General features: G+C 37.9%; 51 protein-coding genes (1 of these 51 running past the window's edge). 48 read left to right on the top strand and 3 right to left on the bottom strand.

Going from position 1 to position 57,671, the window contains the following annotated elements; translation table 11 throughout:
• The 24 genes from ACTNA4_RS06040 to ACTNA4_RS05925 all read left to right on the top strand — a co-directional run.
• A protein-coding gene (locus ACTNA4_RS06040; RefSeq protein WP_441029123.1) for a SpaA isopeptide-forming pilin-related protein crosses the window boundary here: on the top strand, positions 1-3,719 show its 3' portion. Its footprint begins 532 nt before the window's first position; the window shows 3,719 of its 4,251 coding nt (coding positions 533-4,251); its start codon lies beyond the left edge, outside the window; the stop codon is at positions 3,717-3,719.
• A 145-nt stretch (positions 3,720-3,864) separates the two neighbouring features.
• Positions 3,865-4,176 carry a hypothetical protein gene (locus ACTNA4_RS06035; RefSeq protein WP_278998284.1) on the top strand — a complete coding sequence of 104 codons (312 nt, stop codon included), beginning with the start codon at positions 3,865-3,867 and terminating at the stop codon, positions 4,174-4,176.
• A 15-nt stretch (positions 4,177-4,191) separates the two neighbouring features.
• The gene (locus ACTNA4_RS06030; RefSeq protein WP_288773997.1) at positions 4,192-4,425 is read left to right on the top strand and encodes a hypothetical protein; all 234 of its coding nucleotides are present in this window, start codon (positions 4,192-4,194) and stop codon (positions 4,423-4,425) included.
• 848 nt (positions 4,426-5,273) lie between these two features.
• Complete coding sequence (locus tag ACTNA4_RS06025; RefSeq protein ID WP_368191525.1) at positions 5,274-5,657, top strand: TnpV protein; 384 nt, start codon at positions 5,274-5,276, stop codon at positions 5,655-5,657.
• 329 nt (positions 5,658-5,986) lie between these two features.
• Entirely contained in the window at positions 5,987-12,220 is a 6,234-nt protein-coding gene (locus ACTNA4_RS06020) for a DEAD/DEAH box helicase family protein (protein ID WP_441029202.1), read from the top strand.
• Between the two features lie 62 nt (positions 12,221-12,282).
• A complete protein-coding gene (locus ACTNA4_RS06015; RefSeq protein WP_441029120.1) occupies positions 12,283-13,275 on the top strand; it encodes a DUF5688 family protein in 993 nt (330 codons plus the stop codon).
• A 16-nt stretch (positions 13,276-13,291) separates the two neighbouring features.
• Positions 13,292-14,248: a DUF3991 domain-containing protein gene (locus ACTNA4_RS06010; RefSeq protein WP_441029118.1), complete on the top strand. Its 957-nt coding sequence runs from the start codon at positions 13,292-13,294 to the stop codon at positions 14,246-14,248.
• Positions 14,245-14,649, top strand: coding sequence for a DUF3846 domain-containing protein (locus ACTNA4_RS06005; RefSeq protein WP_441029116.1), 405 nt, complete (start codon positions 14,245-14,247; stop codon positions 14,647-14,649). Before ACTNA4_RS06010 ends, ACTNA4_RS06005 begins: the two co-directional genes overlap by 4 nt.
• Positions 14,650-14,786: 137 nt before the next feature.
• On the top strand, positions 14,787-14,921 hold the full coding sequence (locus ACTNA4_RS06000; protein ID WP_441029114.1) for a DUF3789 domain-containing protein: 135 nt from the start codon (positions 14,787-14,789) through the stop codon (positions 14,919-14,921).
• A complete protein-coding gene (locus ACTNA4_RS05995) occupies positions 14,914-15,255 on the top strand; it encodes a plasmid mobilization protein (protein ID WP_195548653.1) in 342 nt (113 codons plus the stop codon). The genes ACTNA4_RS06000 and ACTNA4_RS05995 overlap by 8 nt, the downstream gene beginning before the upstream one ends.
• Positions 15,246-16,616, top strand: coding sequence for a relaxase/mobilization nuclease domain-containing protein (locus tag ACTNA4_RS05990; protein WP_441029112.1), 1,371 nt, complete (start codon positions 15,246-15,248; stop codon positions 16,614-16,616). Before ACTNA4_RS05995 ends, ACTNA4_RS05990 begins: the two co-directional genes overlap by 10 nt.
• Complete coding sequence (locus tag ACTNA4_RS05985) at positions 16,600-17,394, top strand: PcfB family protein (protein WP_441029110.1); 795 nt, start codon at positions 16,600-16,602, stop codon at positions 17,392-17,394. The genes ACTNA4_RS05990 and ACTNA4_RS05985 overlap by 17 nt, the downstream gene beginning before the upstream one ends.
• A 5-nt stretch (positions 17,395-17,399) precedes the next feature.
• Positions 17,400-18,284, top strand: a complete 885-nt coding sequence (locus ACTNA4_RS05980) for an LtrC-like protein (protein ID WP_441029108.1) — start codon at positions 17,400-17,402, stop codon at positions 18,282-18,284.
• A gap of 12 nt (positions 18,285-18,296) precedes the next feature.
• Positions 18,297-18,500 carry a hypothetical protein gene (locus ACTNA4_RS05975; protein WP_195548649.1) on the top strand — a complete coding sequence of 68 codons (204 nt, stop codon included), beginning with the start codon at positions 18,297-18,299 and terminating at the stop codon, positions 18,498-18,500.
• Positions 18,487-20,280 (top strand): VirD4-like conjugal transfer protein, CD1115 family, encoded by a 1,794-nt coding sequence (locus tag ACTNA4_RS05970; RefSeq protein ID WP_441029106.1) that lies wholly within the window; start codon positions 18,487-18,489, stop codon positions 20,278-20,280. Before ACTNA4_RS05975 ends, ACTNA4_RS05970 begins: the two co-directional genes overlap by 14 nt.
• Positions 20,281-20,299: 19 nt before the next feature.
• Positions 20,300-20,665 (top strand): glutamyl-tRNA amidotransferase, encoded by a 366-nt coding sequence (locus ACTNA4_RS05965; RefSeq protein WP_441029104.1) that lies wholly within the window; start codon positions 20,300-20,302, stop codon positions 20,663-20,665.
• A 67-nt stretch (positions 20,666-20,732) separates the two neighbouring features.
• Positions 20,733-21,569, top strand: a complete 837-nt coding sequence (locus tag ACTNA4_RS05960; RefSeq protein WP_441029102.1) for a hypothetical protein — start codon at positions 20,733-20,735, stop codon at positions 21,567-21,569.
• A 178-nt stretch (positions 21,570-21,747) separates the two neighbouring features.
• Positions 21,748-22,035 carry a hypothetical protein gene (locus ACTNA4_RS05955; protein WP_441029100.1) on the top strand — a complete coding sequence of 96 codons (288 nt, stop codon included), beginning with the start codon at positions 21,748-21,750 and terminating at the stop codon, positions 22,033-22,035.
• The gene (locus tag ACTNA4_RS05950) at positions 22,019-22,384 is read left to right on the top strand and encodes a PrgI family protein (protein WP_441029098.1); all 366 of its coding nucleotides are present in this window, start codon (positions 22,019-22,021) and stop codon (positions 22,382-22,384) included. Before ACTNA4_RS05955 ends, ACTNA4_RS05950 begins: the two co-directional genes overlap by 17 nt.
• Complete coding sequence (locus tag ACTNA4_RS05945) at positions 22,377-24,707, top strand: VirB4-like conjugal transfer ATPase, CD1110 family (RefSeq protein WP_441029096.1); 2,331 nt, start codon at positions 22,377-22,379, stop codon at positions 24,705-24,707. The genes ACTNA4_RS05950 and ACTNA4_RS05945 overlap by 8 nt, the downstream gene beginning before the upstream one ends.
• 13 nt (positions 24,708-24,720) lie before the next feature.
• On the top strand, positions 24,721-25,122 hold the full coding sequence (locus tag ACTNA4_RS05940; protein ID WP_195548644.1) for a DUF6075 family protein: 402 nt from the start codon (positions 24,721-24,723) through the stop codon (positions 25,120-25,122).
• Between the two features lie 2 nt (positions 25,123-25,124).
• Positions 25,125-25,892: a class B sortase gene (srtB, locus tag ACTNA4_RS05935; RefSeq protein WP_441029200.1), complete on the top strand. Its 768-nt coding sequence runs from the start codon at positions 25,125-25,127 to the stop codon at positions 25,890-25,892.
• A 17-nt stretch (positions 25,893-25,909) separates the two neighbouring features.
• On the top strand, positions 25,910-26,404 hold the full coding sequence (locus ACTNA4_RS05930) for a hypothetical protein (protein WP_173692773.1): 495 nt from the start codon (positions 25,910-25,912) through the stop codon (positions 26,402-26,404).
• 14 nt (positions 26,405-26,418) lie between these two features.
• Entirely contained in the window at positions 26,419-28,173 is a 1,755-nt protein-coding gene (locus tag ACTNA4_RS05925) for a lysozyme family protein (RefSeq protein ID WP_441029093.1), read from the top strand.
• 65 nt (positions 28,174-28,238) lie between these two features.
• On the opposite strand, the gene ACTNA4_RS05920 is transcribed toward ACTNA4_RS05925, so the two are convergent.
• Positions 28,239-28,670, bottom strand: a complete 432-nt coding sequence (locus tag ACTNA4_RS05920) for a hypothetical protein (RefSeq protein ID WP_441029091.1) — start codon at positions 28,668-28,670, stop codon at positions 28,239-28,241.
• A 211-nt stretch (positions 28,671-28,881) separates the two neighbouring features.
• Between ACTNA4_RS05920 and ACTNA4_RS05915 the strand changes: the two genes are divergently transcribed.
• Positions 28,882-29,217, top strand: coding sequence for a helix-turn-helix domain-containing protein (locus ACTNA4_RS05915; protein WP_441029089.1), 336 nt, complete (start codon positions 28,882-28,884; stop codon positions 29,215-29,217).
• Positions 29,218-29,396: 179 nt separating this feature from the next.
• On the opposite strand, the gene ACTNA4_RS05910 is transcribed toward ACTNA4_RS05915, so the two are convergent.
• Positions 29,397-29,600 carry a helix-turn-helix domain-containing protein gene (locus ACTNA4_RS05910; RefSeq protein WP_441029087.1) on the bottom strand — a complete coding sequence of 68 codons (204 nt, stop codon included), beginning with the start codon at positions 29,598-29,600 and terminating at the stop codon, positions 29,397-29,399.
• 196 nt (positions 29,601-29,796) lie between these two features.
• Positions 29,797-30,924, bottom strand: a complete 1,128-nt coding sequence (locus tag ACTNA4_RS05905; protein WP_441029085.1) for a tyrosine-type recombinase/integrase — start codon at positions 30,922-30,924, stop codon at positions 29,797-29,799.
• 276 nt (positions 30,925-31,200) lie between these two features.
• Here ACTNA4_RS05905 and ACTNA4_RS05900 point away from each other — a divergent pair, with 276 nt between their 5' ends.
• The 23 genes from ACTNA4_RS05900 to ACTNA4_RS05790 form a co-directional block, all read left to right on the top strand.
• Positions 31,201-32,271 carry an FHA domain-containing protein gene (locus tag ACTNA4_RS05900; RefSeq protein WP_441029083.1) on the top strand — a complete coding sequence of 357 codons (1,071 nt, stop codon included), beginning with the start codon at positions 31,201-31,203 and terminating at the stop codon, positions 32,269-32,271.
• Between the two features lie 23 nt (positions 32,272-32,294).
• Positions 32,295-33,056: a PP2C family protein-serine/threonine phosphatase gene (locus tag ACTNA4_RS05895; protein ID WP_441029081.1), complete on the top strand. Its 762-nt coding sequence runs from the start codon at positions 32,295-32,297 to the stop codon at positions 33,054-33,056.
• A gap of 13 nt (positions 33,057-33,069) precedes the next feature.
• Positions 33,070-34,785, top strand: a complete 1,716-nt coding sequence (locus tag ACTNA4_RS05890; RefSeq protein WP_441029079.1) for a serine/threonine protein kinase — start codon at positions 33,070-33,072, stop codon at positions 34,783-34,785.
• A complete protein-coding gene (locus tag ACTNA4_RS05885; protein ID WP_441029077.1) occupies positions 34,785-35,291 on the top strand; it encodes a hypothetical protein in 507 nt (168 codons plus the stop codon). The genes ACTNA4_RS05890 and ACTNA4_RS05885 overlap by 1 nt, the downstream gene beginning before the upstream one ends.
• Entirely contained in the window at positions 35,288-35,794 is a 507-nt protein-coding gene (locus tag ACTNA4_RS05880) for a hypothetical protein (RefSeq protein WP_441029075.1), read from the top strand. Before ACTNA4_RS05885 ends, ACTNA4_RS05880 begins: the two co-directional genes overlap by 4 nt.
• Complete coding sequence (locus tag ACTNA4_RS05875) at positions 35,767-41,826, top strand: hypothetical protein (protein ID WP_441029073.1); 6,060 nt, start codon at positions 35,767-35,769, stop codon at positions 41,824-41,826. The genes ACTNA4_RS05880 and ACTNA4_RS05875 overlap by 28 nt, the downstream gene beginning before the upstream one ends.
• Before the next feature lie 145 nt (positions 41,827-41,971).
• A complete protein-coding gene (locus ACTNA4_RS05870) occupies positions 41,972-42,898 on the top strand; it encodes an FHA domain-containing protein (protein ID WP_441029071.1) in 927 nt (308 codons plus the stop codon).
• Positions 42,899-42,912: 14 nt separating this feature from the next.
• Positions 42,913-43,971: an AAA family ATPase gene (locus tag ACTNA4_RS05865; protein ID WP_441029069.1), complete on the top strand. Its 1,059-nt coding sequence runs from the start codon at positions 42,913-42,915 to the stop codon at positions 43,969-43,971.
• 7 nt (positions 43,972-43,978) lie between these two features.
• Positions 43,979-44,227 carry an EsaB/YukD family protein gene (locus tag ACTNA4_RS05860; protein ID WP_441029067.1) on the top strand — a complete coding sequence of 83 codons (249 nt, stop codon included), beginning with the start codon at positions 43,979-43,981 and terminating at the stop codon, positions 44,225-44,227.
• A gap of 12 nt (positions 44,228-44,239) precedes the next feature.
• On the top strand, positions 44,240-48,787 hold the full coding sequence (gene essC, locus ACTNA4_RS05855) for a type VII secretion protein EssC (RefSeq protein WP_441029065.1): 4,548 nt from the start codon (positions 44,240-44,242) through the stop codon (positions 48,785-48,787).
• Positions 48,788-48,791: 4 nt separating this feature from the next.
• The gene (locus ACTNA4_RS05850; protein WP_441029063.1) at positions 48,792-49,097 is read left to right on the top strand and encodes a WXG100 family type VII secretion target; all 306 of its coding nucleotides are present in this window, start codon (positions 48,792-48,794) and stop codon (positions 49,095-49,097) included.
• Positions 49,098-49,111: 14 nt separating this feature from the next.
• On the top strand, positions 49,112-49,627 hold the full coding sequence (locus tag ACTNA4_RS05845; protein ID WP_441029061.1) for a hypothetical protein: 516 nt from the start codon (positions 49,112-49,114) through the stop codon (positions 49,625-49,627).
• A gap of 22 nt (positions 49,628-49,649) precedes the next feature.
• The gene (locus tag ACTNA4_RS05840; protein ID WP_441029059.1) at positions 49,650-51,221 is read left to right on the top strand and encodes a hypothetical protein; all 1,572 of its coding nucleotides are present in this window, start codon (positions 49,650-49,652) and stop codon (positions 51,219-51,221) included.
• A gap of 14 nt (positions 51,222-51,235) precedes the next feature.
• Complete coding sequence (locus tag ACTNA4_RS05835; RefSeq protein WP_441029057.1) at positions 51,236-51,847, top strand: hypothetical protein; 612 nt, start codon at positions 51,236-51,238, stop codon at positions 51,845-51,847.
• Positions 51,848-51,878: 31 nt separating this feature from the next.
• Positions 51,879-53,177: a tetratricopeptide repeat protein gene (locus tag ACTNA4_RS05830; protein WP_441029055.1), complete on the top strand. Its 1,299-nt coding sequence runs from the start codon at positions 51,879-51,881 to the stop codon at positions 53,175-53,177.
• Between the two features lie 11 nt (positions 53,178-53,188).
• Positions 53,189-53,488, top strand: a complete 300-nt coding sequence (locus ACTNA4_RS05825; protein ID WP_441029053.1) for a WXG100 family type VII secretion target — start codon at positions 53,189-53,191, stop codon at positions 53,486-53,488.
• A 16-nt stretch (positions 53,489-53,504) separates the two neighbouring features.
• Positions 53,505-53,801, top strand: a complete 297-nt coding sequence (locus tag ACTNA4_RS05820) for a WXG100 family type VII secretion target (protein ID WP_441029051.1) — start codon at positions 53,505-53,507, stop codon at positions 53,799-53,801.
• Between the two features lie 18 nt (positions 53,802-53,819).
• Positions 53,820-54,116 carry a WXG100 family type VII secretion target gene (locus ACTNA4_RS05815; protein WP_441029049.1) on the top strand — a complete coding sequence of 99 codons (297 nt, stop codon included), beginning with the start codon at positions 53,820-53,822 and terminating at the stop codon, positions 54,114-54,116.
• 17 nt (positions 54,117-54,133) lie between these two features.
• On the top strand, positions 54,134-54,430 hold the full coding sequence (locus tag ACTNA4_RS05810) for a WXG100 family type VII secretion target (RefSeq protein ID WP_441029049.1): 297 nt from the start codon (positions 54,134-54,136) through the stop codon (positions 54,428-54,430).
• An 86-nt stretch (positions 54,431-54,516) separates the two neighbouring features.
• Positions 54,517-55,050 carry a hypothetical protein gene (locus tag ACTNA4_RS05805; RefSeq protein ID WP_441029047.1) on the top strand — a complete coding sequence of 178 codons (534 nt, stop codon included), beginning with the start codon at positions 54,517-54,519 and terminating at the stop codon, positions 55,048-55,050.
• Positions 55,051-55,129: 79 nt separating this feature from the next.
• Positions 55,130-56,101, top strand: coding sequence for a helix-turn-helix transcriptional regulator (locus tag ACTNA4_RS05800; protein ID WP_441029045.1), 972 nt, complete (start codon positions 55,130-55,132; stop codon positions 56,099-56,101).
• A gap of 21 nt (positions 56,102-56,122) precedes the next feature.
• Positions 56,123-56,890 (top strand): hypothetical protein, encoded by a 768-nt coding sequence (locus ACTNA4_RS05795; RefSeq protein WP_441029043.1) that lies wholly within the window; start codon positions 56,123-56,125, stop codon positions 56,888-56,890.
• A 264-nt stretch (positions 56,891-57,154) separates the two neighbouring features.
• A partial coding sequence (locus ACTNA4_RS05790; protein ID WP_441029041.1) for a DUF1016 N-terminal domain-containing protein occupies positions 57,155-57,671 on the top strand: 517 nt, incomplete at its 3' end.

Here is a 57,671-nt window from a genome sequence, read left to right as displayed (position 1 = left end):
CAAACTTTAATCACAAAGCAGCGAGTGGTTGCAGCAATGTCAAAGATGTGGTCAATGCCGCACACCCACTTCGCAGTAAGATTTTCAGCTACTATGACTCAATGGTAGCGAGCATTCAGAAACATACGGTTGTGCCGAGTTTTTGTAACCGTTCCGTCGGTTCAGCAAAAACACTGGAACTGGAGTGGGATGGAAGCAAATATACAACAACACTGACAGATGCGAACAACGTACTCTCTAATTACAGCTTCAGTGCAAGTATCAGTGGGGTATCCTTTTCCACAAATGGGAATAAGCTGACGGTATCTATGGAGAAAGCACCAAGCGATGCCTTTACGATCACTGCCAGCAAGAAAAACTCTGTCCGCAGAGGTGTGGTTGTGTGGTCCGAGGGTAAACATGGCACAGGCTCCAGTGTGCAGGACGTTGTTTCCTATGCACAGGAAGTTGGCGATCCGGTCAGTGGCTATGTGAAGATGAAAGTCAGCTATGGTTCCTGCCAGATTGTCAAGACCAGTGAGGACGGAAAGGTGGACGGTATCAACTTCACGATTTCTGGTAATGGTATCAATCAGACAGTAACAACAGCGAATGGCGGTAAGTTCCAACTTGATAATCTGATGCCGGGTGTCTATACCGTAACAGAGCAGTCCATCGACAAATATGTGCCGCAGGAAACACACAGAGTTACCGTCGTTGCAGGACAGGTAGCAACTGTAAACTTTAACAACGTTCTGAAAAGGGGCGACCTTCAGGTGATCAAATCCTCAGAAGATAACCTTGTTGAGGGTGTGAAATTCCATCTTTATGGTACTTCTCTTGCAGACATTGCAGTTGATCAGTATGCAGTGACAGACGCAAACGGAGTAGCAACTTTCAAAGATGTGCTGATCAGCGGAAGTGAACCGTATACCGTAGAAGAAGTAGATACAGAGGTACGCTATGTTGTACCGGAGAATCAGACAGCAGCTATTCAGTGGAAGTCTGTGACAAAGCGTGATTTCAGTAACATTTTGAAGAAATTTACAGTCACTGTTACCAAGAGCGACAAGGAAGAAGGCACAGCACAGGGAGATGCTACACTTGCAGGTGCGGTTTATGGTATCTACAAAGGCGAAACACTGGTAGATAAATATGTGACAGATGCTAACGGGCAGTTTACAACAAAAGAATATATCTGCGATACCGATTGGACAGTCAGAGAGATCACACCGTCTGAAGGATATTTGCTCGATAAGACGATTCACAAAGTTGGAGCGGACCCGAAACTCTATGAAGTGGAACACAATCTGACTGCCAATGATGTAACTGAACAGGTCATGAAAGGAAATATCGCTATCATCAAGCATACTGATGGTGGAGAAACCAAGATTGAAACACCGGAACAAGGTGCGGAGTTTGAAGTTTATCTGAAATCTTCCGGAAGTTACGACGCAGCCGAAGAAGATGAGAGAGATACGATTGTATGCGATGAGAATGGATTTGCTCAGTCAAAAGATATGCCATATGGAGTTTATACCGTTCATCAGACAAAAGGATGGGAAGGCAGAGAGTTGATGAGTGATTTTGATGTGTTCATTTCTAAAGATGGACAGACATATCGTTACCTTATCAACAATGCAAATTTTGAAAGCTTTATTAAAGTAGTCAAAAAGGATGCTGAAACAGGTAAAACCATTCCGTATGCAGGTGCAGGATTTCAGATTTACAATCCATCAGGAAATAAGGTAACTATGACATTTACTTATCCGACACCGACAACCATCGACACTTTCTATACAGATGCAGATGGTCAGCTTGTAACACCGGAGAAACTGGAGTATGGCAAGGGATATTCGCTTGTTGAGGTTCAGGCTCCTTATGGTTATGTGCTTGACAGTACACCGGTATCATTTGATGTGACAGAAGAAAATGCAACACAGGAGGGCACGATTAAATTGGTTAAGGTTGAGAAGCCAAACATGGCTCAGAAGGGTACGATTTCTGTGGAAAAAACAGGAGAGGTATTCTTTGGTGTGAACGTATCCGGAGAGGAAGGCAAAGATGTGATCTATCAGCCGGTATACAAAGTGAAAGGTCTTACAGGGGCAACTTATGAAATCACAGCAGACGAAGATGTGGTAACGCCGGATGGAACACTCCGATACCAAAAAGGAGATGTTGTTGATACGATCACAACAGACGAAGAAGGTACTGCAAAGAGCAAGGAGCTTTATCTGGGTAAATATACCGTAACAGAGACAAAAGCACCGGAAGGCATGGTCATCAATAAAGATGGACATCAGGTAGAACTCACTTATGCCGGACAGGAGGTTGCAGTAACAGAAACTGCCACAAGCTTCTATAACGAAAGACAGAAAGTGAAGATTTCCCTTGAAAAAGTGCTTGAACAGGATGAAACATTTGGAATCGGCAAGAATGATGAACTGAAAAATATCAGCTTCGGACTTTATGCGAAAGAGGACATTGTATCAGAAAGCGGTACAGTTATCCCGGCAGACGGACTGATCGAAATCATCGGACTTGCGGAGGATGGTACTGCGACAGTAGCGACAGACCTTCCGTTTGGCAGCTACTATATCAAAGAGATGGCAACGGATGAACATTATATCCTGAATGATGAGCAGTATGCATTCACATTTGATTATGCCGGACAGGATACTGAAACAGTTGAAATCAAAGTCAATGACGGGAAACCGATTGAAAACAAACTGATCTATGGTTCTGTATCAGGTAAGAAAGTGGATGAAAACGGAGAAGCACTTGCAGGTGCAGTAATCGGAATCTTTAAAGCTGATGAAACAGAATTTACAGCAGAACATGCTTTTATGACTGTGAAATCCGGAGAAGATGGCAGCTTTGCATTTAAGAAAGTGCCATATGGTAACTGGATTGTCAAAGAAATCGAAGCACCGGAAGGATTTGTCCTTGATGGAACAGCTCATGCAGTCACTATTGATCGGAATGAGCAGGTCATTGAAGCGGAAATCACAAATGAATATATCCATGGCAATATCCGACTCACAAAGGTGGATGCAGATTATCCGGATAATAAGCTGACAGGAGCCACTTTTGAAGTCTACAAAGATATCAATGGCGACGGAAAACTGGACGACAAAGATGAGCTTGTTGGAAATCTGGAAGAAACTTCTGTCGGCATTTATGAAATCCAGGAGCTGCTTTACGGAAAATATCTTGTAAAAGAGACAAAAGCCCCAGAAGGATTTGTTCTTGATGAGGGTGTTTATTCCGTATCCATTACTGAGGATGAAAAGACTTATGACGTGGAAAATAAAGCAGGTGTTGGCTTTATCAATCAGGCGATGAAAGGTAATCTGAAAATCAAAAAGACATCTTCTGACGGTAAAGTAGAAGGTTTCACATTCCGTATCACAGGTGTTAATGGTTATGACAGCACATTTACTACTGACAAGAACGGAGAAATCTTTGTGGACGGACTTCGTATCGGAGAATACACCGTTTCTGAGGTCAGTGACAATGTATCTGCCGGATATATCTTACCAGCCGATAAGAAGATTACTGTGCAGGAAGACTCAACAGTAGAGATTGAAATGCACAATGAACTTCGTGATACACCAAAAACAGGCGATGACAGCAGAACCGGTCTTTGGATGGTTCTTGCAGGTCTTTCCGCAGCGGGAATTGCGGCAACAGTCATTGCTTCCAAGAGAAAGAAGAAAAAGGAGGACAATGAATAATGGACGCAAAGACAATCGTAGCAGTCGTATTGGTCGCCTTTATCATCGGCGGCTTTCTTTTCTTACAGAAGAAAAACAGAAAAAATAAATAACTTGAAGCGGGGGCGGAGCAATCCGCCCTTTGCTTTTGAGCAAGGAGGTCAAAATGAACCAGTTAGAGAAGATTGAGGACAGAGTTCTCTCTGTGCTTGAGTCAAATACACAGTCCCGTAGTGACGACATGGTGCTTTATCTTCTTGTCTGCAACAGTTATTCCAATAATGAAAATCCAATAGGAAAGATGCCTTTTGAAGTGGTCATGAAACATTACAGAGAGTTGAAATTGCCACATTTTGAAAGCGTCAGAAGAACAAGACAGAAGATACAGGCAACGCATCCAGAGTTAGGGTGTCTGCCTGAATATCGGAGAAACAGGAAGAAAATGCAGAAGTTATATACCGATTACGCAAGAAAGTAGCGAGGAGGATGGACCATGAAAGATAAATCAGCATTTCAGCAGAAGATCAAACTTCTGACCAAACTTTTCGATTTCGGCTGTAATACGGAAAAGAAGTTACAACAGCTCGACATGGAAAGCATTTTGAAAATCCCAGGGATTACGATACCGGATATGGCATTGATCCTAGAATTTCAGAAAGAAACCAAAGCTAATAAGCTGTTTTCTTATTTGGGAGGTGGTGCTGATGAACAGCAGACTTCGCAGTAACGATACCAGCCGATCAGAAGATACAGAAACGACAGGAGGTGCAAGGTAAGTGGCAAGAAAATACAATCTGATCTCGGAACTCTATGACCGGACTTGCAAAACAGTAGTTGCGAATCCACAGAACTGGCAGAACTTTTTGCAGTCTGCCTGCCGGAATTATAAGCTGCGATATGATGAGCAGTTGCTGATCTATGCACAGCGTCCTGACGCTACTGCGGTACTTGAGATCGAGCATTGGAACAGAAAGTTTGGTCGATGGGTAAATCGTGGAGCTAGAGGTATTGCAGTCTTTGCTGATGAGGACCGAAAGACACAGAGATTATCCCATTATTTTGATATTTCCGACACCCATGAGGGAAGATATTCCCGTCCGGTTCCACTTTGGGATATGCAGGAGGAATATACGGAAGCAGTCATCGAAACACTGGAAAATACGTTCGGACAACTGACTTACAAAAGTGTTCTTTCGGACGCAGTAATGAGTGCCGCACAGAATGCAGCAGAAGATAATCTCCCGGATTATTTGCAGGACTTACTGTATGTTGCAGATAATAGTTTCCTTGCAGGACTGGACGAAGGGATGATTACTACCATCTATAAAAAACTTGTGACAAACAGCGTGGCATATATGATGATGGCACGACTGGGAATCAATGTGGGCGAATATTTTGAAGCGGAAGATTTCAGAGATGTCACAAACTTTAATACGCAGGAAACGTTAAACGCTCTCGGTTTTGCCACAAGTGATATTGCAGAGATGGGACTTTCGGAAATATCAAAAACCATTCGGGCACTTAGCCGGAACAATCGCATCATTGAAGCGGACAGACAATCTGGATACAATAGGGATGAAAATACAACCGAAAGGAGCGGTAAGAATGAACGAGATCACATACACGATGGTCGGGGATTACAACCTTCCGGATCTGATCTTGCCAGAACAGCCGGAGCCGGTGGTGGGCAAATGGTCACAGATGAGGAGAACATTTCTCAAGGAACAGCACAGAGTCCAGTATTACAATCTCCTGACGAAAGGAATCCTGACAAAGCATTTGTCGGAAGTACAGCAGAGGGCGAGCGAACTGGAGGAAACTCTGGTGCGGGAGATGGCAGCCAGGGAGGGACTGACCGAACAGATGAAAGCAGACGACATGATGAACTGGGTTCGGCTGATGAACAACATCAGGAACTCGGCTCAGGAGATCGTGAAAGCGCAGGTTATTTACGTTTAGAGTATTATGACCGAAGCCATGAAGATAAGAGCCTTCCTTTCTTTGGCAGTGATAAGGATATCAACGAGATACTCCGGACAACACCACATTTGTCGGCATCTCTTGAAGAAATCAAAGATTTTTATGAGAGGACACAGGATAATGTAGAACAGACGGAGTTTATCAAGAGTATTTTTAATCATGACTATACGGAGCTGACTTTAGAAGATGGAAGGACTGTTGGATACAAGACATTTCAGAATGTATTGCATCTTTGGGAAGGTCATTATGAGAGCAGAACGAAGCAGAGTTATTATGACTGGGGTGTGATTGCAAGGCACTTTGAAGCAATGCGACTGCTCGGAGAATTAAATGATAGAATGAAACCGTTACCGTCAATGGACGGGCAGCTAAGTTTTATTTTAGACGGACAGGCAGGGGCAGACAAAACCTCTGCCTTTTCTTTTTCTCAGGAGATGATTGATGCAGTTCTTACTCGTGGTAGTGGTATCTCTAATGGAAAAATGCGGATTTATGAGCAGTTTGAAAAGAGCTTATCCGTAAAAGAAAATGTAGATTTTCTGAAAAATGAATATGGTTGGGGTGGTTCTGCACCAGTCATTATTGGTACTGGTATTAACGAACAGCATGATGGAAAAGGGATTAGCCTTGCGAGAGGATTTGGAAATGATGCTCCGAAGCTTACCTTAAAGTGGACACAGGTAGAAAAACGTATTGGGGAACTGATACGGATGGACAGATACTTAAATCCAAAGGAAAAAGAGTATTATCCTAAGTGGCTGGAAGAACAGGAAGCCAGACGGGCGGAATTGGAGGAGAAAAGAAAGAATCGTCAAATCCTTTCGACTGCCCCAAAGGAAACACCAGAACAGGTAGCAGAGGAGGTTTCATCAGAACATTATGAGTATCATTTGGGAGATACTGTATATATTGGAGCTTCCGAATATGAAATCTTATCTTTTGATGATGAGAGAGTCATGCTGTATGATATGGAAATGCCATTGTTTAATAAGGAATTTAACCGTACAGAATTTGATGAGAAAGTGCGGGAAAATCCGATGAATGACCATCTGAAAGTGCCAGATCAGAATGCGGTGCCATTAGAAATGTTGGCACAGGCAAAGAAAATCATCAATGAATTTTGTCAGAATGAATATGGATCGAATGCAGATTTTAGCAACCTGCAGGAAGTCGGTGTTGCGTTTACGACAATCACAGATGATGAGATACCGATACAGGTAAATGCCAATCTTGTAGATTTCAGTATAGACCAATATCTTGATGGAAAGTTGATTGAAAGCACAAAATATAGCTCGATGGAGGAGATGATTGAGTCTGCACTTGTGTATCTGGACTTTGATGATCTGATTTCCATTACGGATGAACAACTTGAGCGTGTGTTGGAATCTAAAACACAGAGGGAAGCAGCACAGGTTGATGATTTACCAGACTTAGCGACAAGACTTACGTTGTTTATGAAAGACTATGATTATTTTGGATATCAGGATAACGTAGAAGTCAATGAGACGGATGAGGAAGTCATCGAAAATACAAGAGATTTACTTCAAAGTCTGGATGAAGTAAGTAATATTCTTGATTACTTAAAGGAAATAGACAGAGAAGAAGTTACAGCCGAGCAGGGAAAAGAATTAGAGAGACTGATTAGTGAACTCAGTGCCATGACGGTTGAACCGGAACCAATCAAACCACAGTGGGAGAAAAAAAGGAGCAAAGTCAGAAGTTTTGACCTGCACCCGGATATTCCGCTTGCAGAGAGAAATACGTTTGACCTTAGAAATCATCCGGTCGAACCAGCCGGAAAAAAGGAACGCTTTCACAGAAATATGGAAGCTATCAGGGTGCTAAAAGAGTGTGAAGCTGAGAACCGCTTTGCTACACCTGCCGAACAGATTATTTTGTCAAAATATGTTGGTTGGGGTGGTTTGTCCGAAGCATTTGATGAGCGTAATTCAGCGTGGGCAGATGAGTTTTTAGAACTTCGCATGGCACTTTCGTCAGAAGAATATGCCGCAGCAAGGGAAAGCACACTGACAGCTTTTTATACACCACCCGAAGTGACAACTGCCATCTATAAGGCAATGGAGCAGATGGGATTTAAGGAAGGAAATCTGTTGGAACCGTCCTGCGGTATTGGTAACTTTATTGGTATGTTGCCTGAGTCAATGGCAAACACAAAGATTTATGGTGTTGAGTTAGATACGATTTCGGCAGGAATAGCACAGCAGTTATATCAGAAATCTTCCATCGCAGCACAAGGATTTGAGGAAGTCAATGTACCGGACAGCTTCTTTGATGGTGTTGTCGGAAATGTACCTTTTGGAGATTTTAAGGTGCTTGATAAGCGATATGATAAATATAACTTCCTGATCCACGATTATTTCTTCGCCAAATCTTTGGATAAATTACGTCCAGGTGGTGTGATGGCTCTTGTGACTAGCAAGGGTACAATGGATAAAACAAACTCATCGGTCAGAAAATATATTGCACAGAGAGCGGACCTTTTGGGAGCAATCAGGCTTCCCAATAATACGTTTAAAGATAATGCCGGAACAGAAGTTGTATCGGATATATTGTTCCTGCAAAAGCGGGACAGGCTCATTGATATTGAGCCAGATTGGGTGCAGCTTCGTACAAATGATGACGGTTTTACGATGAACGCATACTTTGTGCAGCACCCCGAAATGATACTCGGAGAGATGAAAATGGTCAGTGGTCGCTTCGGAGAAGAAGCAACCTGCTTACCATTTGAAAATGCTGACCTGTCAGAGCTTTTATCTGAAGCAGTGGCAAATATCCATGGAGAGGTCAGAGATTATGAAGTTGAGGACGAACTGGAGGAAGAAGATAGATCTATTCCTGCCAACCCAGAGGTAAGGAACTTTTCTTATACGGTGGTGGAAGATAATATTTATTTTCGGGAAAATTCACGCATGAATCCAGTGGAAGTATCAGCAACCGCAGAGAGTCGTATCAAAGGACTGATCGCAGTTCGTGATTGTGTCCGTAACCTGATCGAGTTACAGACGGAAGGGTATCCGGATGAAGATATTCGTGCAGAACAGGTCAGACTTAATACGCTTTATGATAATTACACGAAGAAATATGGACTGATCAACAGCAGGGCAAATATCTCTGCTTTTAGTGATGATAGTTCCTTTGCATTGTTGTCTGCGTTGGAAGTTCTCAATGAAAATGGAGAGTTGGAACGTAAGGCAGATATGTTCTTTAAGCGGACCATCCAGCCACACAAACCAGTGACGAAGGTGGACACTGCCAGTGAAGCACTTGCTGTTTCGATGGGAGAGAAAGCCGGAATCGACATGGAATATATGCAGGAACTCTCAGGAAAATCAGAAGAAACGCTGTGTCAGGATTTGAAAGGTGTTATCTTTTTGAATCCGCTTTATGGCTATGGAAATGTTACAGAGCCGAAGTATTTAATGGCGGACGAATATCTTTCCGGCAATGTCAGGAAAAAACTGGCATTAGCAAAGAGAACCGCCATGCTTTATCCGGAAGATTATAAAATCAATGTGGAAGCATTGGAAAAGGTACAGCCGAAAGACTTAACTGCCAGTGAAATATCTGTAAGACTCGGAGCAACATGGGTACCACCTGAAATCTATCAGCAGTTCATGTTTGAGTTTTTAAATACGCCGAATTATGCTCAGTGGAGGATTAAAGTTCACTACTCCCCTTACACCGGAGGTTGGAATATCGAGGAGAAATCTTATGACCGGGGCAATGTAAAAGCAAACAGTACCTATGGTACAGGACGTATCAATGCATATAAGATTATCGAGGAAACATTGAACCTGAAAGATGTCCGTATCTTTGATTATATTGAAGATGATGAGGGCAAAAGAAAAGCGGTGCTAAATAAAAAAGAGACAGCCATCGCACAGGCAAAGCAGGAATTGATCAAGCAGGGATTTCAGGATTGGGTATGGGCAGACCCCGAACGAAGGGAGAAACTCACGAGACTGTATAACGAAAAGTTTAATAGTGTTCGACCGAGAGAATATGATGGAAGCCATATCATTTTCAGTGGTATGAATCCGGAAATTACACTCAGGGAGCATCAGAGAAATGCAGTTGCGCACATTTTATACGGAGGGAATACGCTGCTTGCACACGCAGTTGGGGCGGGAAAAACCTTTGAAATGGTGGCTGCTTCACAGGAGCTGAAAAGACTCGGACTTTGTAATAAGTCTTTGTTTGTGGTACCCAACCATCTGACGGAACAGTGGGCGGCAGAGTATTTGCAGCTTTATCCGTCAGCCAATATCCTTGTAGCAACCAAGAAAGATTTTGAAACCAAGAACCGTAAAAGGTTCTGCGGTCGTATCGCAACAGGCGACTATGATGCGGTTATTATCGGTCATAGCCAGTTCGAGAAGATACCGATGTCGATTGAGCGACAGAGGGCGATACTGGAACAGCAGATTGAGGAACTGACGAATGGTATTGCTGAATTAAAAGAAAACAGAGGAGAAAGGTTCTCCATTAAACAGCTTGAAAGGTCAAAAAAATCAGTCACACAGAAACTCGCAAAACTGAATGACCAGAGCAGAAAGGATGATGTTGTTACTTTTGAAGAACTAGGTGTAGACAGACTGTTTATTGATGAAAGTCATTATTATAAGAACCTTTTTCTTTATACAAAAATGAGAAATGTGGGTGGCATTGCTCAGACAGAAGCACAGAAATCTTCTGATCTGTTTATGAAATGCCGTTATCTGGATGAGATTACCGGAGGAAGGGGAACAGTGTTTGCAACAGGTACACCTATCTCAAATAGTATGGTGGAGCTTTATACGATACAGCGATATTTGCAGTATAACACCCTTGTGAAAAACAACTTGCAACACTTTGACGCATGGGCTTCTACCTTTGGAGAAACGGTCACAGCGATTGAACTGACACCTGAAGGTTCCGGGTACCGGGCAAAGACACGATTTGCAAAGTTTTATAACCTGCCGGAATTGATGTCAATGTTTAAGGAAGTGGCAGACATTAAAACAGCAGATATGCTAAAGCTTCCAGTGCCGGAAGCAGAGTATCACAATGTATCGGTGGAACCTTCAGAAATGCAGAAAGATATGGTCGCTTCGCTTGCGGAACGTGCAGAGAAAGTCAGAGGTGGAGGAGTGGATGCAAGTGTGGATAACATGCTGAAAATTACGAATGATGGTCGAAAACTTGCTTTAGATCAGCGAATGTTAAATGAGATGCTGCCGGATTTTGATGGCAGTAAAATCAATGCCTGTGTGGAGAATGTTTTCCGTATTTGGGAAGAAACCAAAGATAAGAAGTCCGCACAACTTGTGTTTTGCGATCTTTCCACACCAAAGAATGACGGAACTTTTTCTGTCTATAACGACATCCGAAAAAAGCTGATCGAGCGAGGTGTCCCGGAGAGTGAGGTCCGATTTATCCATGAAGCAGATACGGATATGAAGAAGAAAGAACTCTTTCAGAAAGTCCGAAAAGGAGAAGTCAGAGTGCTGATGGGGTCCACACAAAAGATGGGAGCCGGTACGAATGTGCAGGACAGACTTATCGCACTTCACGATGTGGATTGCCCATGGCGACCGTCAGATTTAGAGCAGCGTTCCGGTCGAATTATCCGTCAGGGGAACTCTAACCGAAAGGTAGAAATCTACCGCTATGTAACAAAGCAGACCTTTGACGCCTACCTCTATCAGCTTGTAGAGGGCAAACAGAAATTCGCAAGTCAGATCATGACGAGCAAATCTCCGGTCCGATCAGCAGAGGATATAGACGAAACCGCACTGTCTTATGCTGAGATTAAAATGCTTGCAACAGGAAATCCTTATATCAAGGAAAAGATGGATCTGGACATTCAGGTACAGAAATTAAAGCTTCTAAAATCCAATTTCTTATCTGAAAAATACAGTCTTGAGTACAAGATAATTAAATACTATCCGCAGCGTATCACATCATTGGAAAACCGTATTGCCGGTCTGGAAAAAGATGTGGAAACTGCAAAACAGCACCCGAAACCTATGGATGACCGCTTTGTCGGTATGGAGGTTCAGGGTGCTTTTTATTCGGAAAAAGCAGATGCAGGAAAGGCAATCATTGACGCCTGCAAGCAGATGACCAGTCCGGAAGCAATCCCTCTCGGCAAGTATCGTGGATTTGATTTGGAACTTTACTTTGACTCAGGTAAACGTACTTATTGCGTGACGGTTAAAGGAGAAAACAGTAGGAGTGTTGATCTGGGAGATGATGTTCATGGCAACATTACTCGTATTGACAATGGTGTGGAGCGATTTGTTGAAAGTTTGGAAACAGCTAAAAGCAGCCTTGAAGATACGAAGAATCAATTTGAAACCGCACAGAAAGAAGTGGCAAAGCCATTTGTGCAGGAAGAAGAATTGAAGCTAAAACTGGCTCGGTTGGATGAGTTAAATATTCTGCTCAACATGGATAAAAAAGAAAATGAAATTGTCGGCAGCGAGCCTGATGAGGGCGAAATATCAGAAAAACAAAAGGAGAAAACATATGAAAGATAAGAAAAAAGCCATCCCTATTTATGATGTGTGCTTTAGGGAAGATAACAAAACGGAGAAACGATATGAAAGATATTTTAAACTATTCAATAGAAGAAGGTGCAATAATGGATTTTAAAACATTTTGTGATGATTTAGAAAAAAATATTTTAGAGTATTTGCCAGAGCAGTATCAGAAAGCAGAGGTCATGATTAAGCCTGTTTTGAAAAATAATTCATTAGTACTTCATGGACTGACAATACGAAATCCGGACGAAAAAATCGTGCCAACTATGTATATGGAACACTATTATGAAAAATATCAAGCAGGTCAGGAAATAGAAAATCTGATGGAAAACATAGCTGTAGATTATTTGGAACATTGTAACCCACAGATTGATTATCAAGTGGAACATATTATGGAACTTGATAATGTTAAAGACAAAATTATGCCAATTATTCTGAATGCAAAACATAACAAAGATATGGCAAAGATACGTCCATCAACAAGAATAGATGATTTGGCAGTATTCTATCAGATTGTTTTGGAGAGATCTGAATATAGTACAGCAAGTGTAGCGGTTTCAAACGATATGATGGAAAAATGGGGAATTTCAACTGAAGAACTCCACCATATATCAATTGAAAACAATGAAAAATATGATTCTGTACTGCTTACGGACATAGAATCAGTGCTTTTCGGAACACCGGAGAATTATTTGGAAATAGAAGGTAAAACACCAAAAAGTCCGCTTCTTGTGTTGTCTAATCAGACGAAATCTTATGGAGCGTCCGTTATTGCAAATCCGGCAGTACTTGAAAAAGTTGCAGATGCAGTTGGAGGAGATTATTATGTATTGCCATCATCTGTGCATGAGGTGCTGATCTGTCCGAAAGAAATTGTAAAAGAAATGGGAATGACACCGAAAGAACTCGGCAAAATGGTCAGGGAAGTAAATCAGCAGGAAGTTAGCAGAGATGAGGTGCTTTCTGACCATGTTTATTCCTATGATAGAGAAAACAAAGTGTTGGAAACTGTGAAAGAATCCAAGCAACGAAATATGGATATGGAACGTTAGGAAGCAGGTGATCGCAGTGACATATATTGCACCGGAAGTCGTAACTGAAGCGAAACGGATGGACTTGCTGACGTATCTTCGCACCTATGAACCGGGGCAGCTTGTCAGAGTCAGTGGCAACACTTACTGTACAAGAGAACATGACAGCCTGAAGATTTCCAACGGGAAATGGATGTGGTGGTCCAGAGGTATCGGGGGCAGAACTGCCCTTGATTATCTCATAAAGGTTAAGGAGCTGAGCTTTATTGAAGCGGTGGAAACCATTATGGGAAATTGTGCTGTAACTGCTCTGGTGTATGAAACGGAGAGCCGAAGTTATGAAGAACAGCCGCTTCTTCTGCCGCAGAAAAGTCCAACCAGCGATGTCGTTACACAGTATCTTTTTGAGCGTGGCATTGATTATGAAATCATCAATGAATGTCTGGATAAAGAGCTGATCATTGAATCGCTGCCCTATCACAATGTTGTATTTATCGGCTATGACGATAAGAAAGAAGCGAAGTATGCAGCATATCGTGCGACCAATAAAAGCAGGATTATGGGCGACTGCACAGGAAGTAAAAAGCAATATTCCTTCCGACTGACAAATGAAAACAGTACAGAAGTGCATTTGTTTGAATGTGCCATTGACCTGTTATCTTTTGCAACTTTAGCAAAGATAGAGGGAGAGGACTGGCGAAAACTGAACCTTGTTTCCTTGTCAGGTGTGTATTCGCCAAAGCAGGAAATGGAAAAATCAAAAGTGCCGGTTACACTTCAAAAACTGCTTGAGAAGAATCAGCAGATCAGCCGGATTGTGCTTCACTTAGATAATGATATTGCAGGAAGAAAGGCAGCAAAAACATTAGAAATTTTATTGAAAGACAGATATGAAGTCGTTGATGAACCACCCCAAAGAGGTAAGGATTTCAACGACTTCCTTTGTATCCAGTTAGGAATTTTAAAGCAGAATGAAAGGAGTTTTGAGCGATGAATGAAAAAATAACAGTGCTTCTGGTAGAACCGGGCAAGTATCCAAAGCCGATTGAGATTGAAGATACGTTGGAAGCGATGCAGGAAGTTGTCGGTGGAGATATTGAAGAATATATGCCATTTGATGATGAGGTCGCCATTATCTGTAATGAGGAAGGAAAGATGAACGGATCAGAGCTTAACCGGGCGGTCTATTCCAAAGATAAGCAGATTTTGGATGTGATTGCGGGCAAGTTCTTTATTGCGTATGCTCCGTTTGAATCAGAAAGTTTCCTTAGTATGCCAAAAGATCTGATGAAAAAATATGAGGATAAATTCAGGTATCCAGAGAAATTTTATAAGACACCAGCAGGGGTTGAAGCCAAAGCCTATAAGCCAGTGTCAAAAGATATGGAGCGATAGAAAGTGAAAATCTGGGGCAACCCAAGGAGCGTGTATCATCTTAGCGAGCAGACCATTTATACTCCTACAGTCGTATAAACGGTAAAGGCTCGTTAGGGGTTGCCCCTAATACCCCAGTGAGAAAGGAACGATGATTTATGAGAGAGATAGCATTGATTGCCGGCGGCTTGATCGTCGGAGGATTGGTTGGAGTCATATGGATGTGCCTGCTTCAGGTCAATAAGGACAGACATTATATCATTCAGAGAAAGGAAGAACATGAAGATGAGTAAGAGAACAATTAAAAAACAGTTTTGGTTATCCCGCAGCGAAGCACAGGATTTACAGAAGAAAGCAAAAAAGGCGTGTCTTTCTGAAGCCGGGCTTATCCGTCTGCTTTTGAAAGGATATGAGCCGAGAGAAAAACCAGATGCAGATTTCTATGAAGCAATGAAGGAACTGTCAGCAATCGGAAATAACATCAATCAGCTTGCAGTGAAAGCAAATTCACTCGGCTTTGTGGACGCACCACAGCTTAAAAAGGAAGCAGAGCGTTGGCACAAATTCCAGGCGGATATGGAACGTATTTATCTCAGACCGGATAAGAGCGAACTGAAATGGCAGTAACCAAGTTATGGTCTGTGAAAAGCAATCTGAAACAGGTCATTGACTATGCCATCAATCCGGAAAAGACTGCGGCTGATGTTTATACGGAAGAACAGTATCAGGCATTGGCAGATGTCCTCAGTTATGCCAAAGATGAGGAGAAAACGGAACGGGAACTTTATGTTGATACTATCAACTGTAATGTAGCGACCGCTCGTGATCAGTTCATAACAGTCAAAGAGCAGTATCAGAAAACAGATGGTATTCAAGCCTATCATGGCTACCTGAGTTTTAAAGAACAGAATATTACCCCGGAACTTGCACAAAAGATTGGGATGGAGTTTGCCAATGAAATATGGGGCAACCGTTTTCAGGTCGTTGTTACGACACATTTGAATACAACACATTTGCACTGCCACTTTGTTGTCAATTCCGTTTCTTTTGTGGATGGGAAAAGGCTGTGGGGAGAAGAAAAAGCATGGTTTAAATTCCGGACAGTGGCAGATCGTATCTGTGAAAAATATGGATTGTATTATAATCCGAAACCAAACCGCAGTAAGCAATCGTCTTATTACTATAAGCAGGAGCAGGCGGGAATGCCAACCCGGTATACGATGGTGCGTGAAGCGATTGATGAAGCGATTGCACATAGTACGAACCTTAGAAGCTTTGATTATGCTTTGACGCAGATGGGTTATGAACATTCACTCAGTGAAAGCCGGAAGTATTGGACAATCGTACCGAAAGGGTACACGAAACCGATCAGACTGAAAAATCTCGGAGAAGATTACACCGAAGAAGCTATCAAACGCAGGCTCATGGAAAATCAGAGAGTGCGTATCGTGCCATTTGCAAAGCAGACAGTTGTTATCCGGCAATACCGCTTGCCGACAAGAGAACAGAAAATTAAAAAGGTGGGTGGTCTGTATGGCTTGTATCTGCATTACTGCTACAAGCTCGGTTATCTGCCAAAGTATAAAAAACAGAATACAAAAAGACTTCATTATCTTTTAAAAGAAGATTTATTGAAGCTCGATAAAATTACAGCAGAGACAAGGCTGCTCGGTCGGGAACATATTTTTACGGACGAGCAGCTTTTCTCATATAAAGCGTCACTGAATGGACAGATTGAAACTTTGATTGACGATAGAACGCACCTGCGAAAAATATCCAGAACAAAGATGAGTGACGATGAGCTATCGAAAGTCAAAGGGCAGATTGTGTCTATCAGTGGCAAGATCAGGGAACTGAGGAAAGAGGTTCGGTTATGTGATGATATTGCCGAGCGGTCGAAAGTCATGGAACAGAATCTTGAAACCATCAGAGCCGAAGAAGAAAAACAAGAGAGAAAGGAGCAAAACCGATATGACAAACGGAGGTGACGCAGCAGAGCAGGTCGTCCGGTTATCACTGGAGGGCTTTGAAGTTGCTGCAAGGTTGAGTGGTTCGGCTGCAAAAAATATTGCCATACTGCTCGTATCTGTTCTGAAGCAGGAACAGAAAACAAAAGGAAAAGCCCGTCTTACCAACATGATCAGATCGGGTAAGGAATTGAAAGTCTTTTCTATTCCAAATAAAGATTTGAAGAAGTTTACCGAACAGGCAAAAAGGTATGGTGTCCTTTACTGTGTCCTCAGAGATAAGAACACAAAGGGAGACAATGTGCCGATTGATATTATTGCCAGAGCAGAGGATGCTTCCAAAATTCAGCGTATCGTCGAAAGATTTGAACTCGGTAAAGTAGATAAGGCTGCAATCGTAACGGAATCCCAGAAAGCAGTGGAGAAGCGGGAAGCTTTGGAAAAAGAGAAACCAGCAAAATCTAAGAATGAGATTATCACGGAGGAGGCTGTGCGAAAGCCATTACAGAAAGAGGAAAATGCACAGGCAAACCCCTCCGTCGCCAAAACGGACAAAAACCCTCCGTTAAGGCAAAACTCAGAGCCGGAAGATATGCGAACTGATAAGGGTGTCGCTGTAAATGAGCAGAAGAAACCATCGGTTAAAGAGAAACTTGACCATTACAAAGCTCAGGCAAAACAGGAAAAAGAAGCAGATCGTAAAGAACCGGAAGTTGCTCAGACAAAGCGTAAATCTGCACCAAAGCAGACGGTACACAAACAGCCGAAATCAAAGCAGAAGAAATCGAAAGAGAGGTAAGGAACATGACGTATGATTTTAAACCTGCAAAAGCAGGTGGGCAGGCTCCAAGACTTTCCAAAGAGGAGTATGCACAGAAAAAAAGAGCAGAAAAAGATGCGGTCTATCAGATGGCTGATGAATCAGCAAGGGAGATTGTTTCGGACCCGGAAAAATTCAAGTCGTTTCTGGATACGCAGAGTCGGATTGACAGATATTCTGCGGTCAATGCACTGCTCATCTATAAACAATATCCGCAGGCAGTTCAGCTTAAAGATTTTGATGACTGGAGCAAAGATAATGTCAAAATCTTAAAAGGTACAAAGAGTATTTCTATTCTTGAACCGGTGGAATATGTCAAGAGAGATGGTACAACAGGTATTTCCTATAATGTGAAAAAAGTATTTGATATTTCACAGACCAATGGCAAACGACCACCAGCACCAACAGTCGATCGTGATCCAAAGCAGCTTATCACAACATTGCTTGACTCATCGCCGGTTAATGTGGAAGCAACCAATGAATTACCCTATCCGAATATGGCAGCCTTTTATAACAATGAGGAACAGACTTTGTATGTGAAACGGGATGTGGGAGACAGCGTTGCAGTTGCTCAGTGCGTAGCGCAGGAACTGGGGCACGCACAGCTTTCCATCAACAGTGATACTTATAGTCGTTCTGATATGGGATTTCAGGCAGTGTGTATCGGTTATATGCTCTGTAAGAAATATGGTATTGACACACAGAATTTTGCAATCAACCGTATTCCGGAAAAACTTGCAGCAAAAGAACCGAAGGACATTCGCTTTGAGCTGTCTAAGATGAGAAATGCAATGGCAGATATTCATTCCCGTGTTTCTGATGAACTTTACCGTAAGAAACAGGCTCGCTCGAAAGAGCAGGAAAGATAAAGAGGTACTGATATGACGAAAGAAGAACTTTACCACATTGCATTGGATGATTATGAACATGGCATCGTCATCCGTTCTCTGAATGATGAGAAAACGGATTTGATGAATCAGGGAAAATCAACGGATGCTGTGGACGACCTGATTATCAAGATCGGGACTGCCCCAAAAAAGAAATTCAAAGTAATTTCCAAGGATCGATCTGATGCAGAGAGATAAGGAAAGACAGTCGGAGATTATTCTTTCCATCATCGGTATTATCCCGGTTGTATGGTTGGGATTATTGATCGCTCCGTCCGTAAAAGGCGGATTGCCGGAGATATTCCCAAGACTGATGAATGTATTCAACAACCCATTTCACATCGTACTTTGTGAGGACAGCGTAAAAACTGTCCTCATTTTGCTGTTGTGCTATGGCATGGGTATCGGGATTTATTTTTCCACACAGAAGAATTACCGAAGGCGGGAAGAACATGGTTCAGCAAAATGGGGCAATGCAAAAACCGTAGATAAAAAATACAGACAATCTCCATTTTCAGATAACAAGCTGATGACACAGAATGTTTGCATTGGCTTGAATGCAAAAAAGCACAGACGAAATCTGAACACACTGGTATGCGGTGGTTCTGGTGCAGGTAAGACAAGGTTTTACTGTAAGCCGAACCTCATGCAGTGCAATACCTCTTTTGTTATCCTAGATCCGAAAGGAGAAATTTTAAGAGATACTGGAAAGCTACTTGAAAGAAAAGGATTTGAGGTCAGGGTTCTTGATTTGATCTCTATGGAAAAGAGTCACTGCTATAACCCATTTGTATATCTTCAGAATGACAACGATGTGCAGAAACTTGTAACCAATTTATTTAAAAGCACCACACCAAAGGGAAGTCAGTCGCAGGACCCGTTTTGGGATACTTCGGCTTCCATGCTTCTGTTGGCGTTGGTGTTTTATTTGCATTATGAAGCACCGGAAGAAGAACAGAATTTTGAGATGGTCATGGAAATGCTCAGAGCCGGTTCGATTGAGGACGAAGAAGATACCAGACCTTCTCCCCTGGACGAACTGTTTGCAGAGCTTGAAATGACAAATCCAGACCATATTGCATTGAAATATTACCGTTCCTACCATTCCGGTTCAGCAAAGACACTGAAATCTATTCAGATCACGCTTGCTGCGAGGTTGGAAAAATTCAACCTTGAAAGTCTTGCTTCATTGACATCGGCAGACGAGCTTGACCTTCCATCTATGGGAGAAAAGAAAGTTGCCCTGTTTGCCCTTATTCCAGATAACGACTCCAGTTTCAATTTTTTGGTTTCGATTTTATATACACAGTTGTTTCAGCAGTTATTCTATGCTGCTGACCATATTCATGGCGGTTCGCTGCCTATTCCGGTGCATTTCCTGATGGACGAATTTGCGAACGTTTCCCTGCCAGATGACTTCGACAAGATACTTTCGGTTATGCGTTCCAGAGGGGTGTCGGTTAGTATCATTTTGCAGAATCTGGCACAGCTCAAAGCACTTTTTGAAAAGCAATGGGAAAGCATTGTGGGCAACTGCGATGAATTTTTATATCTCGGCGGTAATGAGCAATCCACACATAAGTATGTGTCGGAGCTACTCGGCAAAGAAACCATCGACACGAACACTTATGGCAAGAGTTCCGGTCGAAGTGGTAACTATTCCACCAATTATCAGATCAGTGGGCGAGAACTGCTCACACCAGATGAAGTGCGGATGTTGGACAACCGATATGCGATTTTATTTATCCGAGGGGAACGTCCTGTTATGGATTTGAAATACGATATCTTGAAGCATCCGAATGTGGCATACACCACAGATGGTAGAGAAAAGCCATATATGCATGGAGAAGTTACGATACCGCACTCATCTATTTCCGTTCTTGCGATTGATCCGGAAGATGTACCAGAAGGCAGTTACGGAGAAACCAATTACGAACTTCTGTCTGATGAGGACTTTGAAGTTGATACAAATTTCTAATTTACAGGAGGAAAACACAATGAGATTTTTTAAGAACATAGATAAGAAAGCAATGAAAGAAACATCTAAACTTCCAATGACCGGAAAGGTTAGAAAAGGTTACCGGGCATACTGTGCAGCGGTTCTGGCAATGACGGTTGTACTTGGCACTGGGGTAACTGCTTTTGCGGCAAGTGACCCGATCACAGTAGTCAACAATCTGTCTGATTTTATCTTTGGACTCATTCGAGCAATCGGTATGATCTTGCTCGGCTTTGGTATTGTCCAGGTCGGACTTTCCCTGAAATCACATGACCCGTCCCAGAGGGCAAATGGATTTCTTACCCTTGCCGGTGGTGTCATTATCACTTTTGCAAAAGAAATCCTGACTCTGATCGCAGGCTAAGAAACAACAGTTATCAGTGAGCGTACCCGCTTTTGCGGGTATGCCTTTTATAAGGAGGTGCGAATGAATGAGCGATAACTGGGTAGTTCAAAACCTCGAAAACGCTCTTGAAACCTGGAACGATAAATTAAGCGAGATATGGCAGCTTTTGACCACTACTCCGCAGAACTTCAAAGGTGGAAGTATCTGGAATGTGATGGTCACGATCAATGGAGCAGTGCAGGCAATCGGACTTGCACTACTTGTACTTTTCTTCGTGGTCGGTGTTGTCCGTACCTGTGGCAGTTTTACCGATGTAAAGAAACCGGAACATGCTTTGAAGCTATTTGTAAGATTTGCTATTGCAAAAGGTGTTATCACATACGGACTGGAACTGATGCTTGCTTTATTTAATATCATTCAGGGTGTTATATCAACCATCTTGACATCATCAGGATTTGGAACACCCGATCAAACAACACTGCCTGCTGAGATGGTAACGACCATTGAAGACTGCGGATTTTTTGAAAGCATTCCGTTGTGGGCAGTTACGCTGATCGGTGGACTTTTTATTACGGTGCTGTCATTCATCATGATCATGACAGTCTATGGCAGATTTTTCAAGTTGTATATGTATACTGCCATAGCACCGATACCACTTTCCACATTTGCCGGAGAACCGACTCAGAATGTAGGCAAGAGCTTTATTAAAAGCTATTGTGCAGTTCTACTTGAAGGAGCAGTCATTGTGCTTGCCTGCATTATCTTTTCATTATTTGCATCCAGTCCCCCAGTGGTCAATCCGGATGCGGCGGCAGTCACACAGGTGTGGTCCTATATCGGCGAGCTTGTCTTTAACATGCTTGTCCTTGTGGGTTCAGTGGAGATGAGTGATCGTATTATCAGAGAAATGATGGGCTTATAATTCGGAGGTTTAAGAAAATGAAGAACAGAAACAGAACAGGTCGGCAGAAGTATTTCTCGGCTGACCGTAATTGCAAAAACTGCGTGTACAACGGTGGCAGAAGAAAGGGAGAGCATATCTGCTTAATGGATACTTGCACTTTGGAAAACCGGTTGTATGGCAGAGAAAGGAAAAGAAATTGAAAAGCATACAGATTTATCATTTACACCTTGCCAATGGCGAGATTGTGCAGGCTGCTGAGGACTATAAACTCAAAGGCAAGAATACCATTGTCAACCTTTTTCAAAGAGCAAACGATGAAGATATTTTCTTTATTACAGATTTGCTCTTAGGCTCTTGTTATATTCCCAAAAAGAAGATTGTATATATCTCAACAGGAGAGGTAAGAGTCAATGCAGAACCTGATAGATTTGAAACAAATATTTGCTTGTTAAGGAGAGTGAGAGATTGTGGAAGTAAAGATTAACCGTGAAATACGAAATTACACAGAGTCAATGTTCTTTGGACTGTCGCTTCGACAGTTCATTTTTTCTGTCCTTGCATGTGGGATTGCAGTGGGACTGTATTTCCTGCTGAAACCTTATTTAGGGACGGAAACCGTTTCATGGGTTTGTATCTTAGGTGCCGCACCATTTGCTGCGATTGGATTTGTGAAATACAACGGGATGACAGCAGAGAAATTTGTCTGGGCATGGTTTAAGTCTGAATTTCTCATGCCGAAGAAGCTGGTATTTCACTCTACCAACACCTATTACGAATTACTGAAACCAAGCATCGAGCAGAAAATGAAGGAGGTTTTGAAAAATAATGATTAAGACACTCAATAATATTTTCAAACAGGATAAAGAAAAGTTTGTTGTGCCAAAAGGTGTGCAGGACTGTATTCCAGTCATGGTTATCTATGATGACGGTATCTTTAAAGTTGGCAAAGACAAATATTCCAAGAGCTTTAAATTCACAGATATTAACTATGCGGTGGCAAGCAGGGAGGATAAAGAGGGAATGTTTCTTGAATACTCTGAACTGCTCAATTCTCTGGATAGTGGAGCGACTACAAAAATCACGATCAATAACCGCAGACTGAATCGTTTGGATTTTGAGAAAACCATTCTTATTCCAGAAACCGGAGACAGCCTTGATGAATACCGTGAGGAATATAACAAGATGCTTCTTGAAAAGGCAACCGGGACAAATTCAACAGTGCAGGATAAGTATGTGACAATCTCTATCAATAAAAAGAATGTGGACGATGCACGCACCTATTTTGCACGTGTGGGTGCTGATCTGATCGCTCATTTCAACCGCTTAGGCAGTAAATGTGTGGAAATGGAAACGGATGAGAGACTTCGGATTATTCATGATTTCTTCCGAGTGGGCGAAGAAAGTGCTTATCATTTTGACATCAAAGAAACCAGAAAGAAAGGACACGACTTCAAAGATTATATCTGCCCGGACTCTATGGAGTTTGAAAGTGATTACTTCAAAATCGGAAACCGCTTTGGCAGAGTCATTTTCCTGCGTGAGTATGCGTCTTATATCAAGGACTCAATGGTTGCAGAGCTTACGGATATGAACCGGAATCTGATGATGTCCATTGACATTGTGCCTGTGCCAACAGATGAAGCGGTAAGAGAAGCAGAGAACCGACTGCTCGGTGTGGAAACAAATATCACAAACTGGCAGAGAAAGCAGAATCAGAACAATAACTTTTCTGCGACCGTTCCTTATGATATGGAACAGCAGAAAAAAGAAATGAAGGAGTTCCTTGACGACCTGACAACTCGTGACCAGAGAATGATGTTCGCAGTGCTTACGATGGTGCATACAGCAGATACGAAAGAGCAGCTTGATAACGATACAGAAGCACTGCTTACGACAGCAAGAAAACATCTGTGTCAGTTTGCGGTGCTGAAGTATCAGCAGATGGATGGTCTGAATACAGTTATGCCTTATGGCACAAGAAAGATTGACTCTTTCAGAACACTTACTACAGAGAGCCTTGCAGTATTCATGCCTTTTAGAGTTCAGGATATTTACGATGAGAACGGTATTTATTATGGGCAGAATGTCATCAGCAAAAATATGATTATTGCTGACCGTAAGCAGCTTTTGAATGGTAATTCCTTTATCCTCGGTGTATCCGGTGGTGGTAAGTCGTTTGCAGCAAAGGGAGAGATTGAGAACATCATTCTTTCTTCCGACGCAGATGTGATTATCATTGATCCGGAGCGAGAGTATTCCCATCTTGTGAATGCCCTCGGAGGAGAGATTATCAATATTTCTGCAACGTCTCCGAACCATATCAATGCTATGGATATGAACAAGGATTATGGCGATGGAGCAAATCCGGTTATCTTAAAATCTGAGTTTATCATGTCCCTTTGCGAACAGCTTATCGGTGGCACGAACCTCGGAGCAAAGCAGAAGTCTATCATCGACCGTTGTACTGCAAGTGTGTACCGCACATATCAGCAGAATGATTATACCGGTCCAATCCCTACTCTACAGGATTTTCGTGATGAACTTCTGAAACAGGATGAACCGGAAGCAAAGGAGATCGCACTGGCGATTGAGCTTTTTACGCATGGTTCCTTAAATACCTTTGCAAAGCAGACGAATGTGGACACACACAACCGTCTGATCTGCTATGACATTTTGGACCTCGGCAAGCAGCTTATGCCGATTGGTATGTTGGTTGTGCTGGACTCTATCCTGAACCGTATCACACAGAATCGTGCAAAGGGTAAGAACACCTTTATCTTCATTGATGAAATTTATCTTCTGTTCCAGCACGAATACTCTGCAAACTTCCTCTTTACCTTGTGGAAGCGTGTGAGAAAATACTGTGCATACGCAAGCGGAATCACTCAGAACGTCGATGACCTTTTGCAGAGCCACACAGCGAGAACAATGCTTGCAAACTCAGAGTTTATCATTATGCTGAATCAGGCTTCCACAGACAGGCTTGAGCTTGCAAAACTTTTGAATATTTCCGACCTTCAGCTTTCCTATATCACAAATGTAGATGCGGGACATGGACTGATCAAGGTGGGGAGTTCGCTTGTGCCATTTGCAAATAAGTTCCCGAAGAATACGAAACTCTATAAACTGATGACGACCAAACCGGGCGAAGTGTAAGGAGGATAACGAGATGGCTAAGATTTATTTTCGTGATAAGGCACACAAAGATTTTGTGATGGAAAATCTGAATAAATGCAGGAGAAACGACTGTTATCATCAGGCGTTCTTTTATGTGATGGGAATTTCGGAAGAAACGAGAATGAACATCGGGCAGATGTTTGATTTTAAGAATGACTGCATCATTCCGGAGGGAATGCATGGAGGATGGCAGACCAGTGGAACTGTGAAAGTCTGCAACCTTGCGTTTAATCTCTGGAATGGATTTGCAGAAGAAGGCAGGGAGAGGTTCTGCACACCAGAAGAACTGTTCTGCTGTGGATATGCCCCGTACTTTATGGAGGGAATCAAACTGCGGTATCCGGAATATTGCAGAGATCTGACACCACCTAAAAGAAAGGATATGGAACGATAATGATGAAAAGAAAGCGATATGTGATAATCATTGCGGTGCTTGCAGCTATTTTTTCTGTAAGCACCTTTTTCCTGATCCGCAATCATATAGACTCCAAAAAGCAGGCAGAAATCTATGATGAATTGATTGAAACTGTCGAGGATACAGATGAAACACAGGAAACAATGTCGTATTCCGAAGATCAGTCATTTTTGCCGGACTATCAGGAGCTTTTTCTGCAAAACAATGATATGGTTGGCTGGATTAAGGTAGAAGATACCAAGATCAATTATCCGGTCATGCAGTCCAAAGAAGAACCGAACTTTTACCTGCGACATGGATTTGATAAGGCGTATACGGTCTATGGCTGCCCGTATGTGCAGGAAAACTGTGATGTAGATGCTCCATCGGACAATCTCATTATCTATGGGCACCATATGAACGATCAGTCTATGTTTGCCGGACTGATGAAGTATCAGAGCAAGTCCTTTTGGGAGAATCATAAAACAGTGCAGTTTGATACACTGACAGAAAAATCAGAATATGAAGTCGTGGCAGCTTTTAAGACGGTTGCTTATACCGATGGACCGGAGAGTTTTAAATATTATCATTTTGTCAACGCAGGAAATGAGGATGAGTTCAATGCGTATATCGGCAAATGCAAAGAGTTGGCATTCTATGATACGGGTGTGAGTGCAACGTATGGCGATAAGCTCATCACACTTTCTACCTGTGAGTATTCTCATAAGAATGGAAGAATGGTCGTTGTTGCCAAAAAGATTGCTGAGTAAGGAGGGATTGACATTGTATGGGTAACTTGATAACCCTAGCAGCATTGTTTGTTGCGAAAGTAACAGACAATGCACTAAGCACAACAAAAACAATATTGGTACAGAGAAGTCGGTGGATACTTGCAGGGATTGCGGTTATCATATCCGACTTTATTTATTTTTGGATCACAAAACGGGTGGTATCTGCGGACAGTGAGATTGCAATTCTTGTAGTTGCATTTGCAGGTGGTGTTGGATGTTCCCTTGCCTGCTTCATCAATGAGAAACTGTCAAAAGACCGCATCTATGTGAATGTGATTATGTCGGATGACCTTGAAGAAATGAAGCATTTCAGAGATTTTCTGGCAAAGCATCATATCACAAATGTAGCGGCAGACAGTTATACGCTTGACTGGGACGCCAAGACAATCTCGATCACAGCCTACCCGGAAACAAAAGCAGAAAGTCGGCTGATCAACGACTATATCGCAGGAAGTTCCACGAAATTTAAGCGAGTGGTACAGCCGACTTAGAAAGGAGGTTCGGTGTGGCTGATATAAAAACAAGAGATACGGTCAAAGGCACAATTAAAACATTGGATAAAGCAGCCGTTGCCGGTCAGAAGATGAAACAGGCATATATCGCCACAAAAGATAAAGCGGAGCGAACGGTCAATGCAAATGAAAATACCGCAGAAGAATATGCTGCGGATCAAGTGGAAGCCGGAATGGATGACATCTCACATAAGGCGGTTTATGTTTTGGATAGGGCTGGAAGAAAGGGCGTCAGGGATACAAAGGAAAATCTTCAGACAGCAAAAGAGAGTGTGCAGCATTTCAAACAGCAAAGAGCAGAACGAGCCATGAATGTGCAAAAGACACAGCATCGGGCTTCTGCTGTCAGAAATGGGACGACTTCTGTTCCGACAACACAAACACAGACATCTTCCGCAATCCGTACACTGGAAAAGCCTGAAAAGATGGTCAAGCAGTCTGTTACTTCCGCAGGTAAGAAAAATATTAAAATTGCCGGGAAAGAAACTGCAAAGACAACGCAGCGGGCAGTTAAGACTGCGGAGCATACTGCCAAGACAAGCATTAAGACTAGCAGACAGGCGGCAAAGACTGCCCAGAAAACAGCACAGACCACAGCAAAGGCTTCAAAGAAAGCGGCAAAAGCTGCAAAGGAAGCAGCAAAACAGACTGCCCAGGCAACAAAAACAGCAGTCAAAGCAGTTGTTTCAACGGTTAAGGCGATTATTGCAGGAACAAAAGCACTTGTATCTGCGATTGCTGCAGGCGGTTGGATTGCAGTTGTGATTGTCCTGGTGGTGGTTTTACTCGGCAGTGCGGTTGCCATGTTTGGAGGTGGCAGTGACAGCAATACTTATACTGCTGTCAGTGCAGAAGTTCAAGCCTATGAGCCGGTTATTCAAAAGTATGCCAAACAGTACGGTATTCCGGAATATGTGGAACTCATTAAGGCTGTTATGATGCAGGAAAGTGGCGGTCGTGGACTGGACCCGATGCAGGCGGCAGAAGGCAGCTTTAACAAAAAGTATCCGCATGAACCAAATGGTATCAAAGATCCAGAGTATTCGATTGAATGTGGTGTGCAGGAACTCAAAGCGGCTCTTACTTCTGCGGAAGTAAAAAGTCCGATTGATATGGAGAACATTAAACTTGCTTTGCAGGGATATAACTTTGGTAACGGATATATCTCATGGGCAAGGTCAAAGTATGGCGGTTATTCTTATGCCAATGCAGTCGAGTTTTCTACCCAGCAGGCACAAAGACTGGGGTGGAGTAGTTATGGCGATACGCAGTACCCAGCTCATGTTCTCAGGTATTATCCGTATGGGCGAGCTTTTACAAGTGGAAGCAATCAGGCGATTGTAGAAGTGGCACTGACACAGCTCGGAAATGAGGGTGGACAGCCTTATTGGAGTTGGTATGGATTCCAGAGCAGGGAAGAATGGTGTGCCTGCTTTGTGTCGTGGTGTGCGGACCAGTGCGGTTATATCGAAAGTGGGCTTATTCCCAAATTTGCAGGCTGTGTGAATGGTGCAAACTGGTTCAAGTCCCATAATCAGTGGCATGATAGGAATTATGAGCCTAAAGCTGGAGACATTATTTTCTTTGACTGGGGTGGCGATGGTATTACTGATCATGTTGGAATCGTTGAGAAGTGTGAAAACGGAACGGTTTATACGGTGGAAGGTAACTCAGGTGATGCCTGCAAGCAAAGAACTTATGCAGTAGGAAGCAGCAGTATCTATGGATACGGTATTCCGGCATATTAAAAATTCCAGACGATGTCTGGAAAATCAAAAAGATGGCTGCTCAATTGAGTAGCCATCAGGTACATTTAAAAATCTGTGATTTCTCTATTGTTCAGATAAACATTGTGCGTGTGGTAGGTAAAGCTAAATAACATATCAGAATCAGCTTTATGACCATCAAAAAAGGAAATATCATCTGCAAGGATGAATAGGATTGCCAACAGCTTCTTGATGTATCCGCAGTAGTTAGCGTAATCGAGATAGATATCTGCGATATATCCTGCATCAAACTCGGATAAATCTGCATTGATTTTGTAGTTTTCAGATAATTCCGATACCGTTTTAATGAACTGTTCTTTATTTGCAATCCTTTCCTTGTTTGGAACACATCGACGTTTTTCAGTCATATATTCATAAAAGTCGTCGATGTCACTTAACTCTGGTATATCATCCGGTAAATCATCAAATAAGACCATGTCTTTTTCATAGCGGTTACTAAATAGTAGCTTCTTTTCCATACCTCTTACCTCGTAGCTCATAAAGTGGAGATTGTTTTGTGAAATTACAGTTTCTTTAAAATCAATCGTATCTTTTTACAAAATCAGTATAACATAAAAAGAAACGAAAATCATCACTAATAGTTGGTTTAACTTCCAAGTGGTGCGTGTATGTTCAAGTTAGCATAATCTATACTGATAGTTATTGAGACATACTAGAGGAGGTGGTGCGATGAAGCTCGATACAATCGGCAAGAATATAAGAAAATTCCGCCTTGCAAAGAAATTACGACAGGAAGATTTAGCTGAGAGAACAGGTTTGACAGCAAATTATATTGGTATGGTTGAGCGTGGAGAGAAAATTCCGTCACTTGAAACTTTCATAAAGATTTTAAATGCTTTGGGTGTGTCAGGCGATATGGTTCTTGCAGATGTTTTGGACACAGGATATACTGTTAAGAACTCCATGTTGAATGAAAAGCTTGAGAAACTTGCACCGGAAGATCGGAACAGAATTTATGAAGTTATAGATACGCTTGTGAAGCAGTCGAAACAGATAATTCCATAAAGAAGTGAGGAAGTTCATTCGGCTAAAGACGGAATAGAAAAATAATATTCGATATATCAAGTATTTGAGATGGACAGAGCAAAAGGGAGCACTTGTGGCTTCCTTTTGTTGTGTCCAATTGTTTTATAATACATTTATTTCAAAGAAAGAATTGCCGAAATCTAATTATGATCTGAAATCTATTCTTCGGGTAAAAACTCAATAATATCTTGAACTGAACAGTGAAGTATCTTACAGAGCGCATCGAGAGTATTTGTTGACACAGACTCGCCAGCTTTCAATCTTCGAATCGTCGAACTGCTAATACCACCTTTAACTTGTAGCGTATACGTTGATGCACCAGTTTTTTGCATTGTATTCCAAAGCGGCTCATAGGAAATCAATGAATATATGCCTCCTTTTGATATTGACATATATCCATTATTGCCTATAATGAAGTATGAGTGTGATAGGCAATATTGCCTATGCAAAAACCAAAAATAATGTCCCGTTTGGGACAAGGTTTTCGTAGAGTATCTCACTCCACGAAAAAAATACCATCCAATAGATAAAATCACTATTGGACGGTATCTTGACGATTTATTTGACGGCTAATAATCCGGAAAGTTTTTGCATATTTTTCTTTTTCAGCTCATAAGTAGGATGGACATAACGATTCATTGTAATATTAACAGTAGCATGTCCGAGAATTTCGCTAAGACTTTTTACATCAAATCCCAATTCAACACATCTAGTGGCAAAAGTATGTCGTAAAGCATGAAAATTGGCATTTTCTATACCTGCGCCATTTAATATTTTTTTGAATTTGTTTTGCATTGTTCTCGGCTCTATAAATTTATATTCATCATTAGTCAATAAATATCCTGATGACGATTTTTGATTTAAAACAAGGATTTTTGATATTTCATCAGGCAATGGAATTTTCCTGATAGAACAAGTACTTTTGGGTGTAGTCACAACAACTTTTGTCTTGGCTTCCTGCTCCTGGGGTGTTTGAATTCTTTGTAATGTATGATGGATATATATTGATTGATCTGAAAACGAAATGTCCTCCCAACGTAAAGCACAGATTTCTCCGACACGTAATCCTGTAAACAAACATACTAGAATTCCTATATTGCATGGTTCAGGATTTTCTAATATATATTCGCATAATTGGGTTTGCTCTGTTTTATTTAAAACTCTCATAGATTTAGCATTTTGTTTTATCTGAACAGCATTGGCATCGTAAGAAATGCAAATTCCCTTTTTGTTTGCAAATTTTGTAATATTTCGAATTATGGATAAAGTATCGCTTACTGTTTTAGTCGATAAGCCCGTCCCATTTTTCCCTCCAGATTCCAACAAAAATTTGCAGTGCTCCTCTATGAATTCATGTGTTATTCTATCAAAGGTTTTACTGCCATATTCCGGAAGAATATAGTTCTTAAGCAGGTTGTAATACTTATTCTGTGTAGATAACTTTGTATGTAATTTAATACTTTCAAACCATTCTGCGGCAAGTTCGGAAAATAAATTTACATCTTTTTTTATAACTTGAGATGAACATGGTAAACTTTTTTCTTTCAATTTGATTTTGGCTTCTCGATAAGTTTTTGCGTATACATATCCATATATTATTTTTCCAGTATAAGTACGAGACTTAATATAGCGCCCTTCCCATCTGCCGTCTTTTCTTTTATAAATATTTTCGCCTTTTTTTGGCATAAAGCATTGTCTCCTTTCATTTTGACTATTATTTTGACGGATTATAGTAAATTACTGATAGATTTACTTGAAAATATTGCTCATTTGACTGTTATTTGCTGTTATTTTACCATTGCCTTATTGACGAACAGCCAACGAAGAGGTAAACTTAACATATATAATGTCGAAAATTGCATATATAGTGATTCGTAGAGTGAGATACTCTACGAAAATATCATATTTAATAAATGAATGTTAGAGGAATAGTTGTAATAAAAAAGAAAGAAGATAATAAAAATGGCAAAATATAAAGCAAAAACAAAAGAATGCCAGTTGATTGTTAAAGCAAAGCTTTCTTCGGGTGAAAAGATCAATGAAAGAGAATTGGATTTTTTTACTAGAAAATATATACGAGGACTTTTAAAAGCCAAAATGGTCAAAAAATTTGGTTTTACATCTATTGAATATACAGGACCTATTGGTATCAGTTTGTTTGAGCGGCTGAAAAAACCAATTACAAAATATGATTTTTTATTTATTATTGAACAGATTGTAGATATATCACAAAAAGTACAGTTGAATTCTATGTCTCTTAATAAGGTAGTTTGGGATATTCATAATATATTTATTAATGAAACAACTAGAGAAGTACAATTCATATATTTGCCATTAGAAAATATAGAAAAAGAAGCAGATATTATTGCAGTGATTGACAGTGTGGTTTATTCTGCCAAACCTGTACAAGAACAGAATTCGGATTATATTTCGAGATTTGTTTACTTTATGAAAGGTTTACCCAAATTTGATGCTGAACAGATAGAAAAATTTATCTTACAAGAAGATAGAAATGTAGTAAATACAATAAAAAAACATTATGCAGGTCAGAGCGGTTTTATGACAGATAAACCGAAAGACTATTATGAGCATTACGCTTGTGATGATGAAAAAACAGGACTTTTAGAAGGAGCAACGGGATTACTGGAAGACGAGGAGACAGGACTTCTTTGTGAAGAAGAAACAGGACTATTGGTAGAGGAAGAAGAAACAACGTTACTGGAGAATGATGAACAAGTGCATTTCCCTTCATTGTTTAGAGTCCTTACAGAAGAAAATATCAGTATAAATAAACCTGTCTTTCGATTGGGAAAAGAAAAAAGTTATGCTGATTACTTTGTTTCTAATAATAATGCTGTCAGCCGAAGTCATGCGGATATTATTACGAGAGGACAGAAAGTGTTTGTAATAGATTTGAATTCAAAAAATAAAACGTATATAAATGATCAGCCAATTCCAGTGCAACAGGAGACAGAACTTTTTAACGGAGATAGATTGAGATTGGCAAATGAAGAATTTATTTTTTACGCTTAAGGAATAGAATGGGGAAAAGGAATATGCATTATTTAGCTATAGCAGATACTGATATCGGCAATGTCAAACAGACAAATCAAGATAGTGTGTTGATAAAGCATGGAGAAACGGAAAAAGGTGAAATTCTTCTTGCTGTGATATGCGATGGAATGGGCGGACTTGAAAAAGGTGAACTCGCTAGTGCAACAGTCATACGAACATTTTCAAAATGGTTTGATGAAGAACTTCCATATGAATTGGAAAAGCTGGATTTGCAGGTCATAGCAGGAAAATGGGATTTTATATTAAAAGATTTGAATTTGAAAATATCTGAATATGGACAATCCAAAAATGTAAGAATGGGAACTACATTCACAGGAATTCTGTTTGTAGAGGATAAATATATTGTAGTTCATGTGGGCGATACCAGATTATATCATCTAGGATCCTATTTAAGGCAAATGACAGATGATCAGACGTTTATAGCAAGAGAAATAAGTAAAGGTACAATGACACCTGAACAAGCTCGTACAGACAAAAGACGGAATATGCTTCTACAATGTGTTGGCGCATCCGCTAAAATTGAACCAGAAATAATAATGGGAACAATTGAAAGCGGGGCTTATATGCTCTGCTCTGATGGATTTCGACATGAAATCTCAGAAAGTGAGATTTATGAGTCGTTAAATCCTGTAAATTTGGTTAATCGGGATGCTATGCATAGTAATGTCAAGTATTTAATAGAAAAAGTAAAAGCCAGACAGGAGAAAGATAACATCTCAGTAATACTGGTAAAAGTAAACTGAGGGGGAGAAGATAATGGCAGAAATAGGTTCAATAATTGATGGAAAATATGAAATCCTGAGAGAAATCGGAAAAGGTGGAATGTCTGTTGTATATCTCGCAATGGATACGCATTTGAATAAGCAGTGGGCTGTCAAAGAAATCCGTAAAAAAGGAAGCGGAAAAAACGATGAAATTGTTGTAAATAGTCTTTTGGCAGAAGCTAATATGATGAAGAAATTGGATCATCCAGCATTGCCTAGAATTGTGGATATCATAGATAATGGGGTGACAATCTATGTAGTAATGGATTATATAGAAGGAGAGTCGTTGGATAAAATTTTGAATGAATATGGAGCACAGCCAGAAGAATTGGTGATAACGTGGGCAAAACAATTATGTGATGCGTTGTCGTATCTTCATTCACAGAAACCACCTATTATTTATAGAGACATGAAACCTGCCAACATAATGTTGAAACCTGAAGGAAATATCAAAATTATTGATTTTGGAATTGCCCGTGAATATAAAGAACAGAATTTGGCAGATACGACAGTCCTTGGAACAAAGGGGTATGCACCACCGGAACAGTACAGCGGACAGACAGATGCAAGATCAGATATTTTTGCATTAGGAATGACGATGCATCATTTATTGACAGGGGTTGATCCTAGAAGTGGAGATGCGTATGCACCAGTGCGGATGTGGAATCCGGAGCTGTCAGAAGGTATTGAAATTATCATAGATAAATGTGTTCAGCCGGCTGCTGAAAACAGATATCAGAATTGTGCTGATTTGCTTTATGATTTGGAACATCCGGAACTTATTACCAGAGATTATAAGAAAAAACAAAAAAGAAAGTTGACCGCATTTATTACGGCATCAGCATTAACTGTAATTTTAGGAGTATCAGGTTTGGTGTGTAATGTCATGGCAACACGTGTGAACAATAATAATTATGAAACATTAGTTTCACCTTCTGCTGCTACTTCGTTGGAAGATAAGGTTAGTAGCTATGAGCAGGCGATTAAAATTTACCCAAATAGAATAGAGGCATATACATGTATGCTTGAAGCGTACGAAGATGAAGGAAAATTTGGAAAAAAAGAAAATGATGAATTTTTAGCTCTATATAATGCGCATAAAGACAACTTTGATGTGACTAGTAAAGAATATGCAGAATTAAATTATAAAATTGGAATGATGTATTTCAATTATTATACAAATGATGATGGAAGCTACAGTTTTTCGAATCGTGTACAAAAAGCATATTCTTTTTTTGCTACAAACTTTGAAAACAAAGAGATATCATCAGAGTTTGAATATAAAAAATTATCAGATTGTTATTATAGAATTTGTTCGTTTTATAAGACCTACATATTGAGTTCAGCTACTGTGGAAGAAGCGTCGAGGGATAACTATGAAGAATTAATTTCAACAATTGAAAATGCTTTGGACGATGTGAAAGATGCGGGAGCATATGACCAGCTGACATTATATAACGGAACATTTATGCTGTTATATGATCAAAGAAGCAGTATGGTACAGGTAAACGTTGATAAAAGCACAGTATTAGCATTATTAGATAGGGTTTATAACAGTGCGAATACACTGTCTGTAAAGAAAGAACAATCACAGAATTTACAAAAAGAAATAATAGATAACTATGATGAGTACAAAGAAGCAATAGAACGTGCATATACAAATGCCGAAGAACGAGCAGATATCAATGCGGAAAGGGAGACGAAGTAATGGCTGAAACACTATTAATGATATCAAAAATATCTTTTGTTGCAGCAGGGATTTGTCTGGTTGTGGCAATTATACTATTTATCCGCTTTAAAATTCCAGATGTAATAGGTGATCTTTCGGGAAGAAATGCTCGAAAATCTATTGAACAGATGAGGGCACTCAATGAAAAGAGTGGAAGCAAATCATACAAACCAAGTAAAAAAAATATTGAGCGTGGGAAACTAACGGAAACAATGCATGGGTTGGATGAAACTGAAAAGATTCTCAATAAACAGGATGGTGAAAGACCCGAAACAGGTTTATTAGAGGAAAATAAAATATCATTTTCAAAAGAACCTGAAACAGATCTTTTAATTGATGAGGAAGAGACTGGATTGTTACTGGATGAAAATGAAACAATTCTGTTGGAGGATACAATTGAAGAAAGCTCAGAAAGAAACAAAGGAATGCCAATACATATTTTAGATGAAGTGATTCTCGTGCATACAAATGAGGTGATCAGATGAAATTACGTAATGGTATTATAAAAAAATATTTTTGGTGTATTATACTTTTACTAACTATCATGTCATTTACCTTTTTACTAATGCCGATTGCTAATTATATGCAAAATGGATGGAAACAAAGGTTAGTTTTAGTAATAGTTGGGATATTATTTTGGATTTCTTTTATTAGTGGATATGTACTTTTGATTATAACAATTAAGAAGTTTAAAAAGTTGTTTAATCAGGAAAATTTTGAAGCAGAAAGCAAACTACCAAATTGTTTTAAATTTTTTTCAAATACATATGCTGCAATAGCAGATGCAATTTTAATTGCAGTTATTGTGGTGCTAATTGTAATTACTATATTGGGTAGGATGACTGGAGTCTTTCCATATATAGTATTGGCTATCTTAGTATTTTCTATTAATATGCATTGCTTATTTAATGGAAATATATATAAAACAATCAGAACTAATGATACGAGGGAGAGAAAAAGATGCAAAGGAATGAAAGACGTAAATTGACTAAGCGAATCTGTGCAGCGTTTTTATCGTTTGTAATGGTTTTAACGTTGATACCAGCTTCCACTTTATCAGTGTTGGCTGCAACACCAGAACATGAAAATGCAATTACCATATCGGTGGTAGATGAGGATGATAAAGCAATATCAGATGCAACAGTTACATTTTCTGTAGACGCTGATGTGAATTTAAAGCAAAGTACAGAAATTACGGATGCATATGGTACAGTGGTTGTTATGACTGCGGATGAGTTTGAACAAAGTAAAGCAGATAATTTACGAATCAGTGCCACAATCAGTAAAGACGGGTACGCAACAGATCAGACTACTATAGAAAATATGAGTTTGACTTCAGGGACACAGGATTTGCATGTAAAACTGAGGAGTACACAAATAAAAGATGTAAAAGTGACTGCTACAACAGAAAATTATACTGGAAAAGATTTTGACGCAGCTACAATAAGTGGAGTAAAAGAGACAGATGTTATAACTTACAAGCTGAATGATGATGAATGGAAGAATTGGAGAGAGGAAGTTCCTAAAATTTCAGAGTTGGGTTCATATTCTCTGACAATCAAAGTCGAAAGAGAAGGATTTGAAGATTATATTGAAACAGTTCAACCTAAAATAGAAAAAGGAAATATTGAACTTAATGTAGAATCGCTTAATCAGGGATATACAGGAGAAGAATTGCCAGCTCTGAAAATAACAAGTGGTTTAAAAAATGGAGATGTTGTTACATTTGTAATAAATGGATCAGAAACAGAAACGACTGTAACGAATGAAAATGAACCTTTAGAAGCACCACCAATAGTAGATGCAGGAGAATATTCGGTAAAAGTTAAAGTTCATAGAGATGAAAAGTACAAAGATTATGAAAAAGATTATACTGCAAAAATTACGCAAGTAAGTATTAAAGGGCTTTCTGCAACGTTAAACAGTTGGACATATGATGGAAAGAGCCGTCCAGTGGTAAAAGTCGGAGAAGACGGAAAAGCTGTAAAAGGTACGAGACCTGATGATGTAGTGAAGTATAAGGTAGATGATGGAGAGTGGAGTAAAGAAATTCCAGAAGTAACTTATGCGGGAGAATATACTGTTAAAATTCAGGTTTTTAGGGATAAGAACTATACGGATACAGAAGTGATCGATTTAAATCCTGCAAAAGTGGTTGTAAGGCAGGCAGAACAGGAGATTGAATTCAATCATTATTCAAGTGATTCGGTCAGCGAGGTTATAAAAGGGGAGTTTCCAGAAGCAGGGAAAACATATGACTTTAGTGCGAAAGACGTTAAAGCAGCAGCTGGTGGAAGCTTTACTTATAGTGTTGAGAATACAGCAGAAAATGAAGGAGTAGCAACGATTGATGCTGCAACAGGAATATTGACAGCCTATATGCCGGGAGAAGTTACGGTAGTGGCTACTTTGTCAAGTAATAATAGAAATTATGTTGAAACATCTAAGCGAATCACATTGACGATTACCCAGGAAGCGGAATATGAAGGACAGTTTGTAAAATTTGTAGATAAAACAGTTAATTATACATTGGGAGAAAATGCTGGAACTGTTTCGGAACAAGAGGCGGTGTATACAGGAACAAAGAGACATCCTCGAATTAGTTATACGATAGATAACGAAAATATTGGAGTTCAGTGTAGTTCTTCTTCAGGGAAAATCACAATTAAGGACTATAGAAAAATAGGCAATGAACTAATAAAAAACAATGGTGTAGTTAAAATAAAAGTGACTGCAACAATGAAAAAAGCTGGATGGTTCTCAAAAGACGATAAAACTTCTTATGAAATCATTATTCGTTTTGCACAAACTCCAGATGATCCATATGTAATTACTGGTACTATGGGAAAAAATGATTGGTATACATCAGCAATTTCGGTAAGTGCATCTGATTCAACATATGAAATTACTGATGATTTGGGTAAGGCTTTTAGCTCAAATGTTACCTTTAGTGATGAAGGAACTGGAGAAAGATATGTATATTTAAAATCAGCTACAGGAGCAATTACCAATAGAATTCTGTTAGATGGGGTGAAGATTGACACTGTTAAGCCAGATAGTAACAAGATTAAAATTGAATATTCAGAATCTGTTTTGAGTAAAATCCTTTGGTTTTATGATGGACCGGTGACAATTAATTTCACTGCATATGATGTTACATCAGGAGTAGACAGTTTTGATTGGACTTATCGACGGTCTACAGACGCAAGCACATCTAATTTAGAATCTGATAACGGAACAGTTTCAGCAACACAGGATTCAGAGGATACGACAAAATATACTGCTTCTATTACGCTGCCAAAGAGTGAAGCAGAGCAGCTCAGAGGGTATATTTCGGTAAATGCGACGGATAATGCCGGATTAACAAGTGAAGATAAAACAGATGATGGAAGGGTGATTGTAGTCGATACAATTTCACCAACAAGATCTGTTGCTTATGAACTGGAAGAAGCAGGTGGTACATCACAGACTGTTGATAACAAACATTATTTTTCAAACAATGTTAAATTTACATTTGATATTACAGAAGCAAACTTTTACGAAGATGATGTAATTGTTAAAGTATCCAAAAATAATGGGGAAGCAAAACCTGTATCAGTAAAATGGAATGATACGGATAATCAAGATGAGCATGAAGCAACGTGTATACTTTCAGGTGATGGCGATTATATTGTGACAATGGAGTATGAGGACCGTTCCGGTCATAAAATGGAAAACTATCAGTCAGAAGTTGTGACAATTGATACAACGGCACCAGTTATTAACTTTGAGTATAGTAATGGAAATAAAACATCGGCGGATAAAGATAATAAGCAGATGGCAACAATTTCAATTACAGAACATAATTTCCGAGCAAGTGATATCGAAGTTACAACAGTAGCAAAGGATATTAAAGGAGATACGGTAGCAGCAAAAGATATTCAGGAAATTTTGAGAAATGCTGAATGGAGTCAGCATGGAGATGTATATACCACAACATTATCAAGTGAATTTGTAGATGCAATCTATGACATAACTCTTAATTACAAGGATCTTGCATTGAATCCAGCGAAAGAAGTAAAGACTGGAGAATTTATTGTAGACCATACTGCTCCGGCAGCAGATTCCATGCAGGTAACATACTCAACACCATTAACAGAGAGGATTATATCTGCAATTACGTTTGGCTATTATAATCCATCTGTTGAAGTAACATTTACTGCAAAGGATGTAACATCCGGTGTTGACTATTTTATGTGGTCTTATTTAAAAGAGGATGGAGCAAGTGATAGCAATGTTGCTAGTTATCCAGATGCTAAGCTAATGGCAGTACAGGATGCTAATGATAAATCAAAGTTTACAGCATCTGTAACACTTCCAAAAACAACAGCAGAGCAGTTACGAGGAAACATTGCGTTTACAGCTACTGATAAATATTCGAATGTTAGCAATAAATTAACAGATGAGGGACATGTTATTGTAGTAGATACAATTGCACCGACATTGACAGCTGAATACACTGAGTCTGCAAGAACTGTAGGCAATCGTATGTATTACAACAGGGATATGACAGCAACATTTACTGTTACAGAAGCAAATTTCTATCCAGAAGATGTTCATGTAGAAGTGTCTAAAGATGGTGGAGATTTTAATGAGGTGTCTCCGACCTGGAAAGATAATTCGACAGATATTCATGTTGGAACTTATACGATAAAAGCACCTATTGACCATTCTGGTGATGCAGATTACATATTCCGTGTTCGCTATACAGACAGAAGTAACAATGAAATGTCTACATATACTTCAGATATCATTACGATTGATACGATTAAACCGGTGATTGATGTTACATATTCAAATCAGAATGTAAAGAATAATATAAATGATTCTGAGGGACATGCAAGAAAGTATTTTGATTCAACGCAGACAGCAACGGTTACAATTACAGAGCATAATTTTGAAGCGAGTGAAGTTGATTTTACAATAGGGGCAAAAGATGCAGCGGGTAATGCACTTAATGCAAATGAATTAAATACAAAATCATCTTGGAGCACAAGTGGGGACAAACATACAATTACAATAACATATCCAGGAGACGCAAATTATACTTTTGATGTAGCTTATACCGACCTGGCTACCAATGCTGCTGATAACTATGCAGAAGATTATTTTACTGTAGATAAAACTGCACCGACAAATCTGAATGTTTCGTATAGTAATAGCATCTTAGATACTGTATTACAGGCAATTACATTCGGCTTCTATAATGCAAAGATGACTGTAACCATCAATGCAACGGATAATATTTCAGGTGTTCATGATTTTAAATATAGTTACTCACTGGCATCTGGAGTCAGCTCAGTAAATGCAGAACTAATAAATCAGGCGATTGAGGAAGCTGGTGTAACATATTCTGATGGACGTACGAAATCAACAACACGATTTGAAATTCCAAAAGCTGCATTAGGCAATAGTAATCAGTTCAATGGAAATGTATCCTTTACGGCAAAGGATAGATCAGGAAATGAGTCTTCTAAGTTTAATGATACAAAACGATTGGTAGTAGATAACATTTCGCCAACAGCGACAGTTGAATATAATAGCCCTGTTCAAACAGTTGGTGGTATTGCATATTACGATGGAACTGTTAATGCGACAGTAACAATTAATGAAGCAAACTTTTATGCAGAAGATGTGCAGGTTTCAGTAACAAAGGATGGCGTAGCATATTCAGTGACGCCTTCATGGAGTAATAATAGCACCGACGTACATGTAGGAACCTTTGCCTTATCAGACGATGGTGATTATTTTATAACTATTAACTATGCTGATAAATCAAGTAACAAGATGGCTACGTATACATCAGAGCAGATGACAGTGGATACGGAAATCGTTTCACCTGTTATCACTGTTAATGGAGAAGAAGCCAACGGAAAAGCGTATAAGGATGAAGTTGTACCAGCCGTAAGTTTTGAAGATATTAACTTTGAAAATTACGAAATAAGCCTTACCAGAACACGGTATGATGATAAAGATGCCGATGTAAAAGAGAAATTTATCGCTGGAAATGTTAGTGTTAATGATCAAGGTGGAACGGGTAGTTTCGATACTTTTGTTAAAGAACAGGATGTAGATGGTATTTACACTATGACTGTTTCTATGACGGATAAGGCAGGACATTCAGCAGAAACATCTGCAACATTTACAGTTAACCGTTTTGGCTCTGTATATGAGTATGGAGATTATCTGACATCTTTAGTTAAAGATGGAGGTGCTTATGTTCAAGAGGTTAAAAATGATCTTATCATTACAGAGTATAATGCAGATCGATTATTGAGTAACTCTTTGGATGTAGAGGTATCTTGTGACGGAAAACCTTTAACAGATGTGTCTTATGATGTCACACCACAGATTAATGATCAAGTATCTGTAGGAAGTAGTGGATGGTATCAGTATAAATATACTATTTCAAAATCAAATTTTGACTCAGATGGTGTATACAAGATTGCGATTTCCTCTAAAGATGCTACTGGAAACGCTCCGGAAACTACAAACTATGAGGATAAGAATATTTTATTTAGAGTAGACAGTACAGCACCTGAGATTAATAGTATTACAGGTTTTGAGGACAGTATTATCAATGCACAGAGTGTGACATCAAAATATACTGTTTATGATACAATCGGGCTTGCTTCAATCAAAGTCTATGTGGATGGTGAGAATGTAGATACAATTACGGATTTCAATGGAGACGTAAACAACTACAGTGGAAGCTTTAAGGTATCCGAAAAGAACTCTGCCCAGAAGATTAGATTAGTCGTAGAAGATTTGGCGGGAAATGTAACAGATACAGATTCAGATGATTTTGAAAGTGCCTTTGCATTCAGTAAATCAGTAACGGTATCAACCAATTTCTTTGTCCGTTTCTATGCTAATAAAGTTCTTTTCTGGGGAACAATTGGTGGAATTGTGGTAGTAGTTGCATTGGTTTCAGTATTTGCAGCTAAGAAACGTAAAAAGAATGAAGAAGCAGAAAGTTAATAATTCTGAAAAATAAAAATGAGCCAAAAATGTTTCCTGTGTGGCATCGCCACATGGGAAACAAGGCTATTTTTCAGATATAAGTGTATAAGAATCTTATGGATTTATATCTGGAAAATAGAATGTGTAAGGGGAGGATTGCTAGATGAATGCGTTGGTTGAAAATGGAATTATTTCTGAAATGGAGTGTGGAAATAATTTCGCTTATATCATAAATGATAGTAATCTGTTTTTGTCAACAGAATATAAGGTACTTCAGAGCCAAGAAGAAGGTTGTTTTGTTAAATGTATGAAACTTCTCTATAATGGTAAAATTCAATTTTATTATTTAGTTAATGGATATAAGTCATTAGCAAATATGTTTTCTTCAATAGATGCAGATGGTTTTATGACTATTATGACGAATGTGTTTTCAAGCATTATTTCAGTTCAAAATAATGGATTTTTGTCTTGTCAAAACATAGATATTTCGTTTGAAAGAATATATGTGGATCCGAATACATATAAGGTTGCGTTAGTTTATCTTCCTGTTAATAAAAGATTTTTTTCGGATGAGGCATCATTTGAAAATGAGCTCAGGACAAGCTTAGTCAAAGTGATTTCCAGTATAACAACATTGTCTTCACCGAAAACCACACAATTTATGGCTGATTTGTCAAACGGAATGTTAACAGTCAAAGATTTATATGAACATATAAGAGGTGGAAAAAAACATATTCCAACAGGAACTCCACCTATACGAGAAAGAGTGAATAATTCGACAAAAGAAACGTGTTTACGTATTATTGCGATGAATGCTCCAACACGTGTTGAAGTAGTAGTAACAAAAGATAATTTTGTGATCGGTAAGAATGCGGCAGTCGTAGATGGTGTAGTGGCATTTAATAAAATGATTAGCCGGATACACTGTAGAATTACAAACGATCAGGGAAGATATATGATTGCTGATTTGAAAAGTGCAAATGGAACATATGTAAATAGAGTCAGATTAGTACCTAATCAGCCACATCCTATTCAAAATGGCGATATTATACGATTGGCAGACAGTGATTTTCAGGTTGTAATTGATTAGTGGAGGTACATAAGATGGCTAGACCGAGAATAATTATTGCAGATACGGATGTAAATTATATTTTATCTTTGCAACTCAAATTTGTAGAAGAATTTTTTGAAAAAATTGATTTGGAAATTATTACTGATAGGAACTATTTTGAAAAAATGTTTGAAAGCCCGCAAAGAGCAGATGTGTTAATAGTTTCCGAGGATTTATATGATTTGTCCATTCAGAAACATAATATAGGAAATGTGTTTCTTATGACAGAAAAAAATGAAGAAGAACAGACAGCGGATTTGAATGTCACGAGAATATTTAAATATACAAGTATAAAAGAAATTTTCAATGAAATTTTGGGAAAAAGCGCATCTGTATTAAATTTAGAATGTAATGTCAAGCAGGAAACTCAAATTATTTTAGTATACTCAGCTAGTGGAGGAACAGGAAAAACAACGGTTGCTTTAGGTCTTTGTAAGGTCCTTGCAAATAATTATAAAAAAGTGCTTTATATCAATGCTTCACGTATACAATATTTTCAAAGGCTATTAGAAAATAAAACACCTATTTCGTCTACAGATATATATACAAAACTTGCCATAGCGAATGATAAAATATATGAAAATATAAAACATATTATTAGAAATGAAGATTTTTCATATATGCCACCCTTTAAAGCGCCACTTATGTCATTAGGATTACAATATTCAGTATATAAAAAGTTGGCATTATCGGCAAAACAGACAAAAGAATACGATTTTATAATTATTGATGCAGATGAGGCATTTGATGAGGATAAGGCTGAATTGATTAATATTGCAGATAAAGTAATGATTATTACTGGACAATCTAAAACTGATGTATATGCAACAAATATATTAGCTTCGTATATTAATGGAATTAAATCAGAAAAATATGCATTTATTTGCAATGATTTTGATAAAGGATATGATAATGCATTGATTTCTCCTTCATTAATGTTAAATTTTTCGGTTTCGGAATATATTGAGCATATTAGTAATTTAGAAGACATGACTTGTGAAGATATTTCAAGAGAGAAAGGAATCCAAAAGATAGCGTATTGGGTTTTGTAGGTGAAAGATGAATAGAGAGAAAGCAGTAGTGATATTAAGATTAAAAGACAAATGTGTAGATATAGAAGTTCCATTAAACATTTCTGCTAATGATTTAGTGGTAGCGTTAAATGAAGCGTATATGTTGGGAATTGATACTATGAATGTTAAAGATTGTTATATGAAAGCTGAAAATCCGTTTGCTTTACTAAAAGGAAATAGACTGTTATCAGAATTTGGTGTACGAAACGGTACGATTATTAATTTTACCGAATAATGGGGGGATAGCATGGAAACTCAGTATAAAATTATCATTACAAACAGTAATTTATATAAAGAAATTGAACTGACATCGTTAATGAGTAAATTAAAAATTGGAACAGGAACAGAGTGTGATGTTAGGTTACGTCCAGATTTATTTTTTGATTCTATTAGTCTTGAGTTGATTAAAAGCGCTGAAGGATGGAATGTTATATGTTCCGATAATGTTTACATTTCACTAGGCGATATAAGAAAATTATTTACTAAATATTTGCAGCATGGTGATGAATTTGAAATAAGGTACCAAAATGGTGATACGTGTGCGTTTCATATGTTTTTTTCTATTGATTTTGATTATGTAGAAAAGGAATATGATGTATGTGTTGACATAGCTGATAAAAAGTATCTAAAAATAGGTGGAATTAGTTCAGCAGATATTGAACTCAAGAGTGAGTATGTTAAAGATGATTTTTTTGAAGTGAAGAAACAGGAATCAGATTTTGTTTTGTTGAAAGATACATCTCGATATGGTGTCTATTTAAATGGGAAAAAAATTGAACAATCGGAAGTATTACACAAAAATGATTTTATTTCCCTTGCTGATTTTAAGTTTTGCTTTGATGATGGAAAAGTGTATGTAGCGGGAAATGAAAATATTCGGTTTAATAATTTACAGACAGTATATGCGGGGAATAGTAAGAGTCAGCATATATATCCTAAATTTAATAGGAGCACACGAGTTAGAAACATATTAAACACAGAGAAAATTACAGTTTTAGATCCTCCGGCGGCACCGCAGAAACCGAAAAGCAATATAGTGATGCAACTCATGCCTGCAATAGCTATGCTAGCTGTTACAATCATTTTACGTGGATTTGTAATGAATTCAGGTGGAAGCATGAGCGGGTACATATGGATAAGTGCAATATCCATGGGGATAGGAATTTTAACTTCGATTTTTGGGATTGTTGATGAAAGAAAACAATATAAAAAAGATATAGCAGAGAGAATTGAAAATTATACGACTTATATTACAGATAAAGAGAAGCAAATTGGTGATTTCAGAGCAAAAGAAGCGGAACAATTGAATAATACATATTATTCTGTTGAAAAAGAATTAAATTTGGTAGAAGACTTTCTTCCAGAATTATTTGACCGTATATATAGTGATTCGGATTTTTTAAATATAAGAGTAGGAACTGGTACAGTCAAATCAGTAAGAGTGATTGATTATAAAAAACAAGAAAAATTTGGTGGTGGTGATAAATTAACAGAAATACCACATCAAATTTCAGAAAAGTATAAGTATATTGATAATTTACCAGTTACATTATGTCTAAAAGAACAAAATGCGATTGGATTTGTTGGAAAGAGAAATAATCTGTATGGTATGTTAAAAAATATAACGGTAGATTTAGTGACTCGCCAGTACTATACAGATTTATCTTTATTTTACATCATTAGTGAGAATGAAAAGGAACAATTTTCTTGGATTAGATTTCTTCCACATATACAAAATGATGTTTTACAGATGAGAAATATTGTATGTGATGATAATTCAAAGAATTATTTATTTGAATATTTATACAAAGAATTATCAAGACGAGAAAATGAGAAGGAAAATTTCCCTGAGATAGTTGTTTTCGTATATGATGATATGGGAATAAAAAGGCATCCGATTTCTCAATTTTTAGATTATTCTGCTAAAATGGGGGTTCATTTTATTTTCTTTGAGGAATATCTAGAAATGCTTCCGAATGGCTGTACAAATGTCATCAAGGTAGATGAGCATGAGGGAGAACTTTTGGATGTTTCTGGAAAAGAAAAAAATCAAAAATTTGTTTATGATGAAATTTCTGATAAAGATGTAGAAAAAATGGTAAATAAATTAGCACCTGTATATTGTGAAGAAGTTAGTCTTGAGGGTGCATTAACTAAAAATATTACTCTCTATGAGATGATGAATATTTTAAATGTTGGAGATATTGATTTAGAGAAAAACTGGGCATCTTCTGAAGTATATAAATCAATGGCGGCTCCATTAGGTGTGAAAACCAAAAACGAAATAGTATATCTTGATTTAAATGAAAAGAAACATGGACCACATGGATTAGTGGCTGGAACTACTGGATCAGGTAAATCAGAGATTTTGCAAACGTATATATTGTCAATGGCAACATTATTCCATCCTTATGAAGTTGGATTTGTAATTATAGATTTCAAAGGAGGTGGAATGGTAAATCAATTTAAAAATTTGCCGCATTTGATAGGAGCAATTACTAATATTGATGGAAGGGAAATTAATCGCTCGTTGTTATCAATTAAAGCAGAATTAAGAAAAAGACAGGCTTTATTTGCAAAATATGGAGTAAATCATATAGATCAATATATAAAACTATTTAAAAAAGGGGAAACAGATATACCACTGCCACATTTAATTCTTATAGTAGACGAATTCGCAGAGTTAAAGATGGATCAGCCTGAATTTATGAAGGAGCTTATTAGTGCAGCTCGAATTGGGCGAAGTCTTGGGGTACATCTTATTTTAGCAACTCAAAAACCTAGTGGAGTTGTAGATGCTCAAATATGGTCTAATTCCAAATTTAAGCTTTGCTTAAAAGTGCAAAATAAAGAAGACAGTAATGAAGTATTAAAGACACCATTGGCAGCGGAAATCAAGGAGCCAGGAAGAGCATATCTACAGGTTGGTAATAATGAGATATTCGAATTATTTCAGTCTGCGTATAGTGGAGCTTCGATTGATATTGGTGATAGTAAAGGAAAGCTCTCTTTTAGTATTGATGAGTTGAATTTATCAGGAAAGCGCAAAAGAATTTACACTCGTAAAAGTGAAAAAAACGCTGAAGAAAGTGACACACAATTAAATGCTATCGTAAATTATATTGAGAATTATTGCGAAAAAAACGGAATAATGAAACTTCCTGGTATTTGTTTGCCACCATTGACAGAAAATGTGGACTATGTGGAGGTGGGAATGACACATGATGCTGTTAATACAATCATTCCTTTAGGCATCTATGATGATCCAGATAATCAGGTGCAAGATGAGGTGAGGTTGAATCTTTTAGATGGAAACACACTGATTGTGGGTTCTTCACAGTATGGAAAAACGAATTTATTACAGGTTATTATACGAGGCTTATGTGAGCAATATTCTCCTAGTGAAGTAAATCTGTATGTACTTGATTTCGCTTCAATGGCATTGAAAGTATTTGAAGAGATTAATCACGTAGGTGGAGTGGTTGTTGCTTCTGAGGATGAAAAACTTAAAAATTTTATGCGAATGATTCGGTTAGAAATGAAAACTCGAAAAGAAATTTTTTCAAAAATGGGAATTACATCATTTGCATCCTACAAAGAGGCGGGAATGCAGGATATTCCACATATAATTATAATGGTTGACAACTTCATAGCATTAAAAGAACTTTATTCAGAGTATGAAGATGAAATTTTAAACATATGCAGAGAAGGCGTTTCTGTTGGGATAAGTCTGGTGATTACTTCTTTACAGACAAATGGAATTAGTTATAAGTATATGAGCAATTTTGCAAATAGAATTTGCTTATACTGCAATTTAGGAGATGAATATGGAACCTTATTTGATCGATGCCGGATGGAACCTAAAAATGTTCCTGGACGAGGACTTATAGCAATTGATAAGGTGGTGTATGAATATCAGACATATTTAGCTTTTGATGGTCAAAAGGAAATTGACAGAGTAAAAACAATAAAAGAGTTTATAGAAAAGATTAATAATAATTTTAAAGAACAACAAGCACGTAAAATTCCAGAAGTACCACAGGTGTTGAATTTGGAATATGTCAAAAATAATTTGAAGACTGCAGAACTGAAAGAATTACAAGTTCCGGTAGGTATAGATTATGATACGGTTGATTTTGTAGCAATTGATCTAGAAAAAACGTTAACGATTGGAATTACTGGAAGGGAAGGCTATGGCAAAACCAATCTTACTAAGTTGTTTATTGAGCATCTTCAAGAGCGAGTCTTTGATGTTCCGTCAAAAGTGTATATTTTAGATGATTATGAAAAGCAATATGAAGATGTATCTGCATATGGGATAGTAGAAAATTATTCAATAGACATTGCTGATTTCGAAATAATGCTTAATGAAATTGAGGAAGAATTACAAATGCGATTGCAGATAGTGCGGAGTGATGGGTTAAATGCTTTAAATAATTCACCACAAATTGTATTTGTAATTCAAAATAATGCAATTTATGCACCAGACGGTATCGGAAAAAGTGTGGTTGAAACATTTAAACGAATTATAAAAACATATAAAAATATGAAAATTTGTTTCATATTTGCTAATGTGGATAATGTTAATATCGCATATGGATCGACAGAAATGCTGAAGATGGTAAAGGATTATAATTACTTATTCGTTATGGATGATCTGACAAACTTGAAATTGATGGATATAAATGCTGCAACAATAAGAAAATATAAGAAAATGATAGAATTAGGTGATGGATATATGATTACTGAAAAGGGTGTGCAAAAGCAAAAATTTATCCATTTGGAGGAGGTGTAAATATATGAGCTCTACAGGAAATGTAACTCATCTGGATACGAAAAAGTTTGCGGATACAATAAATGTGTTCAAGACAGGAATTACAGAATATAACGATATCAAGCAGACGGTCGAGAGAACCACAAAAACTTTGTTTGGTGAGTGGGAAGGAGAGGGAAAAACTCAATTTGAGAAAGATTATAATACATTATACCAGCAATTGACGGATATTGCTGATATTATGTATGAATTGTATGATGCACTTGTAGATGCAGAAGCGGCATATATTGCAGCAGATGAAGAAGCAGCTAAAATGTTGACAATAGATTAAGGGGGTGAGTATTTTTGAGCACTTTAAGTAATTTGAATTCAAGGTTAACGAATTTGAATGATCAAAAGAATTCTCTCAAATCAAGTTTAAATATTTATAATCAAAGAAAAAAGGATATAGAGGGACTAATTAGAACGCTGACGAATGTGGTTGATAATAATTATGGAATAGTAAATAGATATGCAAGTAGCATAGCTAATAATATTTCGGGGGCAATTAAAGGTTCTGGATGTGTGGTTTCAATAGAAACTTCAGTTTCAGATGGAAAAGAAAAAGAAAGTTCATCTGATGGAAACATTGTTTCTGCTTTAAATGGTTTGAGAAGTGAATTAAATCAGGTCAATACAAAGATAAACAATTTAAATGCAGATTTAACTTCGGTTAATAATCAGATTAGTAATACTAGAACAGATATAACAAATGAGAAAATCCGATTGGCAAGGGAAGCTGCAAGAAAAGCAGAGGAAGAAGCTAGGAAGAAAGCAGAAGAATTAAAGAAGTTGGCTGAACAATTAGCCAAAAACGCTTAGGAGAAAAGAAGGGAGTGGGAAGATGTCAACTTTGGTAATCAACTATAATTCTCTAAATACTATTGCAAGAAATGCATCTGATTTGGCGAGAAAAGCAGAAGAATATGCAAATAATTTGACATCAAAAGTGTCTAATAAGTTTGGAGAAATTTCGGGAGGAAGCACAACTAACACAGCAAATGCAAAATATTATGTTTCATCAAAAATCAAGGAATTACAGAATAAAAAAAATGCTTATAAATCATTATCCACACAAGTAACAACTTTTATTGATACAGCGAAACGTGTAGATGCAGAAGTGGCACGTACAATAGCAAACAGCCAGGAAAAGTTTCTACAAAAGCATGAAAATTTAAGAATTGATGGTTGGAAAGCAAATTTACTTAATTGGTTAGTTGATTTGAAAAATAGTTGTCCACTGTTTGAAATGATTGGAAATGCTTTAGAAGATTTTGGAACAGGAATAAGCGGTTTGCTGGCAAACATTAGATATTGGTATAAGTGTGAAGGCGGTAAAAATATAGTTGGATTTGTATTGGCTATAGGAGGAGCAATTGTTGCAGTACTATTATTTATAGCATCATTTCCAGCGTCGGGTTTTTTGGCAATATGTGCAGCGATAGGTGCTGCTATTACAGCAATTAATGCATTGACTAATGTATATACATCATATAAAGCGATGAAAAGTGATGATCCAGCATGGGCAAAGATATATGGAGACCAAAACAAGTTGTCGGATGTATTTAGACAAGAAAATCTACATAATGGTTTTCTAAATAGAATTTCGTATGGTGCAGCAACTTTACTTGATGCTACAGAATTATTTTGTGATGTTGTTAATATTTTAAATCTTGTGAGCAATTTTAAATCAAAATTTAGTTTTATTCAAAACTTTTTTGATAAAAATACAGGGTTGTTATCATATATGAAAACAGCCAAGTGGACGGATGCTTTACAGTATGACGAATATGGTAATATAGTCGGTACAATGAAGGTAATGAAAACCAATAAATATGGTATTGTTGAAACAAGATATACTTTCTCGTCTGTATGGAATGGAATAAAAGCATATGTAATGGATAGCCCGATAGATTGTCATACAGAAACAGGAATAAGAACTTTGTTACATAATAATTTCGTGACAGATTTTAAGGATTGGAAGAACAGTGTGTTTAGTATTACTGCTTGGAAGGATACATTTAAATATAGAGTGACAGATGGTGGAAGAATTTCTTACTCTGAATGGAAGAGTACATTTAATATTTCGGCATTTAAAGATACTTTAAGATTTAATTTGAAAAATAACGCTCTTAAAGGTATGTTTGCGGATAGTGTAAAGTGGAAATATCGAAAAGATTTTATATCGTCAACTGCCAATGGAATTAATTCTTTTATGGATATGTCTACTAAAGTAGGAAGTATGGTTGTTGGAGAGTATAGTATTTCTTCAGAAATAAAAAGTTACTTAGAGTCTAAAAAGACTGGATTTTCTGATACAACAAAAATTATTGAAAAAATTAATAAATTGAAAGTTAAATTCGATAGTGTGACGAAAAATTCATATATTTATAAAGATAGGTATGCAACAACTTAGAGGAAGGTGATAATGTGGGAAAAAGATATATAGGAAATAAGACATTAAAAAAGGCATATTTAAAATCATGGTTATCCAAGAATTCAAAGTATTTAAGAAAAAAGAGATTATCTAATTTTTTAAAAGTATCCGGCGGAATTTTAACCGTAGTTATTGCTTTGATTTTTATTGTTGGTTCTAGTTTCTCAAGTGTTGGATTTGTTACTGGTATTGGAGCAGGTGTAATAATTGGCTTCATACCTTATTGTATTGGAGTATCTGTTGGAATAAAAGCTATGTATGAATATGGTGCACCATTTTCCAGAGAAGAAAAAGAATATTTATTACTTTCAGATGATGAATTGGAATTTGGTTCTTCAAGTGTGGATAATAAATATAAAGAAAGTATGGATATTTATAGTATATCGGCAAATGCAATTAGTGCAATTAATATAAATGGTGATATTCTTACAATTATTGGGAAAGGAAAATTGACATCTTACGACGATATAACAGAAAAAAGAATTAACTGGGAAAACAGCCAAAGAAAATTCTATAGCAATACACCATATCCAATTCTGCTTGCATTTGATGAGCGAGAGGAAATTGTTGAACGTATAAAGAAAATGAAAGAAAGGCAAGGGTGATATTTTGGAAAATATAGATTTTAAGGAGTATATGTTACAGGCAGATGCTCTGATGGGACAAGAGAAGTATGAACAGGCTATTAGCTATTTAGAAAAGGCAGAAGGGATAGAACGATTTAATATTGATATATATCTTTCAAAGGGAGTAGCGTATGCCAATATGGATGATTTGGAGAATGCGAAAAAAGAATTTGAAAAAGCATTAAAAATAAATAAAAAAGAAGGAATTGTTTATTTCCATCTTGGAAATATCGAAATGCTTCAGGGAAACAAAGCAAAGGGAATTGAATTATATAATAATGCAATTGCATACGGGTTTGATGATGCACAGATATATTTTAGCTTAGGATTGATGTACGAGGAAGAAAATAATGATGATTTAGCAATTCGGAATTATTCCAAAGCTATATTAAGAGACCCTAATAGAGCAGATATCAGAATTAGAAAAGTAAGAATTTTTATAAAAAATCAAAAATTACAAGAAGCATTACAGGCATTAGATGAGTTGATTTTATCAAATCCAGATGTATTTGAAGGATATCATTTGAAATACCTGGTGTTGGTGAGTCTAGAAAAATACGATGAGGCCGAACATGTATTAAATGATGCTATAGAATTATTTCCAAAAGATCCTGCTTTTGCAATAGATAAAGCTTCCTTGCTAATTTCTAAAAAAGAATATCACGAGGCGCTCGCTGAGATTAACAACATTGAAAGAGAATATGTGTTGGAATTGGATGATAAGCATAGTATAGAAATGGAAAAGTCAAGAGCATATGCATTTTTAGAAGATATGGAAGGCACAATATCAAGTTTATTAGAAGCAAAAGAGATTGCATTACAATATGAACCACCGAGAATGGATATTGAAGCAACATATCTTTTAATGAATTGCTATCTTAATAATGAAAATTATGAAAAGGTTCTTGAATATGCATTGGAAATAAAAAAAGCAAAAGAGGAAAATTATTATTCTCTGGCAGCGTATTATTATGAGCCACTAGCACTGAAATTTCTTGGAAAGATAGATGAGGCAGACGAACTCTTTAAGAAGGCGGTGGAATATTACAGAAGTGTATCTTTGACATCACCAGGACTTATTGATAGTTATGCATTCCGGATAATGGCACTTCGAGAACTAAAAGATTATGAAAAAGCACTTGAGCTTGCTGAATATTTAGTGAACGTTAGGGATGACTTGGCAGAATCACATACTCTAAAAGCAACTATTTTAGAAGATTTGGGAAGGAAGGAGGAAGCAAAAATCGAAAGAGCAAAAGCGCTAGAATTAGGAGGAATGGTTTCTGAATTGCCAGCAAATAATCAATAGGAGGTGCTTGAGTGGCAGCAAATAATTTAAAAGTGAGTCAGGAAGCCTTAGACTCAGCAAAGAGTGGATATGATGGCTGCGTAGAAAGAATGACTACACTAAGAAATAATTTACAAAATGCAGTTGATGGTATTAGATCAGGGTGGCAGTCGGAAGGAGGAGAGACCTTTTTTGAAAAATTTGATAATCAATGGGTAAAGAACTTTAATGATTACATAGATGTGATTGGACACATGAGTGATAATATGAAGATTTCCCAAAATAAATATCAGACAGTATTTGATGAAGCAAATAAATTAAGTATTAGATAAAGGAGAAGATACGAATATGGCAACAATTAAAATTACCCCAGAGGAACTCAGAGTGGCAGCAGATTTTCTTGAGCAGAAACTTGAAGCAATCAATGGAGAAGTATCAGCATTGAAAGGGAAAATTGATGAAATTTTATCAAATTGGGAAGGCTCGGCACAGAGTTCATTTATTGAAACGTTTGAAGGTGATATGTATCCGATTTTAAAAGATACATTGCCGGAAGTAATTACTGGAATTGCAGCACAATTGGATGGAGCAGCAGATGCCATTGAGCAGGCAGATGAAGAAGTGGCAAAAGCATTTAGAGGATAACGGAAAGGAGAAAAAAACATGGCAACAATCAAAATTACCCCAGAGGAACTCAGAGCGGCAGCAGATTTTCTTGAACAGAAATTGGAAGCGATTAATGGAGAGGTATCAGCATTGAAAGGAAAAATTGATGAGATTTCATCAAACTGGGAAGGTTCAGCACAGAGTTCATTTATTGAGACATTTGAAGGTGATATGTATCCGATACTGAAAGATACGTTACCGGAAGTAATTACCGGAATTGCAGCACAATTGGATGGAGCAGCAGATGCCATTGAGCAGGCAGATGAAGAAGTGGCAAAAGCATTTAGAGGATAACGGAAAGGAGAAAAAACATGGCAACAATCAAAATTACCCCAGAGGAACTCAGAGCGGCAGCAGATTTTCTTGAGCAGAAATTGGAAGCGATTAATGGAGAGGTATCAGCATTAAAAGGGAAAATTGATGAGATTTCATCAAACTGGGAAGGCTCAGCACAAAGTTCATTTATTGAGACATTTGAAGGTGATATGTATCCGATACTGAAAGATACGTTACCGGAAGTAATTACCGGAATTGCAGCACAGTTAGATGGAGCAGCAGATGCTATCGAGCAGGCAGATGAAGAAGTAGCAAAAGCATTTAGAGGATAATTGCATATATGTCTTTTTATATGATAAAATGGTGAAGGAAATACTCCTTCACCATTTTATTAAATAATAAAGTAAAGGAGAAAAAAATGAAAAATGTTTTTAATATAAAAAGTAAAGTGTATGTTAAACCAAAAAGAAGCACTTATTTATTTAAACAAATATTGAATATTTGTTTGATATTTGTACTAATTGTAGGAATAATGCAGTTAATTTTGGATGGAATTAGTATAGGGGTGATAGGAGAAATAGCATTGGCGATATTTATAGTAACATCGTATAATAAAAGACCAGCAGTAAATCCACATTACGAATCAAGTGTTATAGAGATAGGGATTGATTCGAAAAAAATGAATGTTGAATATAAGCAGTTAGAGGATGCTATATATGCAAATAAGATATTGGAAATAAGATATGAGAATGTATTTGTATTAGAATATAGTAATCAGCTATGCTGTTTACATATTATGGGGAATATTTTTGTCAAAGATAAATATTCAGAAACAATATGTGAACATATCAAAGATCATTATCTTTATTTGGAAAGAGGAATGGAAAAGGAGATTCTTTCATGTATAGAAAAAAATAGTAATTTAAAAATTAAGTATATGGATGGTAGATAGTGAAAGTGTTAAGAATTTGATATCCTTGATAATTATGTTGATTAGATATGGTACTTAGAAAATTGAAAGTTGGTAGGCTATGGAGAAAAAGCCAAGAATATTATACTTAAAGAAAATATTAGAAGAACGAACGGATGAGGAGCATCCGCTTTCCACGACACAGTTGATCAATATATTGAATGATGAGTATGGTATATCTGCACACAGGACAACAATCACAAAAGATATTGCAGCACTTCAAGAGTTTGGAGTAGATATTGTTATTATTCATTCTACACAGAGTAAATATTTTGTGGCGAGTCGGAAATTTGAATTGCCGGAATTAAAGCTGCTGATTGATGCAGTAGAATCGTCTAGGTTCATTACAAATAAGAAAAGCGATGCTCTGATTGAGAAAATACATACATTGACAAGTCCCGGTTTAGCAGAGAAACTTAAACGAAATAATTATGTGGTTAATCGAATCAAGCCGGATAATGAACAGATTTACTATATTACTGATGTGATCAATGATGCAATTAACGCAGGTAAACAGATTTCCTTCCAGTATTATGATTATACCGGACTCAAGAAGAAAGTTCTGAAGAATAAAGGCGAGGTTTATAAACTCAGCCCGTATAAGCTTCTTTGGAATGGGGATTACTATTATGTTATCGGATATTCTGAAAAGAAAAATAAAGTAATTTGCTTCAGAGTAGATCGAATTGCCAGAACACCAGAGATGTTGGAGAAGGATGTAATTCCAATGGCAGAAGATTTCGACATGGAGAATTTTACTAAAGAAGTATTTTTTATGTTTTCCGGGGAAAAAGTTCTTGTGGATCTGCGGTGTGATAATAGTTTGATGAAAACAATGGTTGATCGATTTGGGGAAGATGTCACAACACTTGCATATGATATGACATCTTTTCGGATACAGACTGAAGTATCAGCCAGTCAGACATTCTTTGGCTGGGTATTTGGATTTAATGGAAAGGTGCAGATACTCGGACCAGAAAGCGTGAGAGAACAGTATCGACAGATGATTGCAAAGGCGAATATGAACATGTAAAAAATGAAGGTTAGAAAATATATGGAAACTAAAGAGATACAATTTGAATTTATAGAAAATGATAGTATTGGATTGAACAAAGAACAGATAGAATATATAAAAAATTTAATAATGTATTATGTGGACAAATATCCATTGGTTGAGTTAAATATAGTATGTGATTACTTTTCGTGGGATTATATGGAGAGTGAATTAAACGAATATACATTTACGCATAACAAGGATGGTGAAGAATACGCTAAATATAAGGCGTTGGCTCAATACAATGATGATGATAAGTTGATTGGTTTAAATCATATTAGACTTTGTAAAATGGAATTAGATAGTAATCAGATTGTAAATTGGGTTAATCGAGATAAAAAGAAATTTGAACAATTAAAGCAGAAATATGAAACGACGTGTCAACAAGCAAAGGCTGTAGGATTGGATCTTCCAAGCTTCAATGCGGTTTTAGGACATTCTATTAGTAGTGATGAGTTAAAAAGTCATGAGATTGAAGCAAAGAAGATTACAGAGGAAGACATGGACATTATGTTGATAAGGCTTATGGAGGAATATTGTACCATAAAAAGGTTAGTTGCACATGAATTTGGACATGCAATAGCATATAGCTATCATCTCGAAGAAGATGTAATCATAAAATCTTTGTATGAAAAATACAAACATGGATTTGAGGATATGCAAGAATTTATTGCTGAATGTTTTATGGCTAGTGAGTTGACAAATGAAGTGACTTTATCAAATAACGTAAAAAAAAGGATAAATGAAATTGCAGAAGTAAAAAACTAAAGAAGATGATTTATAGAATGATAACAGTTTAATGAAAATAATGGTCAATTAGATAGAAAATAGTGTGACATTGGATTTTATCTCTCAAAAAATATTTCTATTGTTGATTATTATTTGCATATCGTGGATACAAGTATGATGAATATTTGATATGGAAAAACTCTGAGCCCAATTGGCATGAAAAGATAATTTGTGCAGACGGTCTGCACAAATAGATTTTTAGCCAGTCGGAAGAATTAAGAATAATAGAAGGAGACAAGCGATATGGAGAATAAATTGCAAAATGCCGAGCAGAATAGTATTATGGATAATTTTGTGAAGACAGACGACATTTTAAAAGATATGTGTGGAATTATTGAATCCTCACAAAAAGCTGCACATCAGGCGGTAAATACTTTGCTTGTCCAGAGAAATTGGATGATTGGATACCGAATTGCAGAGGAAGAATTTGGTGGACAAGAACGCTCTGAGTATGGACTTCATGTTATTAAAAAATTGTCGAAAGAACTGACAAATCGTTATGGAAAAGGATATGACAGGGGAACGCTTTATCGTTGCCTGAAATTTTATAAATTGTTTCCTGAGATTGTTGCCTCACTGAGGCAACAATCTGGGGCAATACTTTCGTGGACTCATTACCGTATTTTATTACAGGTCGAAGATAAGGAAGTGAATATTCTCGTCACCGGAAACCTTGATTCCGGAATTTTGGAAACCGACATTCCGGAGGAGGGAAACTCTTTGATTGGCTTGTTTACCACTTATCAGGTAGTGCGGTATT

Origin of the sequence: Bariatricus sp. HCP28S3_A7 (genome assembly GCF_052066375.1) — a bacterium.
Lineage (GTDB): Bacteria > Bacillota > Clostridia > Lachnospirales > Lachnospiraceae > Allocoprococcus.
This window is presented reverse-complemented; position numbering and strand designations above follow the sequence as displayed.

Bases quoted from the DNA above. Each gene is read 5' to 3' on its own strand.
- ACTNA4_RS06025 (WP_368191525.1), top strand. From the start codon at position 5,274: ATGAAAATACAACCGAAAGGAGCGGTAAGAATGAACGAGATCACATAC.
- ACTNA4_RS05920 (WP_441029091.1), bottom strand. From the start codon at position 28,670: ATGGAAAAGAAGCTACTATTTAGTAACCGCTATGAAAAAGACATGGTC.
- ACTNA4_RS05915 (WP_441029089.1), top strand. From the start codon at position 28,882: ATGAAGCTCGATACAATCGGCAAGAATATAAGAAAATTCCGCCTTGCA.
- ACTNA4_RS06005 (WP_441029116.1), top strand. From the start codon at position 14,245: ATGAATGAAAAAATAACAGTGCTTCTGGTAGAACCGGGCAAGTATCCA.
- essC (WP_441029065.1), top strand. From the start codon at position 44,240: ATGGAAACTCAGTATAAAATTATCATTACAAACAGTAATTTATATAAA.
- ACTNA4_RS05885 (WP_441029077.1), top strand. From the start codon at position 34,785: ATGGCTGAAACACTATTAATGATATCAAAAATATCTTTTGTTGCAGCA.
- ACTNA4_RS05875 (WP_441029073.1), top strand. From the start codon at position 35,767: ATGCAAAGGAATGAAAGACGTAAATTGACTAAGCGAATCTGTGCAGCG.
- ACTNA4_RS05810 (WP_441029049.1), top strand. From the start codon at position 54,134: ATGGCAACAATCAAAATTACCCCAGAGGAACTCAGAGCGGCAGCAGAT.
- ACTNA4_RS05870 (WP_441029071.1), top strand. From the start codon at position 41,972: ATGAATGCGTTGGTTGAAAATGGAATTATTTCTGAAATGGAGTGTGGA.
- ACTNA4_RS05895 (WP_441029081.1), top strand. From the start codon at position 32,295: ATGCATTATTTAGCTATAGCAGATACTGATATCGGCAATGTCAAACAG.
- ACTNA4_RS05990 (WP_441029112.1), top strand. From the start codon at position 15,246: ATGGCAGTAACCAAGTTATGGTCTGTGAAAAGCAATCTGAAACAGGTC.
- ACTNA4_RS05850 (WP_441029063.1), top strand. From the start codon at position 48,792: ATGAGCTCTACAGGAAATGTAACTCATCTGGATACGAAAAAGTTTGCG.
- ACTNA4_RS05905 (WP_441029085.1), bottom strand. From the start codon at position 30,924: ATGCCAAAAAAAGGCGAAAATATTTATAAAAGAAAAGACGGCAGATGG.
- ACTNA4_RS05800 (WP_441029045.1), top strand. From the start codon at position 55,130: ATGGAGAAAAAGCCAAGAATATTATACTTAAAGAAAATATTAGAAGAA.
- ACTNA4_RS05970 (WP_441029106.1), top strand. From the start codon at position 18,487: ATGCAGAGAGATAAGGAAAGACAGTCGGAGATTATTCTTTCCATCATC.
- ACTNA4_RS06020 (WP_441029202.1), top strand. From the start codon at position 5,987: ATGCGACTGCTCGGAGAATTAAATGATAGAATGAAACCGTTACCGTCA.
- ACTNA4_RS05830 (WP_441029055.1), top strand. From the start codon at position 51,879: ATGTTACAGGCAGATGCTCTGATGGGACAAGAGAAGTATGAACAGGCT.
- ACTNA4_RS06035 (WP_278998284.1), top strand. From the start codon at position 3,865: ATGAACCAGTTAGAGAAGATTGAGGACAGAGTTCTCTCTGTGCTTGAG.
- srtB (WP_441029200.1), top strand. From the start codon at position 25,125: ATGAAAAGAAAGCGATATGTGATAATCATTGCGGTGCTTGCAGCTATT.
- ACTNA4_RS06030 (WP_288773997.1), top strand. From the start codon at position 4,192: ATGAAAGATAAATCAGCATTTCAGCAGAAGATCAAACTTCTGACCAAA.
- ACTNA4_RS05960 (WP_441029102.1), top strand. From the start codon at position 20,733: ATGAGCGATAACTGGGTAGTTCAAAACCTCGAAAACGCTCTTGAAACC.
- ACTNA4_RS05820 (WP_441029051.1), top strand. From the start codon at position 53,505: ATGGCAACAATTAAAATTACCCCAGAGGAACTCAGAGTGGCAGCAGAT.
- ACTNA4_RS05805 (WP_441029047.1), top strand. From the start codon at position 54,517: ATGAAAAATGTTTTTAATATAAAAAGTAAAGTGTATGTTAAACCAAAA.
- ACTNA4_RS05940 (WP_195548644.1), top strand. From the start codon at position 24,721: ATGGCTAAGATTTATTTTCGTGATAAGGCACACAAAGATTTTGTGATG.
- ACTNA4_RS05865 (WP_441029069.1), top strand. From the start codon at position 42,913: ATGGCTAGACCGAGAATAATTATTGCAGATACGGATGTAAATTATATT.
- ACTNA4_RS05980 (WP_441029108.1), top strand. From the start codon at position 17,400: ATGACGTATGATTTTAAACCTGCAAAAGCAGGTGGGCAGGCTCCAAGA.
- ACTNA4_RS05975 (WP_195548649.1), top strand. From the start codon at position 18,297: ATGACGAAAGAAGAACTTTACCACATTGCATTGGATGATTATGAACAT.
- ACTNA4_RS05900 (WP_441029083.1), top strand. From the start codon at position 31,201: ATGGCAAAATATAAAGCAAAAACAAAAGAATGCCAGTTGATTGTTAAA.
- ACTNA4_RS05995 (WP_195548653.1), top strand. From the start codon at position 14,914: ATGAGTAAGAGAACAATTAAAAAACAGTTTTGGTTATCCCGCAGCGAA.
- ACTNA4_RS06015 (WP_441029120.1), top strand. From the start codon at position 12,283: ATGAAAGATATTTTAAACTATTCAATAGAAGAAGGTGCAATAATGGAT.
- ACTNA4_RS05815 (WP_441029049.1), top strand. From the start codon at position 53,820: ATGGCAACAATCAAAATTACCCCAGAGGAACTCAGAGCGGCAGCAGAT.
- ACTNA4_RS05945 (WP_441029096.1), top strand. From the start codon at position 22,377: ATGATTAAGACACTCAATAATATTTTCAAACAGGATAAAGAAAAGTTT.
- ACTNA4_RS05860 (WP_441029067.1), top strand. From the start codon at position 43,979: ATGAATAGAGAGAAAGCAGTAGTGATATTAAGATTAAAAGACAAATGT.
- ACTNA4_RS05795 (WP_441029043.1), top strand. From the start codon at position 56,123: ATGGAAACTAAAGAGATACAATTTGAATTTATAGAAAATGATAGTATT.
- ACTNA4_RS06000 (WP_441029114.1), top strand. From the start codon at position 14,787: ATGAGAGAGATAGCATTGATTGCCGGCGGCTTGATCGTCGGAGGATTG.
- ACTNA4_RS05890 (WP_441029079.1), top strand. From the start codon at position 33,070: ATGGCAGAAATAGGTTCAATAATTGATGGAAAATATGAAATCCTGAGA.
- ACTNA4_RS05965 (WP_441029104.1), top strand. From the start codon at position 20,300: ATGAGATTTTTTAAGAACATAGATAAGAAAGCAATGAAAGAAACATCT.
- ACTNA4_RS05880 (WP_441029075.1), top strand. From the start codon at position 35,288: ATGAAATTACGTAATGGTATTATAAAAAAATATTTTTGGTGTATTATA.
- ACTNA4_RS05840 (WP_441029059.1), top strand. From the start codon at position 49,650: ATGTCAACTTTGGTAATCAACTATAATTCTCTAAATACTATTGCAAGA.
- ACTNA4_RS05930 (WP_173692773.1), top strand. From the start codon at position 25,910: ATGGGTAACTTGATAACCCTAGCAGCATTGTTTGTTGCGAAAGTAACA.
- ACTNA4_RS05985 (WP_441029110.1), top strand. From the start codon at position 16,600: ATGACAAACGGAGGTGACGCAGCAGAGCAGGTCGTCCGGTTATCACTG.